At 65.0% G+C, this 54558-nt stretch carries 57 protein-coding genes (1 of these 57 cut by a window edge); 31 read left to right on the top strand and 26 right to left on the bottom strand.

The window, feature by feature from the left end:
• Together EWH12_RS02105 and EWH12_RS02100 are read left to right on the top strand one after the other, a co-directional pair.
• A protein-coding gene (locus tag EWH12_RS02105; RefSeq protein WP_129925545.1) for an NAD(P)H-dependent glycerol-3-phosphate dehydrogenase crosses the window boundary here: on the top strand, window positions 1-308 show its 3' portion. 664 nt of this gene lie to the left of the window's left edge; only the last 308 of its 972 coding nucleotides appear in the window; its start codon lies beyond the left edge, outside the window; the stop codon is at window positions 306-308.
• 45 nt (window positions 309-353) lie between these two features.
• Window positions 354-1892, top strand: a complete 1539-nt coding sequence (locus EWH12_RS02100) for a lipopolysaccharide biosynthesis protein (protein WP_242495920.1) — start codon at window positions 354-356, stop codon at window positions 1890-1892.
• 48 nt (window positions 1893-1940) lie between these two features.
• On the opposite strand, the gene EWH12_RS02095 is transcribed toward EWH12_RS02100, so the two are convergent.
• On the bottom strand, window positions 1941-2963 hold the full coding sequence (locus EWH12_RS02095; RefSeq protein ID WP_066606960.1) for an adenosine kinase: 1023 nt from the start codon (window positions 2961-2963) through the stop codon (window positions 1941-1943).
• Window positions 2964-3114: 151 nt separating this feature from the next.
• Here EWH12_RS02095 and EWH12_RS02090 point away from each other — a divergent pair, with 151 nt between their 5' ends.
• The gene (locus EWH12_RS02090; RefSeq protein ID WP_129925544.1) at window positions 3115-3780 is read left to right on the top strand and encodes an EI24 domain-containing protein; all 666 of its coding nucleotides are present in this window, start codon (window positions 3115-3117) and stop codon (window positions 3778-3780) included.
• A complete protein-coding gene (locus EWH12_RS02085) occupies window positions 3777-4142 on the top strand; it encodes a hypothetical protein (RefSeq protein ID WP_066606965.1) in 366 nt (121 codons plus the stop codon). The genes EWH12_RS02090 and EWH12_RS02085 overlap by 4 nt, the downstream gene beginning before the upstream one ends.
• Window positions 4143-4554: 412 nt before the next feature.
• On the opposite strand, the gene gltX is transcribed toward EWH12_RS02085, so the two are convergent.
• Window positions 4555-5883 (bottom strand): glutamate--tRNA ligase, encoded by a 1329-nt coding sequence (gene gltX / locus EWH12_RS02080; protein WP_129925543.1) that lies wholly within the window; start codon window positions 5881-5883, stop codon window positions 4555-4557.
• 100 nt (window positions 5884-5983) lie between these two features.
• The gene (locus EWH12_RS02075) at window positions 5984-7645 is read right to left on the bottom strand and encodes an NAD+ synthase (RefSeq protein WP_066606969.1); all 1662 of its coding nucleotides are present in this window, start codon (window positions 7643-7645) and stop codon (window positions 5984-5986) included.
• Between the two features lie 130 nt (window positions 7646-7775).
• Between EWH12_RS02075 and EWH12_RS02070 the strand changes: the two genes are divergently transcribed.
• Window positions 7776-8711: a ribose-phosphate pyrophosphokinase gene (locus tag EWH12_RS02070; RefSeq protein WP_129925542.1), complete on the top strand. Its 936-nt coding sequence runs from the start codon at window positions 7776-7778 to the stop codon at window positions 8709-8711.
• 81 nt (window positions 8712-8792) lie between these two features.
• Here the strand turns inward: EWH12_RS02070 and EWH12_RS02065 are convergent, their stop codons facing one another.
• On the bottom strand, window positions 8793-9029 hold the full coding sequence (locus EWH12_RS02065) for a hypothetical protein (protein WP_066606974.1): 237 nt from the start codon (window positions 9027-9029) through the stop codon (window positions 8793-8795).
• Between the two features lie 48 nt (window positions 9030-9077).
• Entirely contained in the window at window positions 9078-9509 is a 432-nt protein-coding gene (locus EWH12_RS02060) for a VOC family protein (protein WP_066606976.1), read from the bottom strand.
• A 65-nt stretch (window positions 9510-9574) separates the two neighbouring features.
• Here EWH12_RS02060 and EWH12_RS02055 point away from each other — a divergent pair, with 65 nt between their 5' ends.
• The gene (locus EWH12_RS02055) at window positions 9575-10369 is read left to right on the top strand and encodes an inositol monophosphatase family protein (RefSeq protein WP_129925541.1); all 795 of its coding nucleotides are present in this window, start codon (window positions 9575-9577) and stop codon (window positions 10367-10369) included.
• Window positions 10370-10568: 199 nt separating this feature from the next.
• On the opposite strand, the gene EWH12_RS02050 is transcribed toward EWH12_RS02055, so the two are convergent.
• Window positions 10569-10982: a VOC family protein gene (locus EWH12_RS02050; protein ID WP_066606982.1), complete on the bottom strand. Its 414-nt coding sequence runs from the start codon at window positions 10980-10982 to the stop codon at window positions 10569-10571.
• 55 nt (window positions 10983-11037) lie between these two features.
• The gene (locus EWH12_RS02045) at window positions 11038-13200 is read right to left on the bottom strand and encodes an AsmA family protein (protein ID WP_129925540.1); all 2163 of its coding nucleotides are present in this window, start codon (window positions 13198-13200) and stop codon (window positions 11038-11040) included.
• A gap of 174 nt (window positions 13201-13374) precedes the next feature.
• Here EWH12_RS02045 and rpmI point away from each other — a divergent pair, with 174 nt between their 5' ends.
• The 5 genes from rpmI to pheT all read left to right on the top strand — a co-directional run bounded on the left by rpmI (window position 13375) and on the right by pheT (window position 18350).
• Window positions 13375-13578 (top strand): 50S ribosomal protein L35, encoded by a 204-nt coding sequence (rpmI, locus tag EWH12_RS02040; RefSeq protein ID WP_056690492.1) that lies wholly within the window; start codon window positions 13375-13377, stop codon window positions 13576-13578.
• Window positions 13579-13591: 13 nt separating this feature from the next.
• Window positions 13592-13954, top strand: coding sequence for a 50S ribosomal protein L20 (rplT, locus tag EWH12_RS02035; RefSeq protein ID WP_066606985.1), 363 nt, complete (start codon window positions 13592-13594; stop codon window positions 13952-13954).
• A gap of 183 nt (window positions 13955-14137) precedes the next feature.
• Window positions 14138-14755 (top strand): LysE family translocator, encoded by a 618-nt coding sequence (locus EWH12_RS02030; RefSeq protein ID WP_129925539.1) that lies wholly within the window; start codon window positions 14138-14140, stop codon window positions 14753-14755.
• A gap of 86 nt (window positions 14756-14841) precedes the next feature.
• The gene (gene pheS / locus EWH12_RS02025) at window positions 14842-15936 is read left to right on the top strand and encodes a phenylalanine--tRNA ligase subunit alpha (protein ID WP_129925538.1); all 1095 of its coding nucleotides are present in this window, start codon (window positions 14842-14844) and stop codon (window positions 15934-15936) included.
• Window positions 15933-18350 (top strand): phenylalanine--tRNA ligase subunit beta, encoded by a 2418-nt coding sequence (gene pheT / locus EWH12_RS02020; protein WP_129925537.1) that lies wholly within the window; start codon window positions 15933-15935, stop codon window positions 18348-18350. The genes pheS and pheT overlap by 4 nt, the downstream gene beginning before the upstream one ends.
• 112 nt (window positions 18351-18462) lie before the next feature.
• Here the strand turns inward: pheT and EWH12_RS02015 are convergent, their stop codons facing one another.
• The 8 genes from EWH12_RS02015 to EWH12_RS22125 form a co-directional block, all read right to left on the bottom strand.
• Window positions 18463-18696, bottom strand: coding sequence for a hypothetical protein (locus EWH12_RS02015; RefSeq protein ID WP_129925536.1), 234 nt, complete (start codon window positions 18694-18696; stop codon window positions 18463-18465).
• A gap of 30 nt (window positions 18697-18726) precedes the next feature.
• The gene (locus EWH12_RS02010) at window positions 18727-18978 is read right to left on the bottom strand and encodes a hypothetical protein (protein ID WP_129925535.1); all 252 of its coding nucleotides are present in this window, start codon (window positions 18976-18978) and stop codon (window positions 18727-18729) included.
• Between the two features lie 81 nt (window positions 18979-19059).
• Entirely contained in the window at window positions 19060-19371 is a 312-nt protein-coding gene (locus tag EWH12_RS02005) for a hypothetical protein (protein WP_129925534.1), read from the bottom strand.
• Between the two features lie 27 nt (window positions 19372-19398).
• Complete coding sequence (locus EWH12_RS02000; RefSeq protein ID WP_129925533.1) at window positions 19399-19689, bottom strand: hypothetical protein; 291 nt, start codon at window positions 19687-19689, stop codon at window positions 19399-19401.
• 38 nt (window positions 19690-19727) lie between these two features.
• Window positions 19728-20108: an envelope stress response membrane protein PspC gene (pspC, locus tag EWH12_RS01995; RefSeq protein ID WP_066607000.1), complete on the bottom strand. Its 381-nt coding sequence runs from the start codon at window positions 20106-20108 to the stop codon at window positions 19728-19730.
• A 1-nt stretch (window position 20109) separates the two neighbouring features.
• Entirely contained in the window at window positions 20110-20376 is a 267-nt protein-coding gene (gene pspB, locus EWH12_RS01990; RefSeq protein WP_066607002.1) for an envelope stress response membrane protein PspB, read from the bottom strand.
• Window positions 20377-20380: 4 nt separating this feature from the next.
• Entirely contained in the window at window positions 20381-21049 is a 669-nt protein-coding gene (gene pspA / locus EWH12_RS01985; protein WP_066607003.1) for a phage shock protein PspA, read from the bottom strand.
• Between the two features lie 86 nt (window positions 21050-21135).
• A complete protein-coding gene (locus EWH12_RS22125; protein ID WP_165363555.1) occupies window positions 21136-21309 on the bottom strand; it encodes a hypothetical protein in 174 nt (57 codons plus the stop codon).
• 184 nt (window positions 21310-21493) lie between these two features.
• Here EWH12_RS22125 and pspF point away from each other — a divergent pair, with 184 nt between their 5' ends.
• Window positions 21494-22516, top strand: a complete 1023-nt coding sequence (gene pspF / locus EWH12_RS01980; RefSeq protein WP_066607009.1) for a phage shock protein operon transcriptional activator — start codon at window positions 21494-21496, stop codon at window positions 22514-22516.
• Window positions 22517-22538: 22 nt separating this feature from the next.
• Here pspF and EWH12_RS01975 read toward each other — a convergent pair whose 3' ends face one another.
• A complete protein-coding gene (locus EWH12_RS01975) occupies window positions 22539-23417 on the bottom strand; it encodes a 3-hydroxybutyryl-CoA dehydrogenase (RefSeq protein WP_066607010.1) in 879 nt (292 codons plus the stop codon).
• 178 nt (window positions 23418-23595) lie between these two features.
• On the opposite strand from EWH12_RS01975, the gene EWH12_RS01970 reads away from it, so the two are divergent.
• The 7 genes from EWH12_RS01970 to EWH12_RS01940 all read left to right on the top strand — a co-directional run bounded on the left by EWH12_RS01970 (window position 23596) and on the right by EWH12_RS01940 (window position 29575).
• Entirely contained in the window at window positions 23596-24066 is a 471-nt protein-coding gene (locus EWH12_RS01970; protein ID WP_066607011.1) for a YbgC/FadM family acyl-CoA thioesterase, read from the top strand.
• Window positions 24063-24767, top strand: a complete 705-nt coding sequence (gene tolQ, locus EWH12_RS01965; protein WP_066607012.1) for a protein TolQ — start codon at window positions 24063-24065, stop codon at window positions 24765-24767. Before EWH12_RS01970 ends, tolQ begins: the two co-directional genes overlap by 4 nt.
• Complete coding sequence (locus EWH12_RS01960; RefSeq protein ID WP_066607014.1) at window positions 24767-25231, top strand: ExbD/TolR family protein; 465 nt, start codon at window positions 24767-24769, stop codon at window positions 25229-25231. Before tolQ ends, EWH12_RS01960 begins: the two co-directional genes overlap by 1 nt.
• An 18-nt stretch (window positions 25232-25249) precedes the next feature.
• Window positions 25250-26278 carry a cell envelope biogenesis protein TolA gene (locus EWH12_RS01955; protein ID WP_129925532.1) on the top strand — a complete coding sequence of 343 codons (1029 nt, stop codon included), beginning with the start codon at window positions 25250-25252 and terminating at the stop codon, window positions 26276-26278.
• Window positions 26275-27609 (top strand): Tol-Pal system beta propeller repeat protein TolB, encoded by a 1335-nt coding sequence (tolB, locus tag EWH12_RS01950; protein ID WP_129925531.1) that lies wholly within the window; start codon window positions 26275-26277, stop codon window positions 27607-27609. The genes EWH12_RS01955 and tolB overlap by 4 nt, the downstream gene beginning before the upstream one ends.
• A gap of 284 nt (window positions 27610-27893) precedes the next feature.
• Window positions 27894-28409 (top strand): peptidoglycan-associated lipoprotein Pal, encoded by a 516-nt coding sequence (gene pal, locus EWH12_RS01945; RefSeq protein WP_066607025.1) that lies wholly within the window; start codon window positions 27894-27896, stop codon window positions 28407-28409.
• Window positions 28410-28525: 116 nt separating this feature from the next.
• The gene (locus EWH12_RS01940) at window positions 28526-29575 is read left to right on the top strand and encodes a LacI family DNA-binding transcriptional regulator (protein ID WP_129925530.1); all 1050 of its coding nucleotides are present in this window, start codon (window positions 28526-28528) and stop codon (window positions 29573-29575) included.
• 16 nt (window positions 29576-29591) lie between these two features.
• Here the strand turns inward: EWH12_RS01940 and rhaT are convergent, their stop codons facing one another.
• From rhaT to rhmD, 5 genes are all read right to left on the bottom strand, one after another.
• Window positions 29592-30656: an L-rhamnose/proton symporter RhaT gene (rhaT, locus tag EWH12_RS01935; RefSeq protein ID WP_129925529.1), complete on the bottom strand. Its 1065-nt coding sequence runs from the start codon at window positions 30654-30656 to the stop codon at window positions 29592-29594.
• The gene (locus tag EWH12_RS01930) at window positions 30653-31555 is read right to left on the bottom strand and encodes an amidohydrolase family protein (RefSeq protein WP_129925528.1); all 903 of its coding nucleotides are present in this window, start codon (window positions 31553-31555) and stop codon (window positions 30653-30655) included. The genes rhaT and EWH12_RS01930 overlap by 4 nt, the downstream gene beginning before the upstream one ends.
• A 124-nt stretch (window positions 31556-31679) precedes the next feature.
• The gene (locus EWH12_RS01925) at window positions 31680-32429 is read right to left on the bottom strand and encodes an SDR family NAD(P)-dependent oxidoreductase (protein ID WP_129925527.1); all 750 of its coding nucleotides are present in this window, start codon (window positions 32427-32429) and stop codon (window positions 31680-31682) included.
• Window positions 32426-33283, bottom strand: coding sequence for a 2,4-didehydro-3-deoxy-L-rhamnonate hydrolase (locus EWH12_RS01920; RefSeq protein ID WP_129925526.1), 858 nt, complete (start codon window positions 33281-33283; stop codon window positions 32426-32428). Before EWH12_RS01920 ends, EWH12_RS01925 begins: the two co-directional genes overlap by 4 nt.
• A 25-nt stretch (window positions 33284-33308) precedes the next feature.
• The gene (rhmD, locus tag EWH12_RS01915; protein WP_129925593.1) at window positions 33309-34493 is read right to left on the bottom strand and encodes an L-rhamnonate dehydratase; all 1185 of its coding nucleotides are present in this window, start codon (window positions 34491-34493) and stop codon (window positions 33309-33311) included.
• Between the two features lie 190 nt (window positions 34494-34683).
• On the opposite strand from rhmD, the gene EWH12_RS01910 reads away from it, so the two are divergent.
• The 6 genes from EWH12_RS01910 to EWH12_RS01880 all read left to right on the top strand — a co-directional run bounded on the left by EWH12_RS01910 (window position 34684) and on the right by EWH12_RS01880 (window position 40416).
• The gene (locus tag EWH12_RS01910; RefSeq protein ID WP_129925525.1) at window positions 34684-35526 is read left to right on the top strand and encodes an IclR family transcriptional regulator; all 843 of its coding nucleotides are present in this window, start codon (window positions 34684-34686) and stop codon (window positions 35524-35526) included.
• 217 nt (window positions 35527-35743) lie between these two features.
• Window positions 35744-36508 (top strand): L-rhamnose 1-dehydrogenase Lra1, encoded by a 765-nt coding sequence (locus tag EWH12_RS01900; RefSeq protein ID WP_129925523.1) that lies wholly within the window; start codon window positions 35744-35746, stop codon window positions 36506-36508.
• A complete protein-coding gene (locus EWH12_RS01895; RefSeq protein ID WP_242495919.1) occupies window positions 36508-37263 on the top strand; it encodes a (Fe-S)-binding protein in 756 nt (251 codons plus the stop codon). Before EWH12_RS01900 ends, EWH12_RS01895 begins: the two co-directional genes overlap by 1 nt.
• The gene (locus EWH12_RS01890; RefSeq protein ID WP_129925521.1) at window positions 37260-38654 is read left to right on the top strand and encodes a lactate utilization protein B; all 1395 of its coding nucleotides are present in this window, start codon (window positions 37260-37262) and stop codon (window positions 38652-38654) included. Before EWH12_RS01895 ends, EWH12_RS01890 begins: the two co-directional genes overlap by 4 nt.
• Window positions 38651-39259, top strand: a complete 609-nt coding sequence (locus EWH12_RS01885; protein ID WP_066607062.1) for a LutC/YkgG family protein — start codon at window positions 38651-38653, stop codon at window positions 39257-39259. Before EWH12_RS01890 ends, EWH12_RS01885 begins: the two co-directional genes overlap by 4 nt.
• A 191-nt stretch (window positions 39260-39450) precedes the next feature.
• The gene (locus EWH12_RS01880) at window positions 39451-40416 is read left to right on the top strand and encodes an acyltransferase family protein (protein ID WP_129925520.1); all 966 of its coding nucleotides are present in this window, start codon (window positions 39451-39453) and stop codon (window positions 40414-40416) included.
• A gap of 35 nt (window positions 40417-40451) precedes the next feature.
• Here the strand turns inward: EWH12_RS01880 and EWH12_RS01875 are convergent, their stop codons facing one another.
• Complete coding sequence (locus tag EWH12_RS01875) at window positions 40452-41018, bottom strand: hypothetical protein (protein WP_129925519.1); 567 nt, start codon at window positions 41016-41018, stop codon at window positions 40452-40454.
• A gap of 71 nt (window positions 41019-41089) precedes the next feature.
• Window positions 41090-42367 (bottom strand): phosphoribosylamine--glycine ligase, encoded by a 1278-nt coding sequence (gene purD, locus EWH12_RS01870; RefSeq protein WP_066607545.1) that lies wholly within the window; start codon window positions 42365-42367, stop codon window positions 41090-41092.
• A 7-nt stretch (window positions 42368-42374) separates the two neighbouring features.
• Between purD and xseA the strand changes: the two genes are divergently transcribed.
• Genes xseA through EWH12_RS01855 form a run of 3 tightly spaced genes read left to right on the top strand, consistent with a single transcriptional unit; the run spans window position 42375 to window position 44952 of the window.
• Window positions 42375-43868 carry an exodeoxyribonuclease VII large subunit gene (xseA, locus tag EWH12_RS01865; protein WP_129925592.1) on the top strand — a complete coding sequence of 498 codons (1494 nt, stop codon included), beginning with the start codon at window positions 42375-42377 and terminating at the stop codon, window positions 43866-43868.
• Window positions 43869-43891: 23 nt separating this feature from the next.
• Window positions 43892-44104 (top strand): DUF2093 domain-containing protein, encoded by a 213-nt coding sequence (locus EWH12_RS01860; RefSeq protein WP_129925518.1) that lies wholly within the window; start codon window positions 43892-43894, stop codon window positions 44102-44104.
• Window positions 44101-44952 carry a M23 family metallopeptidase gene (locus EWH12_RS01855; RefSeq protein ID WP_082679157.1) on the top strand — a complete coding sequence of 284 codons (852 nt, stop codon included), beginning with the start codon at window positions 44101-44103 and terminating at the stop codon, window positions 44950-44952. Before EWH12_RS01860 ends, EWH12_RS01855 begins: the two co-directional genes overlap by 4 nt.
• 3 nt (window positions 44953-44955) lie before the next feature.
• Here EWH12_RS01855 and EWH12_RS01850 read toward each other — a convergent pair whose 3' ends face one another.
• Window positions 44956-45513 carry a hypothetical protein gene (locus tag EWH12_RS01850; protein WP_242495918.1) on the bottom strand — a complete coding sequence of 186 codons (558 nt, stop codon included), beginning with the start codon at window positions 45511-45513 and terminating at the stop codon, window positions 44956-44958.
• A gap of 397 nt (window positions 45514-45910) precedes the next feature.
• Between EWH12_RS01850 and EWH12_RS01845 the strand changes: the two genes are divergently transcribed.
• The gene (locus tag EWH12_RS01845; RefSeq protein WP_129925517.1) at window positions 45911-48946 is read left to right on the top strand and encodes a TonB-dependent receptor domain-containing protein; all 3036 of its coding nucleotides are present in this window, start codon (window positions 45911-45913) and stop codon (window positions 48944-48946) included.
• Between the two features lie 98 nt (window positions 48947-49044).
• Here the strand turns inward: EWH12_RS01845 and EWH12_RS01840 are convergent, their stop codons facing one another.
• Window positions 49045-50079, bottom strand: a complete 1035-nt coding sequence (locus EWH12_RS01840) for a hypothetical protein (protein ID WP_129925516.1) — start codon at window positions 50077-50079, stop codon at window positions 49045-49047.
• Window positions 50080-50191: 112 nt separating this feature from the next.
• Here EWH12_RS01840 and EWH12_RS01835 point away from each other — a divergent pair, with 112 nt between their 5' ends.
• Together EWH12_RS01835 and EWH12_RS01830 are read left to right on the top strand one after the other, a co-directional pair.
• Window positions 50192-51472, top strand: a complete 1281-nt coding sequence (locus EWH12_RS01835) for an aspartyl/asparaginyl beta-hydroxylase domain-containing protein (protein WP_207212345.1) — start codon at window positions 50192-50194, stop codon at window positions 51470-51472.
• 87 nt (window positions 51473-51559) lie between these two features.
• Complete coding sequence (locus tag EWH12_RS01830; protein WP_422917708.1) at window positions 51560-51799, top strand: hypothetical protein; 240 nt, start codon at window positions 51560-51562, stop codon at window positions 51797-51799.
• A 66-nt stretch (window positions 51800-51865) separates the two neighbouring features.
• Here EWH12_RS01830 and clpB read toward each other — a convergent pair whose 3' ends face one another.
• Window positions 51866-54445, bottom strand: coding sequence for an ATP-dependent chaperone ClpB (gene clpB / locus EWH12_RS01825; protein WP_129925515.1), 2580 nt, complete (start codon window positions 54443-54445; stop codon window positions 51866-51868).
• Window positions 54446-54558: the final 113 nt, after the last annotated feature.

Below are 54558 nucleotides of genomic sequence, written 5' to 3'. Positions count from 1 at the left end.
GCGCGCGCCCCGAAACACTGGGCGGCCTGTCGGGGCTGGGCGATCTTGTCCTCACCTGCTCCTCCACCAATTCGCGCAACTTCTCGCTGGGCAAGGGGCTGGGCGAAGGAGCCAGCGCCGCCGCCCTGCTCGCCAACCGCCGCACCGTGGCGGAAGGGGCCTTCACCGCGCCGGTGCTGCGCGATGCCGCGCGCGCGGCGGGCGTGGAAATGCCGGTGGTGGAGGCGGTATGCGCGCTGCTCGCCGATGTCGCGCCGCTCGGCGCCGTGATCGACGCGCTGCTCGCGCGGCCGCTGCGGCCCGAATAAGCCGTCGCGCTCGCGCCCTATTGCCCGTACAACAGAAATAGAAACATGATGACGCAGGGGGTTCAGGGTTCGTTGGCGACGCCGGTATCGGGGACACAGGCATCCGCATCCAAGGATCAGGATGACATCGCCGCCCTGGCCAAGGGCGGGCGCACCAATATATTCGGCTTTCTGCTGCGGCTCGCCGCGCGGCTGCCCTTCCTGTTCATCGCGGGGCGGTGGTACGGGGCGGATGCGCTCGGCCGGTTCGCCTATGCCGTGCTGGTTGTCGAATTCGTGGCGCAACTGGCCACGCTGGGGTTGAAACGCGGCCTGGCCGGCGCGCTCAGCCAGACCGAACGGCCCCATGCCCATGTCGTGACCGACGCCATGGTCGTCACCTTGTTCGCCGCGCTGGTCGGCGCTGGCCTGCTGGTCGCCTTTCCCCAGGCGATGTTCCCCAATAGCGGCATTAACGGCCTCGACCGGTTGCTGGCGCTGGTCGTGATCGCCGTGGCGGGATCGGACGTGGCGCTGGCGGCCTGCGCCTATCGCTTCGACGTTGGCGCCACCGTGCGCGCGCGCTCGATCATCGAACCCTGGGCAATCAGCATCGGCGCTTTCGCCTTCGCCTTCTATTCGACCCGCGACGGCCTGATCCTCTCCTATGCCCTGTCGATGATCGCGGCGCTGGTCGCTTCGCTGATCCCGATGGCGCGCCATTATGGCCTGCCGCGGGGGTGGCGGCCCGATGGCGGGCGGCTCTGGCGGCTCGCCCGCCGCAACCTGCCGCTTGCAGCGGCCGACGGCGTCGAATGGGGGTCGCGCCGGCTCGACATGGCGATATTGGGCCTGTTCGTCAGCCCGGCGGTGATCGGCATCTATTATGTCGCCCAGCAGGTCGCGTCCTTGCCGCAGAAGCTCAAGACCAGCTTCGACCCCATTCTTGGCCCGGTCATCACCCGCAACCTAGCAGAAAACAACCTGGCCGGCATCGCCCGTCAGGTCAGCCAGGTCGGGTTCTGGATTATCGCGGCGCAGGCGGGCATCGCGCTCGCGCTCGGCATCCCCGGCGAAGCGGTGATGGGGCTTGTCGGCCCGCATTTCGTCGGCGGCACCGGCGCGCTCGCCTTCCTGCTGCTCGCCGAAGTGGTGGCGGCCACGGCGGTCGTCAGCGAATCGGCGCTGGTCTATATCGCCCGGCACCGCAACCTGATGATCTCGCTCGTCATGATCGGCTTGCAGGCGGCTTTCAGCTTCGCGCTGATCCTGTTGGCCCGCAGGATGGCCCTGCCGGTGATGTGGGTGGCCGCCGCGCCCGCGCTCGCGCTCTGCCTGGCGCTGGCGGTGGGGGCTTTCGTCAAAGCGCGGCTGCTCGCCCGGCTGCTCGATGCGCCGATCAATGCCTGGCGCTGGCCGCTGCTGAGCGCCGCGGGCGTCGCCTGCATCGTCGGCGCGGGCTTCGTCGCTCTGCCGCCGCGCCTCGAATGGGTCGAACTGGCGGTCGGCGTTTGGGCGATATTGGGCGCCTATGGCCTCGTCATATGGCGCTGGGGCTTCGGGTCCGACGACCGCGCACTGTTCCGCAAGCAAAAGGCCGAGTGACCCGATAGACAGGCCCGCCTCTCCAATGAGAAGCGGGCCTTGTCCATGTCAGGCGAACAGCGCGTCGCGGATCACGCCCAGATCGGCTTCCGGGCGCGCGCCCCAGTGGGAGATCACTTCGGCCGCCGCGGCCGCGCCCAGCGCCAGCGCATCTTCGACGCTGCGGCCGTCGATATGGGCCGCCAGGAAACCGGCGGCGAACAGGTCGCCCGCCCCGGTGGTGTCAACGATCTGCGCGACCGTCGCGGCCGGCGCTTCGTGGCGCACGCCATCGACCATCGCGACGGCGCCCTTTTCGCTGCGAGTCGACACCAGCACCGGCACCTTGTCGGCGAAGCGGGACAGCGCTTTGTCGAAATCGTCGATCTGGGCGAGCGACTGAATCTCGCCCTCGTTGGAGAAGAGGATGTCGATCATCCCCTGATCGATCAGGTCGATGAAATCGCCGCGATGCCGGTCGATCACGAAATTGTCCGACAGCGTGAAGGCGACCTTGCGCCCTGCGCCGCGCGCCGCGTCGATCGCCGCCCGCATCGCCGCGCGCGGCTGCTCCGGATCCCACAGATAGCCTTCCAGATACAGGATTTTGGCCGACCGGATGAGGTCGAAATCCACTGCCGCTTCCGGCAGGAATTGCGACGCGCCCAAGAAGGTGTTCATCGTCCGCTGAGCGTCCGGGGTCACCAGGATCAGGCAGCGCGCGGTCGGCACTTGTCCGTGCATGACCGGCGTGTCGAAGCGGATGCCCAGAGCATGAATGTCATGGGCGAAGACCGCGCCCAACTGATCGTCGTTCACCTGGCCGATGAAGCCACATTTTTTCCCCAGCGCGGCAAGGCCCGCCAACGTGTTGGCGGCCGATCCGCCGCTAATTTCCTTCGCCTGCGGCATGTCGGCGTAGAGCGTCTCCGCCATGGCGGCGTCGATCAACTGCATCCCGCCCTTGGTCAGCGCATGTTGCGCCAGGAAGGCGTCTTCGCTGCGCGCGAGCACGTCGACGATGGCGTTGCCGATGGCGACAATGTCGAGCGTGGCGGCCGGGATTTCCTGGGGCGTGGAGGATGCGGTCACGCAATATCCTTATGCAAAAAAGGGGATGGGGAAGAAATTGCGCTGTCTCTACCGGCCAGTTCGCCCCCATGCAACCTGCGCCCGCGTGCAAGCGCAGTCCGTGCAACCGCGCCGATTGACCTTGCGCCCGTGCGGGCGGATAGACAGGACCATGGTCCTGACCGCCGCCCTGCGCGCCTTTCCTTCCCTCTTCCATGGCGCGGCGCTGCGCCTGCTGTTCAAGACGCTGGTGCTGACGCTGCTGATCTTCGCAGGATCGGCCGGGGCGCTATGGGCCGGGTTTCATGCGCTGCGGCTGCATTTCGGCTGGGGCGGCGGCGGCATCGCCGAAGCGACCGCCACGGCGCTGCTGATGGTGGGCGCGGGCTGGCTGCTGTTCCGCGCGGTGGCGATGGCGGTGATGGGCCTGTTCGCCGACGACATTATCGAAGCGGTGGAGCGGGATAGTTACCCCCAGGCGGCGCTCGCTGCCCGGCCGGTGGGCTGGGCGCGCAGCCTGCGCTTCGCGTTCGCCTCGCTGGCGCGCACGCTGGGCTGGAACCTTCTGGCGCTGCCCGCCTATATCCTGTTGCTGGTGACAGGAGTGGGGACGATCGGGCTGTTCCTGATGGTCAACGCCTATCTGCTGGGTCGCGACATGGCCGACATGGTGGAACCGCGTCATCCCGCCCTCCAGCCGCTGTCGCGCGGCAGCCGGTGGCTTTTGGGGCTCGTTTCGGCGCTTGCGTTCCTGATCCCGCTGGTCAACCTGCTTGCGCCGATCTGGAGCGCGGCTATGGCCGTGCATATGTTGCTTGGGCGAAAGACATCCGCATGAATTTCCGACCTTTTATGACGGCATTGTGCCTGCCGCTGGCCGCCTGCGGTGGCGGCGTCGTGCCCAGGGGCAATTATGCCCCGCCGCCGGCCGGCCCGCCGGCCAGCGCCTTCATGAAGCAGGGGCCGCTAATGGGGTCGGACGCGCGCGCGCTGACGCAGATGTTCGGCCAGCCCCGGCTCGACATTCGCGAAACCACGGTGCGCAAACTGCAGTTCGCCAATGGCCGCTGCATACTCGACGCCTATCTCTATGCGCCCGCACGGGGCAAGGAACCGGTGGTCACCCATGTTGATGCGCGCAGCCCGGTGGGCGCAGATGTCGATCCGGCGGCGTGCGCAAGCGCGCTGCAGGGGAAATAGCGAGCCACACAGGGTCACAGGCGCGAAGTTCACACCGTCGATGGGCTTTTCCGGGCAATAGCGGCGGCAAAGCCCTGGCCATATAGCGGCAGAGTAAGGGACGGGTCACGCCGGGGTCAAACCGACGCGCCTGTAGGGTCACGGCGAAGCGCTCGCCGCGCGACGTCGCCGCCGGAGAGAAGAGGAGGGATGCGCCAAGCCTCTCATCGGGACGTTTGCAAGAGCGAGGTAAGCGAGAGGCTGATGCGGGACAGCGCGCTTGCGGCATCTCCCCTCTCATCATGCCTGGCTTGACCCGGCATTTCGCCATTTTTCCGAAGCGCCCCAAGCGCAGCGGTATCTCTACCTAAGCCTGTCCTGAGCCAATCGACGTAGCCGGGATGACGAAAAATGTCATCCCGGCCCCCCCCCCTCAGGATCGCAGGCGCGCCAAGGCCTCTTCCCGGCCGATCAGCGGGAGAAACTGGCCCATGTCGGGACCGTGATCCAGCCCGGTCAGCGCGCGGCGGAGGGGGAGGAAGAGGGTCTTGCCCTTGCGGCCGGTCGCATCCTTCAGCCCCCCCGTCAGCGTGCGCCAGATGTCGGCGTCGAAGGCGGCGTTCGACAGGATGCCGTGAGCGGCGGCGAGGAAATCATGGTCTTCCTCCGCTGGCGCGGGCGCGTCTATCGGACCGGTGACGATGCGCCACCAGTCGGCCGCGTCGGCAACCGTTTCCAGATTGGGGCGGATGGCGGTCCAGGCGGCTTCGTCCATGCCCTGGGGCAGGCGATCGGCGACAGCCTCAAAGGGAAGGAGATGGACGATTTTCTGGTTGAGGGTCGCCAGTTCGGCTTCATCGAAGCGCGCGGGGGCGCGGCCGAAATGGGCGAAGTCGAAACTGTCGATCAACGGCTGGATATCCGCGAAGGGTTCGATGGGCTGCGAACTGCCGAGGCGAGCGAGCAGCGAGGCCACGCTCATGGCTTCGAGGCCGATCTCGCGGAAATGGGCGACGCCGAGCGAACCGAGGCGCTTGGACAGCTTGCCTTCGCTGCCGGTCAGCAGCGCTTCATGGGCGAAGGCGGGGAGTGGCGCGCCCAAGGCAGTGAACATCTGAATCTGGGTCGCGGTGTTGGAGACATGATCCTCGCCGCGCAGGACATGGGTGACGCCCATGGCGACGTCGTCGATCACCGAGGGGAGCATGTAGAGCCAGGAGCCGTCGGCGCGGCGGATCACCGGATCCGACAGCAATTTCGGGTCGAAGCGCTGGTCGCCGCGGATGAGGTCGGTCCAGACGATCGGCTGCTCATGGTCCAGCTTGAAGCGCCAATGGGGGGGGCGGCCTTCGGCTTCATAAGCGGCGATCTGATCGGGGGTCAGCGACAGGGCGGCGCGGTCATAGACCGGCGGCAGGCCGCGGCCGAGCAGGATCTTGCGGCGCAGGTCGAGTTCCTGGGCGGTTTCATAGGCGGGATAGACATGGCCCGATGCTTTCAGCGCTTCGAACCGGGATTCGTAGAGGGCGAAACGGTCCGACTGTTTTTCCTCGCCGTCCCAATGGAGGCCGAGCCAATGGAGGTCCGCCTTGATGCCGTCCGCATATTCGGGGCGCGAGCGTTCGAGATCGGTATCGTCGAGGCGCAGCAGGAATTGCCCGCCGCTCTTGCGCGCCCACAGCCAGTTGTGGAGCGCGGCGCGGATATTGCCGACGTGGAGGTGGCCGGTCGGCGACGGGGCGAAGCGGGTGATGACGGTCATGATTGGTCCTAAACCCGTTCGGTTCGCGCGTAGCATAGTCACTTCGCTTCGCTCAGTGCAGGGCTTCGCCTTCGCTCGGCCCGAACGGCCTGTGTGTTGCCTATATCGTGCGAAAGCCGTTGGTGATCGGGTAGCGGCGGTCGCGGCCGAAATTGCGGATGCCCAGTTTGACGCCGGGGGGCGATTGGCGGCGCTTATATTCGGCGATGTAGAGGAGGCGCTCGATCCGGGCGACGGTGTCCTTCTCGAAACCGCGCTCGACCAGTTGATCGACCGACAATTCCTCCTCGACGAGTCCGTAGAGGATCGGATCAAGAATCTCATAGGGCGGCAGGCTGTCGTCATCGCGCTGATTGTCGCGCAGTTCGGCGCTGGGCGGCTTGGTGATGACCCGTTCGGGCATCACCGGACCTTCCGGCCCGATGCCAAGACCGAGCGACGGGACATTTTCGTTGCGCCAGCGGCACAGGTCGAAAACGGTCGTCTTATAGGCGTCCTTCAGCACCGAATAGCCGCCCGCCATGTCGCCATAGATAGTGGCATAGCCGACCGACATCTCGCTCTTGTTGCCGGTGGTCAGCAGCATATGGCCATATTTGTTGGACAGGGCCATCAAGGTCACGCCGCGAATGCGCGACTGGATATTCTCTTCGGTCAGGTCGCGCTGGCGACCCTCGAAGACGGGCGCCAGCATCGTGTCGAAGGCGGCGACGGCCGGTTCGATGGGAATGGTGTCGTAGCGGACGCCCAGCAGGCGCGCGCATTCCACCGCATCGTCCAGACTGTCCTGGCTGGTGAAGCGCGAGGGCATCATCACGCACCAGACGCGGTCGGGGCCGAGCGCATCGACGGCCACGGCGGCGGACAGGGCGGAATCGATGCCCCCCGAAAGGCCCAGCACCACGCCGGGAAAGCGGTTGCGGTTCACATAGTCGCGCAGGCCAAGGACCATGGCGTTGTAGATGTCGGCCGGGCGCGGATCGAGGTCATGCTGCTCGCCGGGCAGGCAGACCCACTGGCCGTCCCATTTCTCCCATTGCGTCAGCACCAGCGCCTCTTCCCAATCGGGCAGTTGCTGGGCGATGCCAAGGTCTCCGTTCATGACGAAGGACGCGCCGTCGAACACCAGTTCGTCCTGTCCGCCGACGCGGTTGAGATAGACCAGAGGCAGGCCGGTTTCGCGGACGCGGGTGCCGGCGACGGCGTTCAGGCGGCGATCGTCCTTGTCCACCTCATAGGGACTGCCATTGGGGCTGATGAGGATTTCCGCGCCTTCGCTGCGCAGATGCGCGGTGACGAAGGGGAACCAGATATCCTCGCAGATCGGCACGCCGATCTTGACGCCCTTGAAATCGATCGGCGCGGGCAGCGGTCCGGGGGCGAACAGGCGCTTTTCATCGAAGGTGCCGTAATTGGGCAGTTCGCGCTTTTGCCGGATCGCGGTGACAGCGCCGTTTTCCAGCAGGGCGACGACGTTGAAGAGGACGCCCTGCGCCGCAACGACGGTGCCGACCAGCATCGCCGGGCCGCCATCGGCGGTTTCCTGCGCCAGCCGGTCGAGCTGATAATTGGCCTGGGTGACCAAGGCGGGCTTCAAGACCAGATCTTCGGGCGGATAGCCGATCAGTTGCAGTTCGGGATAGACGATAAGGTCGGCGCCCGTCGCCCGCGCGCGCCATTCCAGCATGGCGTCGGCATTGGCCGCAAGGTCGCCCACGGACTGGGTCATCTGCGCGAGCGCGATCACGAGTTTGTCGGTCATGTCCGCGCCCTAGTCCATTTTTGGGGCTGGCGCAAAAGCGCCTTTCCACATTGGACATGCCCGGCTAAAGGGACCGCGTTTCGCGCATCGTCATCCATTCGTCACGCCAATCAGCCTGGGGTTTTTCGCCATGAAACTCATGACCGGCAATTCCAATAAGCCGCTCGCGGCCGCTATCGCCGACTATATCGAAATCCCCCTGACCGACGTCAGCGTCCGTCGTTTCGCCGACGAAGAAGTTTTCGTGGAAATTCATGAGAATGTCCGCGGCGAAGACGTGTTCGTGATCCAATCGACGGCCTATCCGACCAACGACAATCTGATGGAATTGCTGATCATGATCGATGCGCTGAAACGCGCTTCGGCCAAGCGAATCACCGCCGTCGTCCCCTATTTCGGCTATGCCCGGCAGGACCGCAAGCCCGGCCCGCGCACGCCGATCAGCGCCAAGCTGGTCGCCAACCTCATCACCACCGCCGGCGCCGACCGCGTCTTGTCGGTCGACCTGCACGCCGGGCAGATCCAGGGCTTTTTCGACATTCCGACCGACAATCTGTTCGGCGCGCCGGTGATGTCGGCCGACATCCAGGCGCGCTTCGGCGACAAGAATATCATGGTCGTGTCCCCCGACGTGGGCGGCGTGGTGCGCGCCCGCGCGCTGGCCAAGCGGCTCGACAACGCCCCGCTCGCCATCGTCGACAAGCGCCGCGAGCGCGCCGGCGAATCCGAAGTGATGAACATCATCGGCGATGTGTCAGGCCGTTTCTGCATCCTGATCGACGATATCGTCGATTCGGCTGGCACGCTGTGCAACGCCGCCGCGGCTTTGAAAGCGCAGGGCGCAGAGGGCGTGATCGCCTATGTCAGCCATGGCGTGCTGTCGGGCGGCGCAGTCGCACGCGTCGATGCGTCGGAACTGCTGGAACTGGTCATCACCGATTCGATCCAGGGCACCGAGGCGGTGAACACGTCCCGGCGCATACGCCACTTGCCCATCGCCCCGCTGCTGGGCGAGGCGATCAAGCGGATCGCGGACGAGAGTTCGGTTTCCAGCCTGTTCGACTGAAAGGAGAATGGGCTGGCGAACGATCCGGGGGATCGTTCGACCGAAACTCCGTCGGTGTCCAGCCTGTTCGAACGAGGATGGTCAGGCCGCCGGGAGCATCACCAGCGGCACCGTCAGGATCATGACCAGCGCGATGACGATGCGCTGGCCGCGCGAAATGCCCAGCGGCTTTTCGCGCCAGAGCATCGGGCAGGCGAGCAGCGCAAAGCCGATCGCCAGATTGGACAACGCCACCGAGCCGCCGACCGGCATATCCTGCCGCAAGGCGAGGCCCCCAAACAGGCCGACGAAACTCAGGAACCAGCCGATCAGCGCCATGCGCCCCCCTTTGACGATGAAGGATAGAACGGTCGGGTTGCCGAAGGCTTAATCGGAGATGGGCGCCCAGGGATCGTAGCTGCCGAAGCTCCAGACATTGCCCTCCGGGTCGAGCGCGGTGTAGCCGCGGCCGGGATAGCCGTCATTGGCCTGCGGTTCCTGCACCACCACCGCGCCTTCGTTGCGGGCGTGGAGGCAATGGCCGTCAGGATCGGGCACGACGATATAGACGCAGGCGGTGATGCCGCCCAGGTCGCGCGCCGTGGACCAGGTATAGAGCGATTCGCCCTCCATATCCCTGACGCTGCCTAACATCACCATGCCGCCGCCGAGCACCAGCTGGGCGTGGTGGATAATGGTCGGGTCGGCATCGTCGGGATAGACGGCGTGGCGCGCAAAACCGAAGGCGGCGCACAGGAAATCGATGGCGGCGGGGGCGTTGGCATAGCGCAGGCATGGAATGACGGGCGAACCGGGCATTTTCCTCTCCTTCTCTTGCGCCGTTCAGTCTAGCGCAACGGGGACGCAACCGCTAGGCGAAGGGCATGACAACCCGCGACGACCTGGCCCTTGCCAACCGCCTTGCCGACGCCGCTGCGGCTGCGATCCGCCCCTTTTTCCGCGCCCGTTACGACATGGAGTTTAAAGCGGACAAATCGCCGGTGACGGAGGCCGACCGCGCCGCCGAGGCCGCGATCCGCGCGATATTGGAAAAGGAACGGCCGGGCGACGGCATCATCGGCGAGGAATATGGATCGGTCCGCGAAGATGCCGAGCGGGTGTGGATCCTCGATCCGATCGACGGGACGCGCAGCTTCATTGCGGGGCGGCCGATATTCGGCACGCTGATCGCGCTGACGCAGGATGGATGGCCGACCATCGGCATCATCGACCAGCCGATCGCGCGCGAGCGCTGGGCCGGGATGAGCGGGCAGCCCACGACATTCAACGGCAAGCCGGTGCGCACGCGGGCGTGCAAGGCGCTGGAGGGCGCCGGCATCGCCACCACCAGCCCGCATCTGTTCGGCGAGGGCGACGTCCCCGCCTATATGGCGCTGGTCGCCGCCGTATCGGGCGGGTCGCCGCGCCAGGGGCCAGTCTATGGCGGGGACTGCTATAATTACGGCCTGCTGGCGTCGGGCTTCCTGGACATCGTCATCGAATCGGGCCTGCAAAGCTATGACTTCGCCGCTCTGGTGCCAGTGGTCGAGGGCGCGGGCGGGCTGATGTGCGACTGGAATGGCGAGCCGTTGACGGCGGACAGCGAAGGCCATGTGCTGGCGCTGGGCGATCCGGCGCGGCTGGAGGATGTGCTGGAGGCGCTAGTGGTCCGATTCTGACATTTGCTACCCTATCCGATGGGGCGTGCTCAAATGTCAGAATCTTTACGGACCACTAGCAATCTTTTGCTTCTAGTGGATTTTGCGATTTTGACATTTGCAGACCCAGCCCAACCGCCAAGGGATGCAAATGTCAAAATCAATCCACTAGGCAGCGCGCCGCACGCCCATCATCACCCGGATCACTGATCGCGCAGCGTCAATCCTTCACCGGGCCGCCAATCGACCAGATATGGCCGAACGGATCGACCAACTGGCCGTAGCGCGCGCCCCAATATTGATTATCGAGGGGAAAGCGGATGCTGGCCCCGGCATTGACCGCGCGGCGCCACCATAGGTCGGCATCATCGACCTCCAGATGGAGGGTGACGGCGGCGGGCGGCGGCATCGGTTCGCCATTGGCCATCTCATGAAAATGGTCGTTCAGCATTAAGGCACCGTCGTTGATGCTGAGATGGGCATGCATGAGCCGTTGGCCGTCGTCGGCCAGATGCCGGCTCTGTTCAGTGGCGCCGAAGGCTTTGGCGTAGAAGGCGATCGCTTCGCCCGCACGGCCATCGGCGATGGTGAGATGCGGGGTGACCCCCGGCATGACGAATGGCGTGTCGCTCATGGCCCTCTCCTCCTTCGAGTCGTTACGGGCACAGGATAGACGCTGTGGGGTGCGATCAGAAGATGCCTAGGAATTTCTTGTCCTGGCGCTTTTGCTCGCCTTTGCTGCCCCTGCCCTTCTCATCCTTGGCCGTGGTGCCGCGGCCGACATCGTCGCGGGGTTGACCGCGCTTGGTGCGCTGCGCCTGGGCGCTCGCCCCTGCCAGGATGGGACCGCAGGCCGCGCCCTTCGCATCACCCGAATCGACGAAGGCCAGCAGCGACGCGATCGGCGTGCCGACCACGCCCAGCGCCAGCGCCGCGCCGCCACGGGTCAGCAGTTCGGGGCTGACGACATTGATGCCAGGCCGCGCGAAATAGCCGTTGATGCCGATCGGCGACTGGCCGGAAAAGAGGCTGATCTTCTTGCCATCGGCGCGGAAGGCGAGGTCGAGGCTCTCATTCCTGAACGAGAAGCCGCCGCGGCCGATCATCACATTCTTCTTCGTGTCGATCAGGATCGGGTCGGCGGCCGCCACGCCGTTGCGGACGGTGAAGGCGATCAGGCCGCAGTTGATCTCCACCGGCTGTTTCAATTTGCCGGAGAACATCTTGGTGACGAAGGTGCCGACATCGAGTTCGGACAGTTGGACATTGCGCGCCCACATCGACCCGGCGGGCAGGATGACGGCGATGCGGCCATTGGCGGTCGCGAGCGAATCATGGAGCGTGTCGCCCAGTCCGGTCATCTGCACGCGGCCCTTAATCGTGCCGGTCGTGCCCGATTGTTCGACACCCCAGCGGGCGAGCAACGTGCCCATCGGGGTGGGGGCCATGCGGATGTCGTAGCTGGTCTTCACCGGCGCGCCGCGGGCGTTGATCTCTATGTCGGATGCGACATGGCCGCCGGACATGTCGAAGCTGAGCGGCGACAGGGTCAGCAGACTGCGGTCGAGTTTCAGGGTCAGGGCGATGGCGGAGATGGGGACATGCTGCGCCCGGACGCGCTTGACGCTATAGCTGACATTCGCGTCGAAATTGCGGATCGCCTCCACCCGCAACGGCGCGTCGGGCAGCAGGCGCGGCGTGCCCTGCACGGTTTCGATCGCGCCGGCAGCGCCCTGCTTCTCGATCTTGTCGGGATCATAGCCGAAAAAGGGCGCGGCATCGACGATGTCGAGCGTCTGGGTCGCCAGGTCCGCCTTAAGCAGCAGCCGATTATTGGGCAGCGACGCGGTGAAACTGCCTGCCAGGTCGCTGGCGCCAAAACGACCCTTCAAATGGGTGAAGCGCCATTCTTCGCCCACCTTGGTCAGGGCCGAGGTGAAACGATAGGGCCGCGTATCAGGGATGGCCGCGCCCAGAAAATCGAACAACAGGCTGAGATTGGGACCGCGCGTGACAAGGCGCAGGTCGCTGCCTTCCAATTCGGTTGCGCCACGCAGCGTGCCGGCGACATCCACGATCGTCGCGCCGGCCTGCGCGCGCATTTGCAGGCTGTTCTTGCCGCGCGACACCGTGGCGTTGGGGGAAAGGAGGCTGCCCTTGAGCGTGAAGGGCTTGTCCCTCATGCGGCCGGTGCCCGACAGGCGCACGTCGCTGGCGAAGCGGGTGTCGCGCGCCCGGACCGTCTCGAATCCGATGTCGGCGTTCAATTGCATCCGCGGATCGCGGTAGCGCAGGGTGGTTCCCGCCAGCTTCGCCTGGGTTATCAGCGGGAAGACCATGGGTTTGCCCTCCACATTTGGATCACCCAGCGTCCATGTATTATGCCGGTGATCGCGCGACCATTCCAGATCGACCGCGCCGTTGCGCAATTCCAGCCAGGGCAGGCGGACCTTGTCGGCAAACAGCAAGCTGAGCGGCGCGATGCGCGCGTCGATCAGGTCGGCGCGGAACAAGGCGGGCTGGCTGGCCCAGGGCAGGTTGCCGATACGCGCTTTTTCCGCCAGGAATTTGATGCTGATCGGGGCGAAATAGAGCTGGAAATCGCCCTCTACCCGCACTTCGCGTTGCAGGCGTTTGCCCACTATCTGTTCAAAGGAGCCTTTGAGAAAGCGGCCCTTGGTGATGAACAGGATCAGCCAGATCGCGAAGAGGAAGCCGATGATGGCCAGGAGGAGGCGGACGGGCCATGGCAGCCGGCGCCACCGTTCGCGCAGCGCGGTCGCGTGCGCGCGATAGCCCGCGCGCGGCGCGGCGGCCGCATGTTCCGTGATATGCACATCGCTATCGACCATGGCGGCCTCAACGCCCCGGCGGGGCAAATGGCTCCGGGCGGGCAGTTACGCGAATCGCTTGCCTTTGCGCGCATGTGGCCCTATGCGCGCCGTTCGCGATATTCAGTGAGACCGCCCGGCTAACTAGGGCTGCCGGGGCTGTCTGTAATCGTCGCGCCAGATAAGGAGACGAAAATGCCCAAGATGAAGACCAAGAGCGGTGTGAAGAAGCGCTTCAAGTTCACCGCGACCGGCAAGGTCAAGCACGGCGTCGCTGGCAAGCGTCACCGCCTGATCAGCCACAATGCCAAATATATTCGCCAGAACCGCGGTACGTCCGTCCTGTCGGATTCGGATGTTGCCCATGTGCGCCTCTGGGCGCCCTACGGCCTGAAGTAAGGAGTAGAGGCACATGGCACGCGTAAAACGTGGTGTAACCACCAAGGCGAAGCATAAGCGGTTGCTGGTTCAGGCGAAGGGCTATTATGGCCGTCGCAAGAACACGATCCGCGTCGCTCGCCAGGCCGTCGAAAAGGCCGGCCAGTACGCTTATCGCGATCGCAAGGTCAAGAAGCGCAGCTTCCGTGGTCTGTGGATCCAGCGCATCAACGCGGGTGTCCGCGCTGAAGGCCTGACCTATTCGCAGTTCATGCATGGCCTGAAGCTGGCTGGCGTCGAACTGGACCGCAAGGTCCTGGCCGACATTGCGATGCACGAAGGCGAGGCGTTTAGCGCCATCATCGCCCAGGCGAAGGCTGCGCTGCCCGCAGCCTGAACCAGTCGATCGCAAGATCGTCAAAGGGGCGCCGGGGCAGATGCTTCCGGCGCCCTTTTTTGTTTTGGCGGATGTGACCAAGACCCGTTCGTTTCGAGCGAAGTCGAGAAACGCCCGCGCAAACGCTTCTCGACTTCGCTCGAAATGAACGGAGAGGGGAAGCTCAGCCAAAAGGCGCATTCCATGTCGCTGCATCTGTGGTGGTTGTACGTTACGGCGGTTTTCCTGATATCGGCCACGCCCGGCCCCAATATGTTGCATGTGATGACGCAGAGCATCGCCCATGGCCCGCGCAAGGCGACCGCCACGATGGCGGGCCTGATGAGCGCAGTGCTACTGTGCCTGATCGCGTCCGCGCTGGGCCTGGGGGCCCTGCTCAAGGCGTCGCCGCGGCTGTTCGACATATTGCGCTATGCCGGCGTCGCCTATCTGGTGTGGCTCGGCATCAAGGCGTGGCGCGCGCCGGTGGGCGACAGCGAGGCGAGCGCCACCAACGCCCGTTCCGTGCGCGCCCTCTATGGCACCGGGCTGCTGACGGGGCTGGCCAATCCCAAGCTCATCATCTTCGCCGCGGCGCTCTTTCCCCAATTTATCGAGCTGGACCGGCCCTTCTGGCTGCAGCTTGCGATCCTGATCGCCAGTTTCGTGGTTATCGAAAGCTTCTGGTACGCCGTCTACGCGCTGGGTGGCCTGCGCCTGGCGCGCTGGTTGGCGCCGGCGAACCGGCAGACGCTGTTCAACCGCGGCACCGGATTGATGTTCATCGGCTTTGGCGGGGCGTTGCTGGGGGCGCGGGCTTAAGCTTTCCAGGCCCGCCCCTTTCCTTGAGCGCCCGGCGTCGCTAAGGCCGCGGGCATGTTTCCGCCACCACAGGCTCTGGAAGAAAAATGACCGAAATTAGCGCATTGAAAGCCGGCCTGATCGCCGACATCGCCGCCGCCGACACGCTCGACGCGCTGGAGGCGCTGCGGGTCGGCGCGCTGGGCAAGAGCGGGGTGGTGACCGGCCTGCTCAAAACGCTTGGCCCGATGTCGCCGGAAGAGCGGATGGACAAAGGGCCGCCGATCCAGGATTTGCGCGAGAGCGTGACGACGGCGCTGGCGGACAGGAAGGCCGCGCTGGAGCAGGCCGCGCTCGACGCCAGGCTGGCGTCGGAGAAGGTCGACATGACCCTGCCCGCCGATGCTGGTGCGTTTGGATCGGTCCATCCCGTGAGCCAGGTGATGGACGAACTGGCTGAAATCTTTGCGGACCTGGGCTTCTCGGTCGCGACCGGGCCGGAAATCGAGGACGACTGGCATAATTTCACCGCGCTCAACATTCCCGAAACCCATCCGGCGCGCGCGATGCACGACACCTTCTATTTTCCCGACGAGGAGGGGCAGAAGCGGATGCTGTTGCGCACGCATACGTCGCCGGTGCAAATTCGCACGATGATGAATGGCACGCCCCCGCCGATCCGCATCATCGCGCCCGGCCGCGTCTATCGCAGTGACTCAGATGCGACCCATACGCCGATGTTCCACCAGATCGAAGGGCTGGTGATCGACAAGGGGATCACGCTGGGCCACCTGAAATGGACGCTGGAGACGTTCCTGAAGGCGTTTTTCGAGCGCGAGGATATCGTCCTGCGCCTGCGCCCCAGTTACTTCCCCTTCACCGAACCGTCGGTCGAGGTCGATGTCGGCTACACGCTGGCCAACGGCCAGCGGGTCATTGGCGGCGACGGCGATGCGGCCGATGGCGGCTGGCTGGAAGTGCTGGGCAGCGGCATGGTCAATCGCAAGGTGATCGCGGCGTGCGGGCTGGACCCCGACGAGTGGCAGGGCTTCGCCTTCGGCACCGGGGTCGACCGGCTCGCCATGCTCAAATATGGGATGAACGACTTGCGGGCCTTCTTCGATGGCGATCTGCGCTGGCTGAAACATTATGGTTTTTCGGCGCTGGACGTGCCTACGTTGAGCGGGGGAGTGGGCGCATGAAGTTCACCCTGAGCTGGCTCAAGACGCATCTGAAGACCGATGCGGACCTTGCCACCATCCTCAAGAGGCTGAACGCCATCGGGCTGGAGGTCGAGGGTGTCGAGAATCCGGCCGAGAAGCTGGCCGGGTTCAAGATCGCCCAGGTGCTGACCGCCGAGCGTCACCCGCAGGCCGACAAGTTGCAGGTGCTGAGCGTCGATCATGGCGACGGCAATCCGTTGCAGGTGGTGTGCGGTGCGCCCAATGCCCGTGCGGGGTTGGTGGGCGTGTTCGGGGTGGAGGGCGCGGTCGTGCCATCCAACGGCATGGTGCTGAAAAAGACCGCGATCCGGGGCGTCGAATCCAACGGCATGATGTGTTCCACGCGCGAGCTGGAGCTGGGCGACGATCATGACGGTATCATCGAGCTGGATGCAGCCGCGCCGGTGGGTCAGGTCTATGCCGACTGGGCGGGGCTGAACGATCCGGTGATCGACGTCAGCGTCACCCCGAACCGGCAGGACTGCATGGGCGTGCGCGGGATCGCGCGCGATCTGGCGGCGGCGGGCCTCGGCACATTGAACGCTATCATCGTGCCGGAGATTGCGGGCGTGGGTCCGGGGCCGGATGTGCGCACCGACGATGTGGACGGCTGCCCGGCCTTCTTCGCGCGGACCGTGCGCGGCGTCACCAATGGCGCGTCGCCCGAATGGATGAGCAAGCGCCTCAAGGCCATCGGACAGAAGCCGATCAGCGCGCTGGTCGATATCACCAACTATATCATGTTCGACCTGGGCCGACCGCTGCATGTCTATGACATGGCGAGCCTGAAGGGCGGCCTGGTGGCACGCAAGGGGAAGCCAGGCGAGCAGGTGCTGGCGCTGAACGGCAAGAGCTACACCGTCGATGAGATGATGACCGTCATCGCCGACGATGAAGCGGTCCACGACATTGGCGGCATCATGGGCGGCGAACATTCGGGCGCGCAGGACGGCACGACCGACGTGCTGATCGAATGCGCCTATTTCACGCCGGAGCGGATCGCAGTGACGGGGCAGAAGCTGACCCTGACGTCGGACGCGCGGGGCCGCTTCGAGCGCGGCGTCGATCCCGCTTTTCTGGACGATGGCCTGTCAATCGCGACCAGCCTGGTGGTGAGCCTGTGCGGCGGGACGCCCAGCGAGGCGACCCGCGCCGGGACGCCGCCCGCGACGCCGCGCACCGTAGTTTATGCACCCGACCAGTGCCTGGCGCTGGCCGGCGTGCATGTGCCCGCAGATGAACAAAAGCGTATCTTGGAAAGCCTGGGCTTTGGCGTCGACGGCGAGGCGAGCCGCGTCGAATATGAAGACGGAATGCCGGTGATGGTGCCAGGCAGCTGGACGATCATCGTGCCGACATGGCGCCGCGACGTCGATGGCTGGCCCGACATCGTCGAGGAAGTGGTGCGCATCGTCGGCCTGGACCAAGTGCCGTCCACGCCCTTGCCGCGCGGGCCGGGCGTCGCCCGCCCGACCGCCACGCCAGAGCAATTGGTCGAGCGTCGCGTGCGCCGCACCGCCGCTGCGCGCGGGATGGCCGAAGCGATCAACTGGTCGTTCATTGCCGAAAAAGAAGCCGCCGCCGTAGGCGGGGGCGATTGGACGTTGGCCAACCCGATCTCCGAGGAACTGAAGGTCATGCGGCCATCGCTGCTGCCCGGCCTGCTGTCCGCGACCAAGCGCAATGTCGATCGCAGCGCGACGTCGGTTCGCCTGTTCGAGCTGGGCCGCCGCTATTTCAAGCAGGGCGAGCGGGCGACCGTGGGCTTCGTGCTGGCGGGCGAGAAGGTGGCGCGGGGCTGGCAGGCCGGCAAGGCGCAGGGCTTCGACGCCTTTGACGCCAAGGCGGAAGTGGTCGCGCTGCTGGCGGCCGCCGGCGCGCCGGTCGGCAATCTCCAGAATTTCGGAGAGGCGTCGGCCGCCTATCATCCGGGTCAGTCCGGCACGCTGCGGCTGGGGCCGAAGGCGGTGCTGGCCGAATATGGCGTGCTGCATCCGTCGCTGGCGAAGCAGTTCGGGCTGACGGGAACCGTGGTCGCGGGCGAAATCTTCCTCGACGCGATTCCGGGCAAGCGCAAGAGCGGCTTCATGCGCGCGCCTTATGCGCCGCCCGCGTTGCAGGCAGTGAAGCGCGACTTCGCCTTCGTCGTGCCGGACATGGTCGAGGCCGATGTGCTGGTGCGCGGCGTGAAGAGCGCGGACAAGAAGAGCATCGTCGACGTCCGCCTGTTCGACGTCTTCGTCGGGCCGGGCGTGGAGGATGGCTTCAAGTCGCTGGCGATCGAGGTCACTTTGCAGCCGGGCGAGAAGAGTTTCAGCCAGGAAGAACTGGAGGCGATCAGCGCTGCGGTGGTCAAGGCCGCGCAGAAGCTGGGCGGGTCGCTGCGGGGGTAAGGCCTTCGAACTGATGAAAGCGCAGCGTGCTCCCGCGAAGGCGGGAGTCCAGTTCAGAGGTTAGGACTGGGCCCCGCCTCGCGCGAGCACCTTCATCTCATTGAAGCGATGTTTACAGATCCACGCCCGCGGCGATGGCTTCCAGCTTGCGGATGCGCTCCTTGAGGTCGGCGACCTCGATCCGGGCCGACGCGCTTGGCGGCGCGGCTTCCTCGAAGCGGCGGCCCAGTTCGGCGCGCTTGAGCTCCAGCCAACCGTTCCAACCGCGCAACCCCGCAGCCGCGATGATGGCGAGGCCGACCAGGCTGGTCGTCGCCAGGATGATGTAGAGATAGGGGTCTTGCATATAAGCCTCCCTGGCCGGCACGGACCAAATTCAGTCGCGATCCCGGAGTTTTTCAAATTCCCGCTCCAATGCGCTGGAGCCGTCCGTCGCCAGCCGTTCCAGCACGGCGACGCGATCCTTAAGCGCCTTCACTTCCGCGCGCAGCCGTTCGGCTTCCGGGTCCAGGCCGCGCTGGATGAAGTCTTCGCCCTTGTCGCGGCGCACGACGCCATATTTGGCGCGCAGGACGCTGGCGATGGCGGTGATGGCGATGATGGCAACGACCATTTCAAACGGATTCATGTCGATCACTCCCTGATGGCGCTATGCTCTGCGGCTTTGTGTGGCATCATCTACCGGAGCCTTCGGCGCCGAATGATGCCGTTAGTTAGCCGGGCTGCGCAGTTGTTCGATCTCGCGGGCCAGCTGATGGCTGCCGTCGGTGACGATCCGCTCCACCACGGCGAGCCGGTCCTTCATCGAACCGATCTCGGCACGGAGCTGGGCGTTTTCCTGGCTCAGCAGCTTGATGCGTTCGACCATTTCCTCATTCTTCTGCGGATAGACGGGCTTGCCCCAGCTGTTTTCCAGCGGATAGCCATTCTTCACACGCAGCCAGGTGGTGAAGATCCAACCGCCGACCGCCAGCGATCCGACGATGACCGCCACCGGGGCAAAGGCTTCGAATGGAAACATGATGATACTCCCCTTGGCTCGCCGGTGTCAGCGCAGCGCGTCGATTTCGCGCGCAGTGCGGGCGGCGGGATCGGTGGCGATCCTCTCCAGCACGGCGATGCGGTCTTCGAGGCGGCTGATGCGGCCCACCAGCTTTTCGTTTTCATTTGATAAAAGGTCGATTTTTCGACCGGCGTCGGCGTCCGTTCGATGAACGGTGCCCGTCCACTCATTTTCCACGGGATAGCCGTGGCGGGCACGGACCCAGGTGGTGAACATCCAGCCAAGCGTCGACATGGCGATGATGGCGAGGACGAAATAGGGTCCACTAAATTGCATGATGGCGTCTCCCCGTTATGCTGCCCCGACGCGCGCTTTCAGCGCAGGCTGTCGATCTCATCGGCCAGTCGGGTATTGCGGCTTGTATAATAGATTTCGATGTCGGCCAGGCGGCGATCGATGTCGCGGAACTTGGACCGGACGTCGCGGGTGGAGCGGGTCGGGTTGGTCCGCACCCCCTGCCAGAATTTCTCGTCGTCGCGGTCCGCATAGAGGCCCAGCGGCTTGTTTTCAGCGAAATATGCGATGACGAAATAGGCGATTAGCGTCCAGGGGAAGGCTCCCATCAGGGTGATGAGCACCGCGCCCACGCGGACCCACAGGACATCAATGCCACTATAATCGGCGATGCCGGAACAGACGCCCAGCCATTTGCCATTGGCCTTGTCGAGATAGAATTTAGTGCGGCGGGCGGTCATTTCAGTTCCTCCGGTCGAAATCGAAGCCGTCATCGGTGGACGGGCGTTGCGGGCGGAAATCGGGGTTGTCAGCGGCGACGATCCGTTCGACCGTCTGGAGCCTTTCTTCCAGACGGCGGGCGAGAAGATGGAGTTCGTCCAGCAGCTTCTCATCCTCGTCGGTGATCTTGGGCGCCTGCTTCCATTTGGTGACATAGTGGAAAATCAGCCAAGGCATCCCGATGAACAGCATGGCGCAGATCATGATGGGCAGAAATACGTCCTCCATCGGATCAGCTCCCCTTGTTCATCGAGGCCTTGAGCGCGGCGAGATCGGCATCGACCTTGTCGGCCGACTTCAATTCCGCAATCTCCTCCTCCAGCGTCTTGGGCGCGCCGCCCAGCGTCGCGGCGTCGGCGCGGCCTTCGGCCATGTCCACGCGGCGTTCGAGCATGTCGAAGCGGGCAAAGGCGTCGTTGACCTTCTCGCCAGCATAGGCTTCGCGCACGCGCAGGCGGTTTTCCGCGCTCTGCATCCGGGTGACCAGACTGTTCTGGCGAGCGCGGGCTTCGCGCAGCTTGCCCTGCAGCTTGGCGATATCCTCTTCCGACGCCTTGAGCGCGTCGTCGAGCGTCGCGATTTCATGGCTCAGATGATCCGCCATGTCGGTCGCCTTCTGGCGTTCCACCAGCGCGGCCTTGGCCAGATCTTCGCGATCCTTGGACAGTGCGAGCTGCGCCTTTTCGGTCCAGCTGTCCTGCAGAGCGGTCAGCTTGGCGATGTGGCGGCGCATTTCCTTCTGGTCGGCGATGGTGCGGGCGGCGGACGCGCGCACTTCGACAAGGGTTTCCTCCATTTCGAGGATGATCATGCGGATCATCTTCGCGGGGTCTTCCGCCTTGTCAAGCAGGTCGGTCACATTGGCGGCGATGATGTCGCGGGTGCGGGAGAAAATACCCATTTGAACGTCACTCCTGGTCTTATCGTCTTGTTGGGGGCCGGGACGGGCGAGAGGGGGCACTCCCGCCCCCGGCCGGGGCTTGCGCCTTATGCGAGGTAGCGCAAGGCCGCGGGGGTATCGTGCGTCGCAAGGATCGGGGCTTCGCTGGCGCGGGCCGGGCCGACCGCCGAAAGGATCATGGTCGATCCGAACAGCAGGCCGGCGATGGCGGCCGACATCAGCTGGCTGATTTCGCGAACGCTGTTGCTCTGGTTGGTCATCGTCATACTCCCTGAAACTTGGCCTTCATAGGTTCCGCGATTGGCTGCGGATTGCCCTGAGCGTTGCAGAGGTCGTGCCAGTTTCGAAAAATACCCGATTTTCTGCCATTTTTTGAGGTCTTCGCAGGGGGTGCGCCAACATGCCGCTTGCCAAGGAGTGGGAAATTTCACCATAAGTTGGCATATGGAGAAAAATACGCAATTTATCGGCCAGTCCTCGGTCTTTCTCGACGCGGTGGAGCAGGCCGGCCGGGCGGCCGAGTTGAACCGGCCGGTGCTGGTGATCGGCGAACGCGGCACCGGCAAGGAGTTGATCGCCGAACGGCTGCATCACCTGTCGCCACGCTGGGGCGAGCCGCTGATCACGATGAATTGCGCCGCCCTGCCCGAAACGCTGATCGAGGCGGAATTGTTCGGCCATGAACAGGGCGCCTTCACCGGCGCGACCAAGGCGCGACCAGGCCGGTTCGAGGATGCCGATGGCGGCACCCTGTTTCTGGACGAATTGGGCACATTGTCGATGGCGGCGCAGGAGCGGTTGTTGCGCGTGGTGGAGTATGGCGAGGTGACGCGGATTGGCGCGTCGAAGCCGTTGACCGTGGACGTCCGCATCGTCGCGGCGACCAATGAGGATCTGCCCGCCGCCGCCGACGCCGGACGGTTTCGCCCGGACCTGCTCGACCGGCTGAGTTTCGAGGTCATCACCCTGCCCCCGCTGCGCGCGCGCGAAGGCGATATCAGCGTTCTGGCCGATCATTTCGGCCGACGCATGGCGGCGGAGCGCGACTGGCCGCAATGGCCCGGTTTCACGGCGGCCTGCGCAGCGGAACTGGAGGGCCATGGCTGGCCGGGCAATGTGCGCGAGCTGCGCAATGTGGTCGAACGCGCGGTCTATCGCTGGAACGAGCCGGGGCGGCCGATCAGCCGCATCACCTTCGACCCCTTCGCCTCGCCCTGGAAGCCCAAGTCGATGATGAAGCGGGCGGATGCGGCGCCGTGTGATGCCCCTGCCGCACCGTCAGCACCCACCATGACCTATGAAGAAATCAGCGACCTGCGCGCCGCCGTGGACGGGCACGAGGCGGCGATCATCCGCGCCGCGCTGGAGCGATTTCGGTACAACCAGCGCGCGACTGCCAAGGGGCTGGGCCTGACCTACGACCAGTTGCGCCATTGCATGAAGAAACATGGGTTGAGCGCGGGCTGAACAGCCCACGCTCGATGGGCAATCAGCGCGTCGGCACCGGCTCCGCGCCGCTATAATCGTAAAAGCCCTTGCCGGTCTTGCGGCCATACCAGCCCGCTTCGACATATTTGACCAGCAAAGGCGCCGGGCGATATTTGGGGTCGCCGGTGGTGCTGAGGAAGACGTTGAGGATTTCCAGCGCGGTATCCAGGCCGACGAAGTCCAGCAAGGTCAGCGGCCCCATCGGATGATTGAGGCCGAGCTTGCAGCCCTGGTCGATGTCGGTGACGCTGCCCACGCCCTCGCCCAGCACGAACACCGCCTCGTTCAGCATCGGCAGCAGGATGCGGTTGACCACAAAGCCCGGCGCGTCGAAGGCGTGGACCGTAGTCTTGCCGATCTTTGCGGCGAAGCCTTCCACCGCAGCGACGGTTTCGGGCGTGGTGGCAAGGCCCCGAATGACCTCCACGAGCACCATCACCGGTACGGGGTTGAAGAAATGGACGCCCACAAAGCGGCCCGCATCGGGCGCGGCCTGCGCCAGCCGGGTGATCGGAATCGAGGATGTGTTGGTGGCCAGGATCGCGTCGGCGGCCAATATCTTGCCGACATTGGCGAAGATGGCGCGCTTCACCTCTTCGCGCTCGGTCGCGGCCTCGATCACCAGTTGGGCGTCGGCCAGCGGGGCGATGTCGCCGACGGGCGTGATCCGCGCGAGCGCGGCGTCGGCGTCGGCCTGGCGGATCTTTTCCTTGTCCACCGCCTTGGCCAGCAGCTTGGCGATGCCCGCCAGCCCCTTTTCCGCGCGGGGCAGGTCGATGTCCGACAATATGACGTCATAGCCCGCCTGCGCCGCGACCTGCGCGATGCCCGCGCCCATCTGTCCCGCGCCAATCACGCCGACCGTCCGAATATCCGTCATGCCTTGCTCTCCCTCATGAATCGTCGCTTATCCCTTAGCGGGGCGCAGGGCCGACGACCAGTATCGGGCACCCATCCATCGGACAGGCGATGGATCGCGCGCGGCTGTCGGACGGATTGCGGGTTCATCCGCCATTTCCGGCTTTGCGTGGGCGCTGCGCCATGGTTAAAAGCGCGCAATGTCCGTTTCAGACCTGATGCCCGCGCCGGCGACCGGACGCTTCCTTGCCGCCGTGCATCATTTCCCGCTGCGCGTCTATTTCGAGGATACCGACCTGTCGGGGCTGGTCTATCACGCCAATTATCTGCGCTATATGGAGCGCGCCCGGTCCGACATGCTGCGCATCGCCGGGATCGACCAGCGCGCCAATCATGAAGGGGGCGCGGGCGTCTATGCCGTCACCGACCTTGCCATTCGCTATCGCCGCCCGGCGCGGCTGGACGACGACCTGATGGTGGCGAGCCGCGTCACCGATGTGCGCGCGGCGAGCTGCGCCATTCATCAGAGAGTCATGCGGGGTCAAGAAGAGTTGACGGACGCCGCCATCACCGTCGCATGGCTGACGCCCCAGGGCCGGCCGCAGCGCCAACCCAAAGCCTGGACCGCCATTTTCACCCGCCTTTGCCAAGGGGAAGACATTCACCCATGACCCTCAACCTGCCTGCCGGCGCCATCACCGACGCCGCGACCATATCCCCGCTCGCCCTGTTCCTGCAGGCCGACATCGTCGTGAAGGGCGTGATGCTGGGCCTGTTGCTGGCCAGCATCTGGACCTGGGCAATCATCATCAGCTTCAGCGTCAGCCTGCGCAAGGCGAGCAAGGAAAGCCGGAAATTCGAGGCCGATTTCTGGAAGGCGGAGGATATCGACCGCTTTTATGAGGCCCGCGGCAAGGCGGAATTTCCCGCCGCCAAGGTGATGGCGGCTGGCGTCACCGAATGGCGCCGATCGACCGCGCAGAAAGTGATCGACCGCGACGGCACGCGCGACCGGCTGGGCACGTCGATGTCGAGCGTCATCGCGTCCGAGGTCGATCGCCTGTCCGATCGGCTCAACATATTGGCGACGGTCGCGTCGGCCGCGCCCTTCATCGGCCTGTTCGGCACGGTGTGGGGCATCATGCGCGCCTTCACGTCGATCGCGGCCGAGCAGAATAGTTCGCTCGCCGTCGTCGCGCCGGGCATCGCCGAGGCGCTGTTCGCCACCGCCATCGGCCTGTTCGCGGCGATCCCGGCGCTGATCGCCTACAACCGGTTCAGCCATGGCATCAACCGGCTGGAAGCGGGCTTGACCCGCTTTGCCGACAGCTTTTATTCCACGCTGAGCCGTGAGTTGGAGGCCCAACGCTGATGGCTATGTCCGGTCCTCCCTCCGCCCGGCGCGGGCGCGGGCGCGCGCCGATGGCGGACATCAATGTTACTCCGCTGGTCGACGTCATGCTGGTGCTGCTCATCATCTTCATGGTGACCGCGCCGCTGCTGGTGACGGGCGTGCCGGTGAACCTGCCGGAAACACGGGCCAAGGGGCTGGACGCAGACGCCAAGCCGACGATCCTGTCGATCGACCGCGACGGCGGGCTGTTCATCGATGACGTGCAGATCAGCGATGCCGACCTGCCCGATCGGTTTGCGGAAATAGCGTCCGCCCATGCGGGTCAGCCGGAGCCGCCGCAAATCTTCCTGCGCGCCGACACCGCGCTCGACTATGGCCGGGTGATGCGGGTCATGGGCGAGCTTAATCGCGCGGGCCTGAACAAAGTATCGCTGGTCAGCACCGGGTCGGACGCCGCTGATGTCAGCGACGGTTCAGAATAGGGGCCATAGGTCAGCCATATGGAGCGCGCGGAAAAGATCGGCCTTGGCGTCGCGACGGCGGGACATGTCCTGCTGTTCGGACTGCTGTCGGCCGGATTCCTGGCCACCCCCAATCCGTTGAAGCTGAAGTCGCCGCCGATGGACGTGAGCCTGGTGGACGAAGTGGCGCTGCAATCGACCGCGCCGCAGGTGTCGACCCGGCCGCCGCCGCCCAGCGTCGCGCCGGAGGAAGGACCGACGGAGGACGCCAAGCCTGCCCCGGCGCCTGCTCCCGCACCGGAGCCGACGCCCGCGCCGACGCCGCCCAAGGCGGAGCCGAAGCCGGTTCCCAAGCCGACGCCGCCAAAGCCGGTCGTGAAGGAAGCCCCGGCCAAGCCCAAGCCGGCACCGCCGAAGAAGGATGTGGCCAAGACGCCGCCCAAGGCCAAGCCTGCGCCTGAAAAGCCAAAGGCCGCGGCGGCCGTGCCGTCCAAGAGCGACGCCAAGGCAAAGAGTGACGCCAAAGCCAAGGCGGATGCGAAAGCCAAGGCCGACGCCAAGGCGAAAAGCGACGCTAAAGCCAAGAGCGATGCGAAGGCCAAGGCCGATGCGGCTGCGCGCGCATCCGGCGCGGGCAAGGCGGACAGGCCCAAGGGGTCGCTGCTGGGCAAGGATTTCCTGAAAGGGATCGACGCCAAGGACGATGCGCCGCGCACACCCGCGCCGCCGCCCGCCGCCGCCATGGGGCCGCAGCAGAAGGCCGCGCTGGACGCCGAAATTCGTCGCCAGCTCAAGCCACATTGGCGGCCGCCATCGGGCGCGGATGCGGACCAACTCGTGACCTTGCTGGAAGTGCGGCTCGACAAGAGCGGCGCGCTGATCGGCGCGCCCGAAGTGATCGACCAGACCGGCGTCACCGCCAGCAACCGGCCACAGGCGAAGCTCCATGTGGAGCGCGCGATCCAGGCGGTGAAACTCGCCGCCCCCTTCCGGAATTTACCGCCTGAATATTATGACCAATGGAAATGGCTCCGGCCACTCCGCTTTGACGCGAGGCTGAACCGATGAAGACCACCTTCCTTCGCCGCATCTCTCTGGCGACCGTCGCGCTTGCCGCCATCCTGTCCGCGCCCGCGATGGCGCAATTGTCGGTTGATGTGACCGGCGAAGTCGACAGCAACGTCAAGGTCGCCGTCCCCTCCATGCCCGCGCAGCAGGATGTGGCGACGCCGGCCGGCACCGCCAGCGAACTGGGCCGCAAGGTGGCCGAGGTGATCGCGTCCGACCTGAAAGGCTCCGGCCTGTTCGATCCGTCCGGGCCTGGCGGGATGCCGGCGGTCGCCTTCCCTGAAGTCACCAACCCGGTCTATGAAAAATGGAACGCCTATCAGGCGCTGGTCCAGGGGTTCGTGCGCACGACCGGGGGCGAGGCCGACATCACCGTGGGCTGCTACCTCTACGACGTGGCGCTGAAGCAGGAACTGACGCGGCAGGGCTATGTCGTCGCGCCGCGCGACTGGCGGCGGGCCGCGCATAAATGCGCCGACGCCATCTATGCCCGCCTGTCGGGCGAAAGCCCCTTCTTCGACAGCCGCATCGCCTATATCGCCGAGAGCGGTCCCAAGGGGGCGCGAGTCAAGCGGCTGGCGATCATGGATTCGGACGGGGCGAACCACCGTTTCATCACCAACGGCCAGTCGATGGCGCTGACGCCGCGCTTTTCGCCCGATTATAAATCGATCCTCTATGTCAGCTATCTGGGCAGCCGCGTGCGCCTCTATATCTACGACATCGGCGCGGGGCAGCAGAAGCTGGTGACCGAAAGCAGCAACGCGACCTTCGCGCCGCGCTGGTCGCCCGATGGCCGCAACATCCTTTTCTCGATGGCGGTAGCAGGCAATACCGACATTTATCGCGTGTCGGCCAATGGCGGCACGCCGGTGCGCCTGACCAATTCGCCCGGCATCGACGTGGGCGGCAGCTATTCGCCCGACGGCAGCCAGATCGTGTTCGAAAGCGACCGGTCGGGCGGCCAGCAAATCTATGTCATGAACGTCGACGGGTCCAACCAGCGGCGGATCAGCCATGGCGGCGGCCGCTATGCGACGCCCGAATGGTCGCCGCGCGGCGACCTGATCGCCTTTACCAAGCTGTCGGGCGACTTCAAGGTCGCGGTGATGACGCCCAGTGGCGACAATGAGCGCATCCTGACCAATGGCTGGCAGGACGAGCAGCCGACCTGGTCGCCCAATGGCCGCGTGCTGCAATTTTTCCGCACGACGCCGGGCAAGCAGGGCAGCAGCCAGGTGTGGCAGGTCGACCTGACCGGGGTGAACGAACGGCGGATTCCGACGCCGCTGAGCGGATCCGACCCGGCCTGGGGACCGTTGCTGCCCTAAGTTTAGGTTCAGGCGCTTTCGCCCATTGCGGAACCTAGTCGTCTTGACAGCGTAACGAACATCACGGACCCTGATGACTGTCTAAACGGATTGATTTTGACATTTGCATCCCCTGACGGTTGGGATGGGTCTGCAAATGTCAAAATCGTAAAATCCGTTAAAATCAAAAGATTGCTAGTGGTCCGAAAAGATTCTGACATTTGAGCACGCCTTATCGGATAGGGTAGCAAATGTCAGAATCGGACCACTAGCGGGCGGCATAGAGAATATCGAAGGAGACCCCCATGAAACTGTCCCGGACCTTGGTTGTGGCGACCGCCATCATCGCGCTGGCCGCCTGTTCGAAAAAGCCGCCGGCCCAATTGCCCCCCGCCCCTGGCGGCACCGGTGGCACGACCGCGCCCAGCGGCCCGATCGGCGCCAGCGGTCCGGTCAAGGGCAGCCAGGAGGATTTCGTCGCGTCGGTGTCTTCGGACCGCATCTTCTTTGGCCTGGACCAATATGATGTCGATATGGAGGACCAGGCGACCTTGCAGAGCCAGGCCGCCTGGTTGCAGCAGAATCCGTCGGTGCGCGTGACGATCGAGGGCCATGCCGACGAACGCGGCACCCGCGATTATAATATCGCGCTGGGCGAACGCCGCGCCAATGCGGCGAAAAACTATCTCGCCTCACTGGGCATCGCGCCCGGCCGCATCACCACTGTCAGCTATGGCAAGGAGCGGCCGGCGGCGCTGGGATCGGACGAGGCAAGCTGGGCACAGAATCGCCGCGCGGTGACCGTCACCATCCAATATTGATCCGCCTGGCCTTCGCATGACTGAAAAGCCCGCCGGTCGACAGGACCGGCGGGCTTTTACACGCCCTTAGATCCCCGCGATTTTCCTTGGCCGTAAAAACGGCTAGAGAAGAGGGGATGCAGAAAAGCGACCTCAAGAAAAAGCCCCCCACGATCAAGGAAGTCGCCGCCAGCGCGGGCGTTTCGGTTATGACCGCGTCGCGCGCGGTCAACGGCAAGGCGCTCGTCAGCGCCAAGGCGCGGCGGGCGGTAGAACTGGCGGTCAAGGAGCTGGGCTATATCCCCAATGCGTCCGCCCGCGCGCTGGCCGGGAGCGCCGACCGGCGCGTCGCGCTGTTGCACAGCAACTCCACCACATCGGCCTATCTGGGCGAACTGCTGCTCGGCGCGCTGGGCGAAGCGCCGCAACGGCACCTGCATCTGGTGGTCGAGCAATGCGCGCCCGGCGCCTTTGCCGAGGAAATCGTCGAGCAGGTCGCCCATGCCAATGTCGCCGGCGTGATCCTGCCGCCACCGCTGTGCGACTGGCCGGAACTGGTCGCCGGGCTGAGCGCGCGCGACATCGCCATCGTCGCGATCGCGCCGGACCAGGATGGGCCGGACATGCTGGTGGTGGGCACCGACGACCGCCATGCCGCCTATGACCTGACCCGCCACCTGATCGAACTGGGGCATCGGCGGATCGGCTTCATCGAAGGCAATGTGCGCCACCGGTCGAGCGCGCGGCGGTTGCAGGGCTTTCGCGATGCGCTGCTCCATCATGGGCTGGCGCATGACGACCAGCTGATCGTGCCGGGCGACTATAGCTATCGATCAGGTCTGGACGCGGCCGAACGGCTGATGAGCCTGGAGGCACGGCCGACCGCGATCTTCGCCTGCAATGACGATATGGCCGCCGCCGCGATCACGGTCGCGCACCAGCGACGCATCAACGTGCCGGCCGAGATCAGCATCTGCGGCTTTGACGATACGCCGCTGGCGAGTGCGATCTGGCCTGCGCTGACCACCATCCGTCAGCCGATCCGCGACATGAGCCGCGAAGCGATCGGCCTGCTGGCGATGCGATTCCGCAGTCAGGACGAGGGCGCCGACGGGATCATCGGCAAGGTGAAGCTCGACTATCAGCTGATCCGCCGCCAGTCGGACGCGGTGCCCGCGCGGCATTGATGCCGGACCGGGGCCGTCACACGGCCAGGCGGTTGCCATAGCCGATGATGAGGGTGGCGAAGACCAGCAGGCCGACCCCGCTCCACACCATGCGGCGGACGGCGGGGGCGGCGTCCTTCCACTCGCGAAACGCGAAGCCCCAGCAGGTCCCGAAGATGATGATGGACGCCATGTGCAGCGTCCAGCTGGAGAAGCCGAAGCGGCCCATCTGGCTTTCGCCCATGGTGTAGAAGAAGAATTGGAAATACCAGGCGGTGCCCGCCAGCGCGCAGAGCAGGAAATTAGGCAGCAGCGCGGGGCGCTGGCCCGATGCGTCCGCCGCCCCGACCCATTGGCCCGCCGACTTGTTTTTCACGATCAGCCAGCCGCACCAGAGCGCATTGGTGACGAGGCCGCCGAGCATGACGAGGCACAGGGTCGGCAGCCCCACCCAGAGCGGGCCGGTTCCTGCCGCGCGGCTGAGTGCGTTCACCGGCTGTCCCGCCGCCAGGCCGAAGGCGAAGCAGGAGGACATGATGCCGGAAAAGATGGCGACGGCGATGCCCTTTCTGAAATCAAATTCGGCGACGGCGGCGGCCTTTTGTTCGGTGGACAACCCCGCATCCTTGCGTGAGCCGGCCATGGCCACGACGATGATGCCCAGCACCGTGACGGCCAGGCCCAGCAACACGATCCGGCCGTGCAGGGTGCCTGCAATCTCCGTCATGAAGCTGCCATCGACGATCGGCGGGATCAGCGTGCCAAAGACGGTGCACAGGCCCAGCACCACCGCCATGCCGAGCGAGAGGCCCAGATAGCGCATGGTGAGGCCGTAGGTCAGGCCGCCAAAGCCCCATAAAAAGCCGAAGAAGACGCACCAGCCGACGACCGAGGACGGCACTTGCCGCATCACGCCCATCAGGTCGTTGGTCTGCATCGATGCGAAGAACCAGGGTGCGATCACCCAGGAGAAGATACCGCCGGTGAGCCAGAATATCTCCCAGTTCCAGCGCCGCACGCCGCGATAGGGGACATAGAAGCTGGCCGAGGCCAGGCCGCCCAGCCAATGAAACAGCACGCCGAGCAGTGGATTTCCGGTCATAGGTCAAGTCCCAGGCGATAAAGGCGGTCGGCGTTGCCCGCAAAGAGCGCGCGACGGTCGGCTTCGGGGAAATCGGCGACGATGGCGTGATAGGCGTCCATATATTGGTCGATCGGCGCGAACAGCTTGTCGGTCGGCGTGTCGCTGGCGAAGGCGCAGCGGTCGACGCCGAACAGGTCGATCGTTTCGCGCACCAGCGGTTCGACATTTTCGCGGGTCCAGTCGCGGTGGATGAAGCCCATGCCCGACAGCTTGACCGCGACATGGGGCAGCGCGGCCAGCGCCTTCATGCCCCTGCGCCAGTGCGCCAAGCCATCGGGATCGGTCAGGACGGGCATCCCCATATGATTGATGATGACGGGAATGTCGGGATGGCGCGCGATCAGCGGGACAAGGCCGGGCATCTGCCCCGGATAGCATTGCAGGTCGAAGGACAGGTCGTGCTTGGCGAGCAGAGCATAGCCCGCCTGCCATTGGGGATCGACGGTCAGGTCGACCGGACCATAGGTGCGCAGGGGATCGCGGTGCCAGTTGACGATATGGCGGATGCCCTTGACGCGGCGGTGGGCGGCCTGCGCGGCGAGCAGGGCATCGACATCGGGATCATGCAAAGCGGCGAAGGCGACGAGGCCGGTGGGCAGGCCTTCGACTTGCGCCAGACCGTCGAGCCATTGGGTTTCGCGCAGGGCGCTCTCCGCCGCCGCGCCGGCATCGACATGCACCGCGCCAACGACATTCCAGCGGGCAAGGTCGGCGCGATAGTGGGCGACGCCATAATCGTGGGCGATGGGTTCGACGCTGCCATTCGGCCCCTCGTCAGAGAAGGGCGCGCTCAGCCAGTCGTAGCGGATATGCTGCAGGTCCCATAGATGGATATGGGCATCGACAAAGGGGATCATGGCTATCCTCTCCAGAAACATACAGTCCGTTCGCCCTGAGCCCGTCGACGGGTTGGCTGAGCGGAGTAAGAGATTTTGCGGCGCGCTGGTTCTTGGGACCAGTCGCGCCGCGCAACTTCGCATATTAGAAGGTGGTGCGGCCGCCCGATGTGTCGAAGGTGGACGCGGTGGTGAAGCTGCATTCCTCGCTGGCCATGAAACAGACCATCGCGGCGGACTCCTCGATCAGGCCCAGACGGCCCATCGGGATTTTCGAGCGCATATAATCGACCTGGCTCTGGGGCAGTTGGGCCAGGATCGGGCTTTCGAAGGTGGCGGGCGTCAGCGCGTTGGCGATGACACCCTTGCCGGCCAGTTCTTTCCCAAGGCTCTTGGTGAAGCCGATCACGCCTGCCTTGCTCGCGCTATAGGCGCTGGCGTTGGGATTGCCTTCCTTGCCCGCGACGGAGGCGAGATTGACGATCCGGCCATAGCCGTTTTCGAGCAGGAAGGGCGCGACTTCCCGGTTGCAGTAGAAAAGGCCATTGAGGTTGATGTCGATCACCCGCTGGAAGCTGTCGACCGGATAGTCCCAGACCGTCGCGGTCGCGCCGGTGATGCCGGCCGAGCAGATGAGGATATCGACCTTGCCCAGCGCGGCGGCGGTTTCCTTCGCGGCGGCGGCGACGGCGGCATAGTCGCTGACGTCGAGCGCCACGACATGCGCTGCACCGATCTCGGCGCTGGTGGCCGCGAGCACATCGGGATTGAGATCCCATAGCGCCACCTGACCACCTTCGGCGACGATGCGCGCGGCGACCTGCTTGCCCAGGCCCGACGCACCGCCGGTGATGATCGCGTTGCGGCCTGCGAAACGGCCGGCATAGACGCTCATCCGAGCACCACGTCGCCGAGGTGACGCCATTCCGATACCTGCTGCTTCTGGGTGCCGAGCCTGGCGATGCCCAGTTCCATGACGTCGCCGGCCTTCAGATAAATGGCGTCGGGCTTCTTGCCCTCGCCCACGCCCGGCGGGGTGCCGGTGATCATCAGGTCGCCCGGATAGAGGGTGACATATTCGCTGACATAGGCAATCAACTGCGCGACGTTGAAGATCATCGTCTTCGTGTTGCCGGTCTGCATCCGCTCGCCATTGACGTCGAGATACATGTCCAGATCCTGCGGGTCGCCGACCTCATCGGGTGTCACCAGCCAGGGACCGACGGGGCAGAAAGTGTCATGCCCCTTGCCCTTGCTCCACTGGGTGCCACGCTGCTTCTGGTTGAAACGTTCCGATACGTCGTTGACGAGGGTGTAGCCCGCGACCTTCGACAGGGCGTCCTCTTCGCTGACGAAGCGGCAGGTTTCGCCGATCACCACGCCCAGTTCGACTTCCCAGTCGCCATGGGTGCTGTTCCTGGGCAACATCACTTCGTCGTTCGGGCCGTTCAGCGACGACAGCGCCTTCATGAACATGACCGGCTCGGTCGGGATCGGCAGGTTCGATTCGATCGCATGATCCTCATAATTGAGACCGATGGCGACGATCTTGCCGATGCCCTTGACCGGCACGCCGTAGCGGGGTTCGCCCTCGACGACCGGCAGCGATGCGATGTCGGCGGCCTTGGCGGCGGCCAGCGTTGCGACGGTCAATTCGGGGACGACGCCCGACAGATCGCGGATGTTGCCATCGGTATCGATGACGCCGGGCTTTTCCTGGCCAGGCTGGCCGAAACGAACGAATTTCATGGGATCAGTCTCTCTTTTACGGCAATCAATGGGTATAGGGGCGGTGCATCGCGATGTCGGGGTTGAGGTCGACGCCGAAGCCGGGCTTGTCGAGCGCGCTCACCTTCAGGCGGCCATTTTCCGGCACGGGTTCGCCCAGCAATTGCGGATGGAACATCGGCACCACTTCGGTCGGCCCCGGATGCATCATCAGGAACTCGGCAAAGGGCGAGTTGTGGCGGGTGATGACGAAATGATAGCTGTAGACCGACGATCCATGCGGCACGACCATCTTGCCATGGGCGTCGGCGAGCGCGCTGATCTTCAGCAATTCGGTGACGCCGCCGCACCAGCCGACGTCGGGCTGGACGATGTCGCAGCAGTCCATTTCCAGCAACATGCGGAAGCCCCAGCGGGTCGCCTCATGCTCGCCGGTGGTGACCAGCATCCCCTTGGGCACGTTGCGCTTGAGCTGTTGATAGCCCCAATAATCGTCCGGGCTGATCGCCTCCTCGATCCATTTGAGGCCAAGGTCGTGCGCGGCGATGGCGAGGCGGGTGGCATAATCGACGTCGAGCGCCATCCAGCAATCCCACATCAGCCAGAAATCCTCGCCCACCTTCGCGCGCATGTCGGCCAGTTCGGCGATATTCTTCTTCAGGCCCTCGACACCCTCGGCAGGGCCGTGGTGCAGCGCCATCTTGCCGCCGATGAAGCCGAATTCCTTCGCCTTGTCGGGCCGCGCGCCGGTGGCGTAGAATAGCAGTTCGTCGCGCACCGCGCCGCCCAGCAGATGATAGACCGGCTCCTGCCGCAGCTTGCCCAGCAAGTCCCAGAGCGCCAGGTCGACGCCGGAAATGGCGTTGATGACCAGCCCCTTGCGCCCATAATATTGGGTCGAGAAATACATCTGGTCCCAGATCTTCTCATAGTCGGTCGGCGAGCGGCCTTCGAGGAAGCGGGCGAGATGCTTTTCGACGATGTAGCAGGCAGGCTCGCCGCCGGTGGTCACGGCGAAGCCGATCGTGCCGTCCTCCGCCTCGATCTCCACGACCAAAGTGCCCAGCACATTGATGCCGAAGCTCTGCCGCGACTGGCGATATTCGGGATATTTCGACATCGGCGTCGCGATATGGTCGTCGATCCAGTGGCCCTCGCCCTGGTCATGATAGTCGGCACCACCGCCGCGCACGGTGAAGGCGCGGACATGCTTGATCTTCGGCAACGTCACGATCGGCACGCGAAAACTCCCTGGACCTGACCCGCCGCCCAGAATGTGGGATGGTCGGGCAAAAACTTCCAACATATGATCAAAACGGGCATGACGAGGGGCAATGGGGAGGGTGGCACGATCGGAAATATCCTGTCCGGCCTCTCCTTGACCCTTGTTTTTCTCATTTTGTGGGATAGAGTATTAGTAGATGAGACAGAATGCGTCAAACCCGGAATCGGGAGAGCGAGAGGAAAAGTCGGAGGCCGAGCCGTTGAAGGCGTCGGGGTCGCAGACCCTGCACCGCGGCCTCGACCTGCTCGACCAGGTGATCGACGGGCCGATCAAGCTTGCCGACCTGTCCGAACGCATGGGCCTTACCCGCTCCACCACCCATCGCCTTGCCAATGCGCTGGTCGATCGCGGCTTCCTGACGTTCCTGCCGCGCGAGGGCTATCAGCTGGGGCCAAAGCTGCTCCAGCTGGGCTTCCTGGCGCAGGCGCAGGCCGACGTGGTGCAGATCGCCCGCCCGCATATCGAGGCGCTGGCGACGGCAAGCGAGGATGTCGTCCATCTCGGGCGGCTCGACGGCGACCAGGCGCTCTATCTCGACAAGATTCCCGGCCGTCGCCGCGTCGAGATTTCCAGCCGCATCGGCGATCGCCATCCGCTGACCTCCACGGGCCTGGGCAAGGCGCTGATGCTGGACGATCCCGAATCGAGCTGGGCCCGGCTGCTGGAAAGCGAGCGGGCGAACGGCACGCATGACGCCGATCCCGCTTTGTGGCTGGAGCGGATGCGCGGCTATGTCGCGGCCGGCCGGGCGTTCGACCTGGAAGAGAATGAAGACCAGATACGCTGCGTCGCCGCGCCGATCCGCGATGCGTCGGGCGCGATCGTCGCCGCCATCAGCCTGTCGAGCGCCGCGCAATATATGGACGACGACCGGATGGCGGCGCTGAGCGACGACGTCCGCGCCACCGCGCACAAGATCAGCGCCGACCTGGGATGGACCCCCGGCGTCAAACCGTCCCGCCGCCCCGTGCGGCGCTAGTTTGTAGCGGTGGCGAGCACAGCAATATTCCTCCCCTGCAAGGTTCGGCAGAGGCGCGCGACTCTGCCGAAGGGGACCACGAAGTGGTGGAGGGGTGTCGCCCCGTCGAGAGCGGGACACCCCTCCGTCGGACGCTTCGCGCCCGCCACCTCCCCTTCCAGGGGAGGATTGTCATTTGCCTGCGACCCGAAATCTTTGAAGCAAGGAACACCACCCCATGAAGCTGCTTGAAGGCAAGACCGTCCTCGTCACCGGCGCATCGACCGGCATCGGCCGCGCCGCCGCGATCGGCGCGGCGCAGCATGGCGCCAATGTCGCGATCAACTATGCCCATAGCGACGGCCCCGCCCATAGCTGCGTGGCGGAGATCGAGGCGCTGGGCCAGCGGGCCATCGCGGTGAAGGGCGACGTCGCCGACCCGCAGACCGCGCAGGCCTTCGTGGCCAAGGCGGTGGAGGCGTTCGGCAAGGTCGATGTGATGGTCAGCAATGCGGGCATCTGCCCCTTCCATGCTTTCCTCGACATGCCGGTCGACGTGGTGGAGCGGACCTTCAAGGTGAACCTGCATGGCGCCTATTTCATGGTGCAGGCGGCCGCCCAGCAGATGGTGAAGCAGGGCCATGGCGGGTCGATCGTGGCCATATCCTCCATTTCCGCGCTGGTCGGCGGCGAATATCAGACGCATTACACCCCGACCAAGGCGGGCGTGCATTCGCTGATGCAGTCCACGGCCATTGCTCTTGGCAAGCATGGCATCCGCTGCAACAGCGTGCTGCCCGGCACCATCCTGACCGAGATCAACAAGGATGATCTGGCCGATGTCGAGAAGCGCGAATATATGGAGCAGCGCACGCCGCTGGGCCGCCTGGGGCAGCCGGAGGATCTGGCCGGGCCGATCGTCTTCCTGGCGTCGGACATGGCCGCCTATGTCACCGGCGCGGCGCTGCTGGTCGATGGCGGCATGTATGTAAATCTGCAATAATGACACGAACCGTCGCCCTGTTCGTCACCTGCCTGGTCGATCTGATCCGCCCCCGCATCGGCTTTGCCGCGATCCGCGCGCTGGAAGCGGCCGGGTGCGACGTGGTCGTGCCGGAAAGGCAGACCTGCTGCGGCCAGCCTGCGCTCAACAGCGGCGACCGGGACCATGCCGCCGCGCTGGCGAAGCAGACGATCGTGGCGCTGGAACCCTATGAGGCGATCATCGTCCCGTCAGGCTCCTGCGCGGGGACGATCCGCTGCCATTATCCCGAAATATTCGAACATGACGCGCATTGGCTGTCGCGCGCGCAGGCGGTGGCGGGCAAGACGTGGGAGGTCATGGCCTATCTGGATCAGGTCTGCGGGTGGAAACCGAAAGGCGTGACGCTGGACGCCAAGGCGACCTATCATGACAGTTGTTCGGGCCTGCGCGAACTGGGGATCAAGGCGCAGCCGCGCCGGTTGCTCAAGGCCATCGACGGCCTGACCTTCGCGCCCTTGGCCGGCGAGGAGACATGTTGTGGCTTTGGCGGCGCATTCTGCGTCAAATATCCCGCCATTTCCAACGCCATCGTTGGTGAGAAGGCGGATGCGATCGATGCTACGGGCGCTGACCTTTTGCTGGCGGGCGACCTGGGCTGCCTGATGAACATGGCGGGGAAGCTGCACCGCCGGGGCAGCAAGGTGCGCGCCTATCATGCGATCGAACTGATCGCCGGCATGGGCGACGGCCCGGCGATCGGGGAAGAGGCATGAGCGGCTTCACGGACCGCGCCGAGGCGGCGCTGGCCGACCCGATCCTGAAGATTGCGGTCGAACGCACCGCCGGCACGGCCGAGGCCAAGCGGGGCATCGCCATCGACGCCTTCCCCGATTTCGAGGCTGCCCGCAGCCGCGCCGCCGCCATCAAGGATCATGTGATTGCGCATCTGGGCGCCTATCTGGAACAGTTCGAGGCCAATGCCATCGCGGCAGGGGCCAAGGTTCATTGGGCGAGGACGGCCGACGAGGCCTGCGCAATCGTCATCGCTATCTGCAAGGCGGAGGGCGCGAAGAGCGTCGCGCGGTCCAAGTCGATGCTGGGGGAGGAGATCGGCCTGCCCCATGCGCTGGCCGAGGCCGGGATCGGCCGGGTCGAAACAGACCTGGCCGAACATATCATCCAACTGGCCGACGAGCGCCCGTCGCACATCATCTGGCCCGCCATGCACAAGACGCGCGATCAGGTGTCGGCGCTGTTCAAGGCGAAGCATCGCTCACCCCATCAGGAAGAGACGATCGCCGCCATGGCCGAAAGCGCGCGGCGCGAATTGCGCACGCAGATGCTGAACGCGGATGTCGGCATGTCGGGCGCGAATTTCCTGATCGCGGATAGCGGCGCGGTCTGCACCGTCACCAATGAAGGCAATGCCGAATTGTCGCTCGTGCCGCCGCGCGTCCATATCGTGACCGCGGGGATCGAGAAGATCGTGCCGTCCATGCCGCACGCCATCCATATGCTGCGGATGCTGGCGCGATCGGCCACCGGCGCGGCGCTGACCCAATATACGACCTTCTATACAGGGCCGAAACGCGCGGGCGACCGCGACGGGCCGGACGCGATGCATATCGTGCTGGTCGATAATGGGCGCACGAAAATGCGCGAGGAAGGGCTGGCGGAGATGCTGCGCTGCATTCGTTGCGGCGCGTGCATGAATCATTGCGTCGTCTTCCGCCAGATTGGCGGCCATGCTTATGGCGGCACCTATCCGGGACCGATGGGCGCGGTGTTGACGCCGGTGCTGGATGGGCTTGCACCCAATCGCGACCTTATCCATGCCTGCACCCTCAACGGCAAATGCCAGGAAGTATGCCCGGTGCGCATCCCGCTACCGACCCTGCTCAAGGGCTGGCGCGACAAGAGTTGGCGCGAGGGACTTGAGCCGACCTCCATGCGCGCGGGGCTGGGCCTGTGGGCCTGGATCGCGACGCGGCCGAGTCTTTATCGGCCGGTCACCACTATCGCCATGCGGGTGATGCGGCTTTTGGGGAAGAAGGGTTGGATCGCAAGCCTGCCACTCGCGGGCGGCTGGACCCGTCATCGCGACATGCCCAGACCCGCCGCGCAGACCTTCATGACGCAATATAAGAAGGCGCGCCGTCCATGAGCGCCCGTGACGCCATCCTCGCCCGGCTGAAAGGACCGTCGCCCGACCAGGCGGAGGCCGACGCGCTGCTGGTCGCGCCAGAGCGTCCGGCGGTGAACGAAGCGACGCTGGAGGCGGAATTTCTCGCCCGGCTCGCCCTGCCCAGCGTCAATGCAAGCCATGACGTCGTCGGGTCCATGGCGGACCTGCCCACCGCCATCGCCCGCTATCTGGCGGGACAGGGTGAAGCGCTCACGCTCTGCTTGCCCCCCGATCCGCGCCTGACGGCCTGCGACTGGGGCGGCTTCACCCTGCACGACAGCGCCGCGCCCGACGAAGCGGCCGTCCTCGCCATTGCGCGCAGGGGGATCGCGGAAACCGGGTCGCTAATCTTCGAAACCGGCCCGACCGCACCGATGCTGCCCAATTTCCTGGCGCTGCATCATATCGTGTTGCTGGCCGTACGCGACATCGCACCCCATCTGGAGAATGCCCCGCTGACCGGCCCGCAACCGCGCGCCCATTATTGGGTCACCGGCGTATCTGGCACCACTGATATCGAAGGCGCCTATGTCCGCGGCGCGCACGGCCCGCGCTTTCTGCATGTCATCCTCCTGCGGAATTGACCGCAAATCGGACCTTCATTCCACATTCAGGGAGGAGAGCATCGTACAAAAAGTGGGAACCGATTCTGCCTGGAGCGACGCAAAACCAAAAGGCATCGACAGCCGTTCCGCACATCATCCGTTCACCATTTTTTTTAAGGCGTCTGCAAGAACGGCGGATGCAGAATAGGGAGGGGCCGGGATTTATCAGCATGGGCAAAAATCCGTCGATTGACCTTCTCAAGGGGGTCTTGATCCTTTTGGTGATGGCCGGCCATGCCATGGAGCTTGCCCATCAGCAGCATCCGGCGCTGTGGATCGGCGCAGGTTTCCGGATGCCGTTGATGATCGGCATATCGGGCTATCTACTGAACGTCACCCGCACCCGCACCGAACAGACTGGCGTTCTGCTGGGCCGCTATGGCGAACGTATGTTGCTGCCCTGGCTGGTCGCGTCGATCATCTATCTGCTGGTGAGCGGCGGGTCCGTGTCGTGGACCGCCCCGCTGGACCTGCTGCTGCGTCCGCCCTTCCACCTCTGGTATGTGCCGGTCCTCTTCTTCCTGATCCTGATGACGCGCCTCCTTCCCTTGCCGCCGCTGCTGCTGCTGGCGATCGGTGCGCCGATCAGCCTGGCGACCATGTATGGCTTCGGCCTGGATCATGGGCCGGTCGGGGTCAGCCTGCTGTCGCCTGACAGCCGTTTCCTGCGCTTTCCAGTCTATTTCTTCTTTGGCATGTTGATGGCGGAAAGGGGGTTGCCGACCCGCTATCTGGGCGTCGCGTTGCTGGTCATGGCATTGGGCTTGGTCTGGTGGGCGGGCCAGCAGGGCAGCGGCAACGGGCTGGCCTATGTTCCGGCGCGGCTGATGATGTGCCTGGGCCTGATTGCGCTGCTGCCCAGATTGTCGGCGCTGCGCCTGTCCTTCGCCCCGCTCAATCGCGTCGGCCGGGACAGCCTGTTCTTCTATCTCTGGCACCCGCTGGTGATGGGGGTGGCGCTGGCAAGCGGCGCGCGCGCGACGGTGACGCTGGCGCTGTCGATCCTGATCCTGCTGTTCGCCAGCCGCCTGCTCGCGCCGAGCGCGCTGATCCGCCGCCTGGTCGGCAGCGCACCGCCGTCGCGGGCCGTCATCGTGGCGCAGCCGGCGCCGGACGCGGCGCCGCAGCCAGCCTGACGGAACAGGCTGGCCTTTGCTCATCTCAAATGAGGTCAGAGCTTGCCATATTTGGCTTCGAAGCCGGCAATGTCGCCAGCGGCGAGATATTTGGCTTGATCGACCCATTGATCGCGCACCGGGCGGCCCTTGAAATTGCCGAGCTTCGCGTCGATCGCAGCGATGTCGGCATCGCCCCATGCGGCGATCTGGGCGTAGCGGGTGACGCCCAGTTCGATCAGCAAGGTCTTGAGTTTGGGACCGACCCCCTTGAGGCGCAGCAGGTCGTCATGCTCATCCCCGACCGCCGCGATGGCGGGCGAGACGGGAATAGGCGACGGCGCAACTGGTTCCGGCGCGGGCATCGGTTCAGCGACAGGTTCGACCGGCGCGATCGGCTCCACAGGCGCGACAGGCTCCACCACGACCGGCGCGGGAGCGACCGGCGCGGCAATGATCGGATCGACAAATGGGGTGGGCGCCGGGGGGGACGCGGCGCCGGGGACGGACGGTTCGACCGGTTCTTCCGCCTTGCGCTTGCCCGACAGCAGGAAGACCAGCGCGATGACGACCAGCAATGCGACCAGCAGCCACAATCCATAGTCCATGAAGAATTCCTGCATCGCGCTCCGTCTCCCCTGCCAAATCCTTACGCTATTTAAGGATGCTTTGCCGCCCGCTGCAAGAGCATGGCCTATTGCGCTTCGCGCGCGACCTCCCGCCAGCCGATGTCACGGCGGCAGAATCCGGTCGGGAAATCGAGCGCGTCCACCGCGGCATAGGCCGCCGCCTGCGCCGCGCCGACCGTATCCGCGGTCGCGGTGACGTTGAGGACGCGCCCGCCATTGGCGACCAGCGCGCCGTTTTTTTCCGCGGTGCCGGCGTGGAAAATCTTCGCCCCGCCCTGCTGCGCCGCGTCGATGCCGCCGATCGGGCCGCCCTTGTCGGGCGTGCCGGGATAGCCGTTGGCCGCCATGACGATGGTCAGCGCGGTGCGATCCGCCAACTGGACCGGCCCCTGATCGGCCAGCGTCCCTTGCGCCACGGCGAGCAGCAGGTCGATCAGATCGCCGTCAAAGCGGGTCATCAAGACCTGGCATTCAGGGTCGCCGAAACGCGCATTATATTCGATCAGCTTGGGGCCGTCCGTCGTCAGCATCAGGCCGGCATAGAGGACGCCCGAATAAGGCATCCCTTCCGCCGCCATCGTCTCGACGGTCGGCCGGATGATCGTGTCGATCACATCGGCCTCCAGTTCCGGCGTCAGCACGCGGGCCGGGCTATAGGCTCCCATGCCGCCGGTATTGGGGCCGGTGTCGCCGTCGCCGACGCGCTTATGGTCCTGGGCCGATCCGAAGGGCAGGATCGCGACGCCATCGGTCAGCGCGAAGAAGCTGGCTTCCTCTCCGGTCATGAACTCTTCGAGCACCACTTCCTCCCCCGCTGCGCCGAATGCGCCTGAGAACATGGTGTCGAGCGCTTCGATCGCTTCGTCACGGGTTTGCGCGATGATGACGCCCTTGCCCGCGGCCAGCCCGTCGGCCTTGATGACGACTGGCAGGGTGAAATCGTCGAGCGCGGCGACCGCGCCATCCTTGCTGGAGACGCGGACATAGGCGGCGGTGGGGATGTTGGCGCGCTGGCACAGATCCTTGGTGAAGCCCTTCGATCCTTCCAATTGCGCCGCTTTCTTGTTGGGGCCGAACACCGGCACGCCCATGGTGCGCAGATTGTCGGCGAGGCCATCAACCAGCGGCGCTTCCGGCCCGATCACCACCAGGCCGATCGAATGGCGGATGCAAAAATCCATCGTCGCGCGATGATCCGTCGCGTCGAGGTCGACCAAAGTGGCGTGCTCGGCTATGCCCGGATTGCCCGGCGCGGCGTAGAGCGTATCGAGCCGGGGCGATTGCGCCAGCTTCCACGCCAGCGCATGTTCGCGGCCGCCGCCGCCAAGCAAAAGGATGTTCATGTCGCCCATGTCCCCGGAATTTGATGTCTATGACAGTTCGGCCCGCCTGTTAGCGGAGGAACGCGCAGGGGACAACGCGGCGGCGCTCAGCGTCAGCGAATTGTCGGGCCTGCTCAAGCGCACGGTCGAGGACCGGTTCGGCCATGTGCGGCTGCGCGGCGAGATTTCGGGCTTCAAGCGGGCGGCGTCCGGGCATCTCTATCTGGCGCTGAAGGACGAAAATGCGGTGCTGGACGGCGTGATGTGGAAGGGGGGGGCGCAGCGGCTGGCCTTTTCGCCGCAGGACGGGGTCGAGGTGATCGCGACCGGCAAGCTGACCACCTATCCGGGGCGATCCAAATATCAGATCGTGATCGAGCGGATGGAACTGGCGGGCGAAGGCGCGCTGATGGCGTTGCTGGAGAAACTCAAAGCCAGACTCGCGGGCGAAGGGTTGTTCGCGGTCGAACGCAAGAAGGCGCTGCCTTTCCTGCCGCGCACGATCGGCGTCGTGACGTCGCCGACCGGCGCGGTGATCCGCGACATATTGCATCGGCTGGCCGATCGTTGCCCGACCAATGTGCTGGTCTGGCCAGTGCTGGTGCAGGGCCAGGGCGCGGCCGAGCAGGTGGCGCGGGCGGTGCGGGGATTCAGCGCGATGGACGGCGGCGGCCCCCTACCCCGCCCGGACCTGGTGATCGTGGCGCGCGGCGGCGGGTCGATCGAGGATCTGTGGAGCTTCAACGAGGAGATTGTCGTCCGCGCGGTCGCCGATTGCACGATTCCGATCATATCGGCGGTGGGTCATGAGACGGATACGACCCTGTGCGACTATGCCGCCGACCGGCGCGCGCCTACGCCCACGGCCGCCGCCGAAATGGCGGTGCCGGTGCGTGCGGAATTGCTGGCGGGATTGACCGAGATGGGCCTGCGGGCGGGCCGCGCGGTGCGCCGCGGCGCGGCGCAGGCGCGGGAACGACTGGAGATGCAGGCGCGGCTGATGCCCACGCCCGACATGCTGCTCAGCCCCCAGCGGCAGCGGCTGGATGACGCCAGTGCGCGGCTCAATCGCGGCCTGAGCCACCGGCTCGTGGTGGCGCGCGCGCATCTCAATGAAGCGGGCGGCGCGCTGCGACCGGCCCTGTTGCGCCAGCATGTGCAGCGCGCGGGCGAACGGCTCGACCGGCTGAAGCTGCGTCCCGACTATCTGCAACGCGCTTTGTCCGATCGGGCCATCGTCTTGGACCGGGTATCGCGCCATTTCGCCTCGCTCGATCCCGATCGGCCGCTGCAAAAAGGCTATGCGCGTGTGATGGCGCAGGGGCGGCTGGTCCAGTCGGTGGCGGCGGCGCAGGCGGCGGGCCAGGTGACGCTGCATTTCAAGGATGGCGCCGTGGACGCCGCCATTGGCGATGCGCCGCCGCTTGAGAAGCGCCCGCCGGTCGCTATATCCCCTTCATCGCGGCCCGTGCGCAAGACGCGCGAGGCGGACGAAACGCCGCAGCAGGATCTATTTTCCTGATGCGGCGAAGAAAGGCCTGACCCATGTTGATGTCGAACAGCGACCGGATCGCCCGGCTCCATTATATGCCCTATAGTTTCCGCGTGTTGCAGGCGGGCGACCATGTCCTGTGCGCCGTGACCGGGCAAAGAATCGCGCTGGAGGATTTGCGCTATTGGAGCATCGCGCGGCAGGAACCCTATGCCAGCGCCGATGCGTCGGTGCAGGCGGAATTGCGGGCGCGCGGGCCGCGATGAGGCGGATCGGCCTGGCGCTGCTGCTGGCGTGCGCCGGCGCGGCCGTCGCGCAGCCCGGCGCTCGTCCCGTGGCGACACGGACCGATTTTCAGCTGACCGGCGCGGCGACGCAGGGCGGCCTGCTGGTCGGCACCGCGCCGGCCGGGACGGTCGCACTCAAGCTGGACGCGCAATTGGTGCCGGTGGACGCCGACGGGCGTTTCCTGATCGCGTTCGACCGCGATGCCGCGCCGACCGCGCGCCTGGTCGCCCGGCTGCCTGACGGACGAACGGTCGAGCGCGCGTTGACCGTTGCCCCCCGCGCCTGGCGGATCGAGCGGATCGACGCGCCGATGCGGCCGACCAAGAGCACCGAGGCCTTTCTGGCGATGCGCAAGCCGGAACTGGAGGCGATCGCCGCCGCGCGGGAGACGGTGACGGACGCGCAAGGGTGGCGACAGCGCTTCATCTGGCCGCGCATCGGGCGGATATCGGGGCTGTTCGGATCGCAGCGCGTCTATCAGGGGACGCCTGGCGCCTATCATGGCGGCGTCGATGTGGCGGGCGCGACGGGCGCGCCAGTGGTCGCGCCGGCCGACGGTGTGGTGATCCTGGCGGCGGCGGACAAGCCTTTCTCGCTGGAGGGGCATTTGCTGATGATCGACCATGGCCACGGCCTCAACAGCGCCTTCCTGCACCTGTCGCGGATCGACGTGAAGGTCGGCGAGTCTGTGGCGCAAGGGCAACGCATCGGCGCAGTCGGCGCGACGGGGCGCGCGACCGGGCCGCATCTCCATTGGGGGATGAAATGGAGCGAAGCGCGGATCGACCCGATGCTGGTCGCCGGGCCGATGCCGAACGGCCTGTAAGGGTCAGCTCACCCGCTTCATGCGCACGGCCCGGCCGCCCTCGACCTTGCCCATGAAGCTGCCCATGGCGGCGCGCTTCAACTCGATCTTCTGGCCCGGCTTGGGGTCGCGCGCGGTCATCGCCTCGGTCGTCATCCACTGAGCGCCGTCCTCCAGACCGATCTGCCACTTGCCATAGCCCAGGCTGCGGACCGACGCGATCACGGCGTCGATATGGGTGACCCCTTCCGCCTGCGGCTTGTCGCCATCATCATCGTCGCCCCCGTCCAGGAAGGGCAGTTTGGGGAAGGAAAAGCCGAACAGCGTCTTGCGCGTCCTGTTGAGTTCGCTCTTGTCGAGCACCACCACTTCGTCGCGCTGGGCGGCGACGTCCATCGCGCCGACCTGCTGGTCGAAACAGGCGAGGCGCGCGCTATTGTCCGTTATGGTGCGACACTGGAGCAGGTTTGTGAAGATTTCCGGCCGGGGCTGTTGCTTGGGCGCGGCCTGCGCCTGTCCGATGCCGACCACAAGGCACAGAGATAGAGATAGCGCCAATATCCTGCCGCGCTTGCCGTTCATATCCGCTTTTCCTTCGCCGAACCACCTGATGCGCTTTAACATGCACCCGTAAACGATGACGTCAATATGACAGCCCCGGCCGATCCAGGCGGATGGTAGCGCCACATTCGGTGGGTTGCTCCGCAGCCTGATGCATGATTGCTACATCCTATTGTAACTTCGTGTAATTATCTTGCAATACAGGCGTAAAACAGCCGGCGTTGCCGCTTGTTGCATTTATGATACAGCCACATCCAAAAGCGGCCGTCGCCCTTTTCCACCGCTTTACAGCGCCCTGAACCCCGCGCAGTTTCGGGGTCATCCATATGGGGGGATCGCTGTCGGGCACCATATCCCTCTGTACGGGCCACATCTGTGGCAGGCTATCTGCCAAACTCCAGAGCAAGGGACTGGAACCGTGAAAACATTTTCGAAGAGGGCACTATTGCGTGCCAGCGCCGCACCGGCGATTCTGGGCGCGTCGCTGATCGCGACGGCTGCGTTCGCACAGGACGCACCGCAGGCGGCGGAAGCCGAAGCGGGCGACACCATCATCGTCACCGGATCGCTGATCAAGAATCCGAACCTGGCGCGTTCGACCCCGGTCACCGCCACCACGGCTGACCAGATCGAACTGAAGCAGAACAACACCGCCGAAGAAATCCTGCGTGAAATTCCGGGCATCGTTCCCAGCATCGGCACGGCCGTCAACAACGGCAACGGCGGCGCATCCTACGTCAACCTCCGTGGCCTGGGCGAGAATCGCAACATCGTCCTGCTGAATGGCGATCGTCTGGCGCCTGCCGGGCTGGCCGGCATCTTCGACCTTAACAACGTGCCTCTGGCGCTGGTCGAGCGCGTCGACGTCTTGACCGGTGGCGCATCGACCACCTATGGCGCGGACGCCATTTCGGGCGTCGTCAACTTCGTGACGAAGAATGATTTCGCGGGCCTGGAAGCAAACGTCTCCAACCAGCTGACCGAGCAGGGCGACGGCAATTATGTCCGCGCCGATCTTACGCTGGGCGCCAACTTCGACGATGGTCGCGGCAATGTCGTGTTCAGCGTTGGCTATCAGCAGTCGGACCCGGTCTATCAGGGCGACCGTTCCTTTTCTGCTCTGAATATCGATTCCTACACCGGCGTCGTCGGCGGCGGTTCGGGCACGTCCACCCCTTCGCGCTTCTCCAACACCAACCCGTCGGGCACTGCCGGCGGCAACGGCAACCGTCAGGTGACCGCCGATGGTACGGCTTTCCGTCCTACCACCGCGTTCGACGCTTATAACTTCAACCCCTTCAACGTGTTCCAGACGCCGTTCGAGCGTTTCAACATGTATGGCGCGGGCCGTTACGAAGTCAGCGACGCTGTCGAAGTCTATAGCCGTGGCATCTTCTCGAAGAACACCGTCAGCACGATCATCGCCCCGTCGGGCGCGTTCGGCATCGGCGTTCAGGTTCCGCTGAGCAACCCCTATCTGACTGCTGCGCAGCGCAATGCCTTCTGCGGCCGTAATATCGCGTCGCCGGCCGACATCGCCGCCGGCGTATACACGCCGCTGTTCACGCAGGCAGAATGCACCGCGGCCGCCACGGCGACCGACCCCAACGACCCGAATTATCGCGAAGTGACCACGGCCTTCTCGCGCCGCGCCACTGAATTGGGTCCGCGTATCTCGGACTTCACCACCACCTTCTTCGATTACAAGATCGGCGCGCGTGGCGGCATCACCGACACGATCGACTGGGATGTTTCGGGCGCCTATGGCGAAAGCGAGCAGATCCAGACCCAGAAGGGCTATTGGCTCAACAGCCGCGTCCGTCAGGCGCTGCTGGCGACCAACACCGAAACCTGCCTGACCGACACCAACGGGTGCGTGCCGCTCAACGCCTTTGGCCCCGACGGTTCGATCAACTCGGCGATGAATGGCTTCCTGAACGCCAACAGCCAAGTGACGACCAAGACCTCGCTCGCGCAGGTGCATGGCACGATCAACGGCGACTTTGGCGTGGCTTCGCCTTTTGCCAGCGATTCGATCGCTTTCGCGGTCGGTGGCGAATATCGTAAGTATCAGGCGAGCCAGGAATCCGATCTTCTGTCGCAGTCCGGAGATCTGGGCGGCGCAGGCGGTGCGGCACCGAACATCGACGGCGGCTATGACGTGTACGAAGCCTTCGGTGAACTCGTTCTGCCGCTGGTTCAGGACAAGCCCTTCTTCCAGGATCTGACGCTGGAAGCTGGTATTCGTTACTCAAAGTACAGCGTCGATGCTGCGACAAATCCGAGCTACAAGACGACGACCTGGAAAGCAGGCGGTAGCTGGACCCCTGTCGATGGCTTCAAGATCCGCGGCAACTATGCCCGTGCGGTTCGTGCGCCTAACATCGATGAGCTCTTCTCGCCGCAGAACACGCTTCTGACCAACTTGGGCACCGATCCTTGCTCGGGTTCGGCTCCGCTCGGAAATGCCAATCTGGCGGCAATCTGCCTTGCCCAAGGCGCCCCTGCCAACACGATCGGTGCGATCACCAACGATCCGGCTGGCCAGGTTAACTACACCGGCGGCGGCAATCTCGCCCTCGGCCCGGAAAAGTCCAACAGCTGGACCCTGGGTGCAGTATGGCAGCCTGACTTCGTGCCCGGTTTTTCGGCGACGGTTGACTACTACAACATCAAGATCACCGGCGCGATCACCGAGCCCACTCCGGGCGACGCGATTTCGGCATGCTTCGATAACATCTCGGCTTCCAGTGCAACCAGCGCGGCCTGTACCTCGATCCGTCGCAACCCGCTGACCGGCGAGTTGTTCGGTGAAGCGGCTACGACGCCGGGTCTGCTGCTGGCCAAGTCGAACCTGGGCAAGCTGTCCACCGATGGTATCGATTTCTCGCTGAACTACAGCAAAGATGTCGGCTTCGCCAACCTGTCGCTCAGCCTGACCGGCAACTGGACCAACAGCTCGAAGTTCCAGGCGACATCGACGTCGATCAACCGCGAGTGTGTTGGCTATTATTCGGTCAACTGCGCGTCGATCCAGCCTGAATGGCAGTTCTCGCAGCGCACCACGCTGGCCTTCAAGTCGTTCGACCTCTCGCTGCTGTGGCGCTATATCGACAAGGTGAACTTCGAGCCTCAGCAGCTTGCTGATGACCTCGCCGCTGCCTTGACCGATCCGGCTGGTTGCCCCAATCCGACGGGTGCCGACGAAGGTGGTTGCATGATCGATCCTGCGTTCCGCGAAATCAAGGCGGAGCATTATTTCGACCTGACTGGCCGTTTCCATGTCAGCGACGAAGTGACGATCACCATGACCGTCCAGAACCTGCTGGACAACAAGCCCAAGATCGTGGGTGCCGGCATCGGTTCCACGGCATATAACAGCGGCAACGTCTATCCGTCGACCTACGACGCGCTGGGCCGCCGCTATGCCATCGCGGCCAAGCTGCGCTTCTGATCCTTCGATAAAGCCAGGAAAAAGAAAGGGCCGGTGGAAACACCGGCCCTTTTCTTATGCGTTTGCGGTCAGTCGGACGGTGGCCGACCCTGCCGCGATCAAGCCAGCAGCGGATTGGGCAAGGCCATCGCGATGCCGCCATTGTCCGCCAGCACCCGCGCCCAATGCGCGACCTTCTCCACCTCTTCGCCATGAAGCTCCAGGCCGCGCTGTGCCTCCTGCGCGCGGTGGCCCGGCGCGAAATCGGCGCCATCCTTGGCATTGCGCGCGAAGATCGGCCCGTTGACAATGGTCGCGATCGCGCGCTCGTCCAGCGCCAGGCCGAACAGCCGGGCGAGCGCCGCAAGACTGTCCCCCGGACGCGCCACCAGCGTTTCACTGTCGAGCGTCGCCACCCGATCGCCCAGCTTCATGGCGATATCCTGAAACTGCCGTTGCTGCGCCAGCCAGCCGGCGGCCGCGACCTGGATGTCGGTGAGGCCCAGATAATCGTCGGGCGCGATGCCCAGCGGCGCCAGCATCCCTTCGCGCAGCAACTTGCCGAAAAGGTCGCGCACCCACAGGCGGCCCCACATGCCCTTGCGCGCGATCGAGGCGAGATAGGCGTCGAGCGGGGCGTGCAGCAGCAGCGCACGTGCCTGCGGCCGCAATCCCAATAGGGCGGGGATCAGCGGGTTGACGATGTTGGAGGGCTTGACCACCACCGCCTCGCCGGGCGCGAAGGGCCGCGCGAGCAGGCGCAGCCCCTCATCAAGCACCCGCGCGACGTCCGGCCCTTTTGCGCCGCGATGTCGCCAGCCGATCAGGTCGTTGAGCAGCACCGGCTCCTTCAGGCCCATTGCGACGCCGGGATAGTCGAAGGCGGCGGCGAGCAGGGTCGAGCAGCAATAGGCCGAATGGAAGAGGAAATGGATCGGCGCGGGGGCCGGCGCATCCAGCATGGCGTCGACGCGGCGCAGCACCAATGGCGCATCGTCCTCGCCCAGATGCTGGTCGGTCAGGAACGGGGTTTCTGCGTGCCTGGCGCGCCGCACATGTCGCAAATGCACCGCGTCATGACCGGGATCATAGCGGTGTGCGAGCCATTCGGCATTGGCCATGATGTCGCGGGTCGATGGTAAGGAGGCCGTCATGCCTCCCGCCTTCGCATGGGTTTTTCGCATGTACAAGTCATGCGGGATTACGGCCCCTTGCCAGCGCATGGGCTTCTGGTAGCGATGGACGGGCAAGAGGCTGGGGAGCTTTATGGACGTAACGGTCGGGCGGTTGCTGCAACAGGCGATCGAGGCACGGCGGCAGGGCCGGGACGCAGAGGCGGATCGCATAGTGGGCAAGGCGCTAACGCGCCGGCCGGGCGAACCGCAACTGCTGAACCTGCGGGGGCTTATCGCGCTGGACCGTCAGGATTTCGCGGCGGCGCGCGTCCATTTCGTCGCAGCGGCACAGGTCGATCCAGGCGAGGCCGCTTTATGGATGAACGTCGCCTCGGCCGAACGTGGCCTGGGCGCGGCGGAAGCGGAACGGGCTGCGTTGAGCCGGGCGATCGCGATCGACCAGCGCAACCTGATGGCGCAGATTCGCATGGCGCAATTGCAGCAACGGCTGGACGAGGCGCAAGGCGCAGCCGACAGCTGGAACAAGGTGCTGGCGCTGACCACTGGCATGGCCGACATTCCGCCTCAACTGCTGGAGATACTGGCGCAGGCCCGCCGCTTCGTCGGCGACCATCATGCGCGCTTCGCCGCTTTCGTGGAAGCGGGATTGGCCGACCGGCTGCGCAGCGCCGACGCGCTGACGCAGCGCCGGTTCCAGGCGTGCCTGGACCGGGAGTTCGGGCGCCGCACCCTCTATCAAAACCAATGTTCCGGCCTGCATTACCCCTTCTTGCCCGCCGACGAATTTTTCGATCGAGCGCATTTCCCGTGGATGGCGCAGTTGGAGGCGCAAGCCGATGCGATCCGCGCCGAATTTCTGGCGTTGATCGCGAAAGATGGCGGCGCGGTCCGCCCCTATGTGCGACAGGAGGCGGGGACGCCGGAAAATAAATGGACCGCGCTCGACGGATCGCTTGATTGGGGCGCGTCCTTCCTGTGGGAATATGGCGTGCGCAACGAAGCGATCTGCTCCGCCTGTCCGCAAACGGTCGCCGCGCTGGAGGCGCTGCCCCGCGCCGACATTCCCGGCCGTGCGCCGTCCGCCTTCTTTTCGCTGCTCAAGCCCAAAAGCCGGATTCCCGCGCATACCGGCGTCACCAACAGCCGCGCCATCGTCCATTTGCCGCTGGTCGTGCCGCCGGGCTGCTTATTTCGGGTCGGTGGCGAAACGCGGGCCTGGGAAGAAGGCGTCGCCTTCGCCTTCGACGACACGATAGAGCATGAAGCGTGGAACGAGAGCGAGCATGTCCGCGCCGTGTTGATATTCGACGTGTGGAACCCGCATTTGTCGCTTGAAGAGCAGCAATTATTGAAGCAATTCTATGCCACAGCCGATGCGAGCAAGACGAGTGACGTCCGCGCGACCATCTGATCGACGGCAGGCAGCGGGGTTCACGCGAAGAGGCAGGACCAGCCAGGCCGCCTTTCTGGGAGATTATAGGTGCGTATTTTGAAAACCATGATGGCCGCCAGCTTGTTCGCCATGGCGATGCCAGCGCTGGCGCAGGACAAGCCAGCGCTGGATCGCAACGATCCGAATGCCACCCGTTGCAAGCGAATCGCCGTCACCGGATCGCTGGTGCGCAAGGAGCGCATCTGCAAGACCAATGCGGAATGGCGGGCGATGAGCGAGCAGCAGAATCGTGACGCCGACGATTTGATTACCCGCAGCCGAGCGGGCATGAACCCAAGCGGCTGATCGCTTCCGCTTTTTCTGCGCCATGAGGGAGAAAGGCCCGCCGATCGATTCGGCGGGCCTTTTGCCTTATACCACCGTCAGCTTCAGCGCGCCGTCGCCATCCTCCACGCGGACCGTCGATCCGTCCGGCGCTTCGCCGCGCAGGATGAGATCGGCCAGCGGGTCTTGCAGGTAACGCTGCACCGCGCGCTTCAAAGGCCGCGCGCCATAGACCGGATCATAGCCGACCCGGCCGAGCCAGGCACGCGCCTCGTCAGTCAGATCGAGCACGATCTTGCGATCCTTGAGCAGCTTGCCGATACGCGCCACCTGGATATCCACGATCGGGGCCATATGGGCCGCGCCCAGACGGTGGAACAGGATTACTTCGTCCAGCCGGTTCAGGAACTCCGGGCGGAAATGGGCGCGGACGATGTCCATTACCTGATCCTCGACCTTTTCCACCGGCTCGTCATCGGCCAGGCCGGTGAGATATTGGCTGCCCAGGTTCGACGTCAGCACGATGATCGTGTTGGTGAAGTCCACTGTGCGTCCCTGCCCGTCGGTCAGGCGGCCGTCGTCCAGCACCTGGAGCAGGATGTTGAACACGTCGCCATGCGCTTTCTCCACTTCATCGAACAGCACGACCTGATAGGGGCGACGGCGGACGGCTTCGGTCAGGACGCCGCCTTCCTCATAGCCGACATAGCCCGGCGGCGCGCCGATCAGGCGGGCGACGCTGTGCTTCTCCATGAACTCGCTCATGTCGATGCGCACCATCGCGCTGTCGTCGTCGAACAGGAATCCTGCCAGCGCCTTGGTCAGCTCGGTCTTGCCGACGCCGGTGGGGCCAAGGAAGAGGAAGGAGCCGAGCGGGCGGTTGGGGTCTTGCAGGCCGGCGCGGCTGCGGCGCACCGCGGTCGACACGGCCTTGACCGCATCGGCCTGCCCGATGACGCGCTTGCCCAGCGTTTCTTCCATCGCCAGCAGCTTTTCGCGCTCACCCGTCATCATCCGTTCGACCGGGATGCCGGTCCAGCGGGCGACGACGCCGGCAATATCCTCCGCCGTCACTTCCTCGCGCAGCATAGCGCCTTCCGACGCGGTTTCCGCTTCGGCGAGCCGCTTTTCGAGCGCGGGGATGCTGCCATAGGACAGCTCGCTCATCTTCGCGAGGTCACCCGCGCGCTGGGCCTGCTCCAGTTCTAGCCGGGCGGCGTCGAGCTGTTCCTTGACCCTGGCTTCGCCGGCGATCTTGTCCTTTTCCGACTGCCAGCGCGTGGTCAGCGCGGCGGATTGCTCCTCCAGATTGGCGAGATCTTCCTCCAGCGTGGTCAGGCGGTCAGCGGACGCCTTGTCCGTCTCCTTCTTCAGCGCCTCTCGCTCGATCTTGAGCTGGATGATGCGGCGGTCGAGATTTTCGATCTCCTCCGGCTTGGATTCGACCTCCATGCGCAGGCGGCTGGCGGCCTCGTCCATCAGGTCGATCGCCTTGTCGGGCAGGAAACGGTCAGTGATGTAGCGGTTGGAGAGCGTCGCCGCGCTGACGAGCGCGCCGTCAGTGATCCGCACGCCATGGTGCAGCTCATATTTCTCCTTCAGGCCGCGCAGGATGCTGATCGTGTCCTCGACCGTTGGTTCGCCGACGAAGACCGGTTGGAAGCGGCGCTGGAGGGCGGGGTCTTTTTCGACATATTTGCGATATTCGTCGAGCGTGGTCGCACCGATGCAGTGGAGTTCGCCGCGGGCGAGCGCGGGCTTGAGCAGATTGCCCGCGTCCATCGCGCCTTCGCTTTTACCCGCGCCGATCAGCGTGTGCATTTCGTCGATGAACAGGACGATCTGACCGTCCGCGCCCTTCACTTCGTCCAGCACGCCCTTGAGGCGCTCCTCAAACTCGCCGCGATATTTGGCGCCCGCGATCAGCGACCCCATGTCGAGCGCCATCAGGGTGCGGTCCTTGAGCGTGTCGGGCACGTCGCCATTGGCGATGCGCAGGGCGAGGCCTTCGGCGATCGCGGTCTTGCCGACGCCGGGGTCGCCGATCAGGACGGGGTTGTTCTTGGTCCGGCGGGCAAGAATCTGGATGGTGCGACGGATTTCCTCGTCGCGGCCGATGACGGGATCGAGCTTGCCCGCGCGCGCCGCTTCGGTGAGGTCGCGGGCGAATTTCTTGAGCGCGTCGTAGCGATCCTCCGCGCCCGCCGTGTCGGCGGTGCGTCCACCGCGCAAGGCATTGATCGCAGCGTTGAGCGCTTCGGCCTTCACCCCGGCGGCGGCCAGCGCCTTGCCCGCGGTCGTGGTGGTGGCGAGAGTGAGCGCGAGCAGCAGCCGTTCGACGGTGACGAAGCTGTCGCCCGCCTTCGCCGCGACCTGCTCGGCGCTGTCGAGGACGCGCACGGCGTCATTGTCGAGGCCTGGCGTCTGCTGCGCGCCGGAGCCGGACACGACCGGCACCTTGGCCAGCGCCGCGTCGATGTCGCGCAACGCGACTTGCGCCGAGCCGCCCGCCGCCTTGATGAGGCCGGACGCCATGCCCTCGCTGTCCTCCAGCAGCGCCTTCAACAGATGGTCCGGGCCGATCCGCTGATGGCTCATGCGGATCGCGACAGTTTGCGCCGATTGCAGGAAACCCTTGGCGCGGTCGGTGAATTTTTCGAGGTTCATGATAGCCCCTTGGAGTGAATTGCCCCTGATGTAGTGTTGCCCAATAGCAACACAAGAGCGGAAACAGACTTTGTCGCCCACCGCGGTAAGCCCGGCACCTTCGCACCATCTAG

The organism is Sphingobium cupriresistens, from assembly GCF_004152865.1.
Classification (GTDB): domain Bacteria; phylum Pseudomonadota; class Alphaproteobacteria; order Sphingomonadales; family Sphingomonadaceae; genus Sphingobium; species Sphingobium cupriresistens.
This window is presented reverse-complemented; position numbering and strand designations above follow the sequence as displayed.

Bases quoted from the DNA above. Each gene is read 5' to 3' on its own strand.
- pheS (WP_129925538.1), top strand. From the start codon at position 14,842: ATGACCGAAATTAGCGCATTGAAAGCCGGCCTGATCGCCGACATCGCC.
- xseA (WP_129925592.1), top strand. From the start codon at position 42,375: ATGTCCCCGGAATTTGATGTCTATGACAGTTCGGCCCGCCTGTTAGCG.
- EWH12_RS01910 (WP_129925525.1), top strand. From the start codon at position 34,684: ATGAGACAGAATGCGTCAAACCCGGAATCGGGAGAGCGAGAGGAAAAG.
- EWH12_RS02070 (WP_129925542.1), top strand. From the start codon at position 7,776: ATGAAACTCATGACCGGCAATTCCAATAAGCCGCTCGCGGCCGCTATC.
- EWH12_RS02055 (WP_129925541.1), top strand. From the start codon at position 9,575: ATGACAACCCGCGACGACCTGGCCCTTGCCAACCGCCTTGCCGACGCC.
- EWH12_RS01955 (WP_129925532.1), top strand. From the start codon at position 25,250: ATGGAGCGCGCGGAAAAGATCGGCCTTGGCGTCGCGACGGCGGGACAT.
- EWH12_RS01850 (WP_242495918.1), bottom strand. From the start codon at position 45,513: ATGAACGGCAAGCGCGGCAGGATATTGGCGCTATCTCTATCTCTGTGC.
- EWH12_RS01960 (WP_066607014.1), top strand. From the start codon at position 24,767: ATGGCTATGTCCGGTCCTCCCTCCGCCCGGCGCGGGCGCGGGCGCGCG.
- EWH12_RS01875 (WP_129925519.1), bottom strand. From the start codon at position 41,018: ATGCAGGAATTCTTCATGGACTATGGATTGTGGCTGCTGGTCGCATTG.
- EWH12_RS02060 (WP_066606976.1), bottom strand. From the start codon at position 9,509: ATGCCCGGTTCGCCCGTCATTCCATGCCTGCGCTATGCCAACGCCCCC.
- EWH12_RS02015 (WP_129925536.1), bottom strand. From the start codon at position 18,696: ATGCAAGACCCCTATCTCTACATCATCCTGGCGACGACCAGCCTGGTC.
- EWH12_RS01895 (WP_242495919.1), top strand. From the start codon at position 36,508: ATGACACGAACCGTCGCCCTGTTCGTCACCTGCCTGGTCGATCTGATC.
- tolB (WP_129925531.1), top strand. From the start codon at position 26,275: ATGAAGACCACCTTCCTTCGCCGCATCTCTCTGGCGACCGTCGCGCTT.
- pspB (WP_066607002.1), bottom strand. From the start codon at position 20,376: ATGGAGGACGTATTTCTGCCCATCATGATCTGCGCCATGCTGTTCATC.
- pal (WP_066607025.1), top strand. From the start codon at position 27,894: ATGAAACTGTCCCGGACCTTGGTTGTGGCGACCGCCATCATCGCGCTG.
- EWH12_RS02100 (WP_242495920.1), top strand. From the start codon at position 354: ATGATGACGCAGGGGGTTCAGGGTTCGTTGGCGACGCCGGTATCGGGG.
- tolQ (WP_066607012.1), top strand. From the start codon at position 24,063: ATGACCCTCAACCTGCCTGCCGGCGCCATCACCGACGCCGCGACCATA.
- EWH12_RS01885 (WP_066607062.1), top strand. From the start codon at position 38,651: ATGAGCGCCCGTGACGCCATCCTCGCCCGGCTGAAAGGACCGTCGCCC.
- EWH12_RS01880 (WP_129925520.1), top strand. From the start codon at position 39,451: ATGGGCAAAAATCCGTCGATTGACCTTCTCAAGGGGGTCTTGATCCTT.
- rpmI (WP_056690492.1), top strand. From the start codon at position 13,375: ATGCCCAAGATGAAGACCAAGAGCGGTGTGAAGAAGCGCTTCAAGTTC.
- EWH12_RS02075 (WP_066606969.1), bottom strand. From the start codon at position 7,645: ATGACCGACAAACTCGTGATCGCGCTCGCGCAGATGACCCAGTCCGTG.
- EWH12_RS01900 (WP_129925523.1), top strand. From the start codon at position 35,744: ATGAAGCTGCTTGAAGGCAAGACCGTCCTCGTCACCGGCGCATCGACC.
- EWH12_RS01860 (WP_129925518.1), top strand. From the start codon at position 43,892: ATGTTGATGTCGAACAGCGACCGGATCGCCCGGCTCCATTATATGCCC.
- EWH12_RS02065 (WP_066606974.1), bottom strand. From the start codon at position 9,029: ATGGCGCTGATCGGCTGGTTCCTGAGTTTCGTCGGCCTGTTTGGGGGC.
- rhaT (WP_129925529.1), bottom strand. From the start codon at position 30,656: ATGACCGGAAATCCACTGCTCGGCGTGCTGTTTCATTGGCTGGGCGGC.
- EWH12_RS01840 (WP_129925516.1), bottom strand. From the start codon at position 50,079: ATGACGGCCTCCTTACCATCGACCCGCGACATCATGGCCAATGCCGAA.
- clpB (WP_129925515.1), bottom strand. From the start codon at position 54,445: ATGAACCTCGAAAAATTCACCGACCGCGCCAAGGGTTTCCTGCAATCG.
- EWH12_RS01835 (WP_207212345.1), top strand. From the start codon at position 50,192: ATGGACGTAACGGTCGGGCGGTTGCTGCAACAGGCGATCGAGGCACGG.
- EWH12_RS01975 (WP_066607010.1), bottom strand. From the start codon at position 23,417: ATGACGGATATTCGGACGGTCGGCGTGATTGGCGCGGGACAGATGGGC.
- EWH12_RS01890 (WP_129925521.1), top strand. From the start codon at position 37,260: ATGAGCGGCTTCACGGACCGCGCCGAGGCGGCGCTGGCCGACCCGATC.
- pspA (WP_066607003.1), bottom strand. From the start codon at position 21,049: ATGGGTATTTTCTCCCGCACCCGCGACATCATCGCCGCCAATGTGACC.
- pspC (WP_066607000.1), bottom strand. From the start codon at position 20,108: ATGACCGCCCGCCGCACTAAATTCTATCTCGACAAGGCCAATGGCAAA.
- EWH12_RS01940 (WP_129925530.1), top strand. From the start codon at position 28,526: ATGCAGAAAAGCGACCTCAAGAAAAAGCCCCCCACGATCAAGGAAGTC.
- EWH12_RS01920 (WP_129925526.1), bottom strand. From the start codon at position 33,283: ATGAAATTCGTTCGTTTCGGCCAGCCTGGCCAGGAAAAGCCCGGCGTC.
- EWH12_RS01970 (WP_066607011.1), top strand. From the start codon at position 23,596: ATGTCCGTTTCAGACCTGATGCCCGCGCCGGCGACCGGACGCTTCCTT.
- purD (WP_066607545.1), bottom strand. From the start codon at position 42,367: ATGAACATCCTTTTGCTTGGCGGCGGCGGCCGCGAACATGCGCTGGCG.
- EWH12_RS02030 (WP_129925539.1), top strand. From the start codon at position 14,138: ATGTCGCTGCATCTGTGGTGGTTGTACGTTACGGCGGTTTTCCTGATA.
- EWH12_RS02085 (WP_066606965.1), top strand. From the start codon at position 3,777: ATGAATTTCCGACCTTTTATGACGGCATTGTGCCTGCCGCTGGCCGCC.
- EWH12_RS01930 (WP_129925528.1), bottom strand. From the start codon at position 31,555: ATGATCCCCTTTGTCGATGCCCATATCCATCTATGGGACCTGCAGCAT.
- EWH12_RS02000 (WP_129925533.1), bottom strand. From the start codon at position 19,689: ATGCAATTTAGTGGACCCTATTTCGTCCTCGCCATCATCGCCATGTCG.
- EWH12_RS02010 (WP_129925535.1), bottom strand. From the start codon at position 18,978: ATGAATCCGTTTGAAATGGTCGTTGCCATCATCGCCATCACCGCCATC.
- EWH12_RS02050 (WP_066606982.1), bottom strand. From the start codon at position 10,982: ATGAGCGACACGCCATTCGTCATGCCGGGGGTCACCCCGCATCTCACC.
- rplT (WP_066606985.1), top strand. From the start codon at position 13,592: ATGGCACGCGTAAAACGTGGTGTAACCACCAAGGCGAAGCATAAGCGG.
- EWH12_RS02005 (WP_129925534.1), bottom strand. From the start codon at position 19,371: ATGTTTCCATTCGAAGCCTTTGCCCCGGTGGCGGTCATCGTCGGATCG.
- EWH12_RS01830 (WP_422917708.1), top strand. From the start codon at position 51,560: ATGATGGCCGCCAGCTTGTTCGCCATGGCGATGCCAGCGCTGGCGCAG.
- gltX (WP_129925543.1), bottom strand. From the start codon at position 5,883: ATGACCGTCATCACCCGCTTCGCCCCGTCGCCGACCGGCCACCTCCAC.
- EWH12_RS22125 (WP_165363555.1), bottom strand. From the start codon at position 21,309: ATGACCAACCAGAGCAACAGCGTTCGCGAAATCAGCCAGCTGATGTCG.
- EWH12_RS02090 (WP_129925544.1), top strand. From the start codon at position 3,115: ATGGTCCTGACCGCCGCCCTGCGCGCCTTTCCTTCCCTCTTCCATGGC.
- pheT (WP_129925537.1), top strand. From the start codon at position 15,933: ATGAAGTTCACCCTGAGCTGGCTCAAGACGCATCTGAAGACCGATGCG.
- EWH12_RS01925 (WP_129925527.1), bottom strand. From the start codon at position 32,429: ATGAGCGTCTATGCCGGCCGTTTCGCAGGCCGCAACGCGATCATCACC.
- EWH12_RS02045 (WP_129925540.1), bottom strand. From the start codon at position 13,200: ATGGTCGATAGCGATGTGCATATCACGGAACATGCGGCCGCCGCGCCG.
- pspF (WP_066607009.1), top strand. From the start codon at position 21,494: ATGGAGAAAAATACGCAATTTATCGGCCAGTCCTCGGTCTTTCTCGAC.
- EWH12_RS01855 (WP_082679157.1), top strand. From the start codon at position 44,101: ATGAGGCGGATCGGCCTGGCGCTGCTGCTGGCGTGCGCCGGCGCGGCC.